Origin of the sequence: Megasphaera indica (assembly GCF_046614755.1) — a bacterium.
Taxonomy (GTDB): domain Bacteria; phylum Bacillota; class Negativicutes; order Veillonellales; family Megasphaeraceae; genus Megasphaera; species Megasphaera intestinihominis.
Genome location: NZ_JBKKJR010000002.1, coordinates 1 through 57,671 on the forward strand (window position 1 = coordinate 1; position 57,671 = coordinate 57,671).

The following is a 57,671-nucleotide window of genomic DNA, read 5'->3' on the forward strand; positions in this document are numbered from 1 at the left end:
GACACTCAGTGTCAAACTGACGAAGCAATGACCATTTACGTAAGGCTTGCCTGTATGGCAGGCGTGGTCATGCAACAGAGAAACAGCATCGAACTTCTTGCCGAATTTCGGCACCGTCGTATCATCGACACTGAGGAAGACTGGCTCATTCTGTAAAGCTGCTGGAATCAAGCTGCAAGCCAATTGTGCCGTTTGCAGGCGGAGAGACCGGCCCGTCACCGTTTCATTCCGAAGCGCCCGGTAATAACTGTTCAAGCAGCGATGCGTTACTTGGGACAAGAAATTCCGGTGAAGAAAGCGAAGGGACGGGAAGGCCTGCAGGGCTAACTGAGCGATAACCAGCCAGGTCAGCAGGAATTGCGTGGGCCGTGTCGCCGCAGAAAAATATGGAGAAAAGAAACGAAACAGACTACCAATAATCGAATTTTCGAGGTATAATGAATTCATCGCGTAACTCCTTTGAGATGATGTGTTTTAGCAGATTCATTATACTTCAAAGGTGTGGTTACGCGATATTTATTTGTTCAAAAAGTTGTAAACTGCTGTAGACTGATTGATAGAGAAAAAAATAGATATCAAGAAGTAATTCGAAATGCTGATGAGAAATTAATCCATAGCTGTATAGAGCCACTTTCGAAGCACATAAATCATGGCAGTGCTAACAAGAAAAAATGATATCTTTGATGACAAAAGATTGCAGTATCTAAGGCTGTATATGGTTTTTCTATGTTTTACTGAAATGAATATATTCGAATACTGACAATAAGAAGGGATTGAATTTTAATGGAGTCACAAATTCCATTGGCTTTGAGACAATATGGATTGGGATGTATATTGATTTTATATAGTTTTTCTTTATTCGGTAATATCTCCACTGCAACCTATAATATTACACTTGGTATTTTAAGTATATTTTTATTTGCAGTCTATTTTAAAAAATATATAATGCATAGAAAATACATATTTAGAAGAGATGGCTTTGTTGCACTTTATTTAATTTTTGTAGTTTCATTAATTTTTGCAGCTATAGGGTTAGGACAGGAAGCCTCTATAAAATATACATTCAATTATATTTTATTTTCTTTGCCTCTTTGGGTTTTATTTTTCCTTTTAACTCTTGATTCGAGGTATGTTACTTTTATTCAAATCGGAATTTTGATAGCTGGATTATATTATTTGATACAAGTCATTTTGCTTGGAAATTTGGTATTTACTGAGCGAGTATCTGTTTCGTTTAGTTCTGCAAATCGATTTGCCATGGCTTTAGAAATAATACTTCCATTCTTTAGTTTATCTCTTTATCATTTTAGTAAATTTAGGAGAAAGCATCCTGCTTATTTTATTACTTTTATGATTTTGCTTATTGCAACGTTGGGGTTATTTGTTGCCTTGTTGGCAACTCAATCCAGAGGTGGAATCGCGGCCTGCGGAGTAGGTTTCTTAGCTGTTTTATTACTATGGATATTCCAAAATAAATATTCTTTTCGGTTGGTAAAGAAGTTATTTCTTTTTTTCACAATATTAATCGTTTTTGCTGCAGGCAGTATATTTATTACATTGCATGTCGCACATCGGTCTTATGATCAGGAAAGACTTTTATTGTTACAATCAACATTCCATATGTGGGAAAATCATAAATTATTTGGTATCGGGATGGGAAATTGGCAAAAGGAATATCAACAACACTATATATTGCCTCAAGCTAAAGAACCAACCTTGCCTTTTCCACATAATAATACAGCATCATTTTTTTCTATGTCTGGAACAGTAGGGGGAATAGGTTACTTAATTTTTAGTTTAGGTAGTATGGTGTTTTTAATAAAGAAGATAGATGAAAGACCAGATAATTATTATGTTTATGCTATGCTATGGGTTTGTGTTGCTATATTTTCTCATGGTATGGTAGATAACACGTTATACAATAAGGACATTACGAGAATGTTTTATGGCATGTGGGGAATTACTATGGCGTCTCTTTATCTTCCACTAGTAAAGAAATGAGGATTTTATGAGTACATTGACAATTGTAATATTAACTAAAAATGAGGAAGCATATATTGAAACTGCGATTAAAAATGCGAAAAAATGCACGGACGATGTGTTGGTTATTGATTCGGGAAGTACAGATTCTACGATAAATTTAGCATTAAAAGAGGGCGCAAGGACTGTTTTTCATGAACTGAATGATGATTTTGCAGCTCAACGAAATTTTGCTCTTACACAAACTGATTCTGAGTGGATTATGTACCTTGATGCCGATGAACGCCTTGATAAAATTTTATGTGAACATATAACAAGCATTGTTCAGAGTAATAATAAAGCACGTCAATATGGCATGGAAAGGTATATGCTTTTTAACGGATATGAATTCCATCATGGAATTTTTTCTCCAGATTGTGTATACAGATTGTTTCCAAGAGATAAGGTACATTGGGTTGGTAAAGTCCATGAGCATCCAGAATGTAATTTACCTAAAGAAATACTGAAAGGTAAAATGCAGCATTATACTTATAAAAGCTGGCATCAGTGGCTAATGAAGGCAGATTATTATACAACAATTTGGGCGGAAGAAAGATATCAGCAAGGAAAAAGAGTATCTTTAGGAACAGCCTTTTTACATGCAAGTTTAGGCGCCTTGAGAGCTTTACTTATCAAAAGAGCTTTTTTAGATGGTTGGATGGGAATTATTTCATGTGGGCAGCATGGCTTTTATACTATGCTTAAATATGTGAAATTGTATGAATTGCAGAAGAAAAATGAAAAGGATTGAAAATGGAAAAAATTACGCTTGTTTTAGCAGCTGATAATAATTATGCGCAACATTTGGCAGTAGCCTGTGCATCAATTTTGAAAAACACCTTGCATCCAGAAAAAATATACTTCTATGTCTTGAATGATGATATTTCATCAGAAAATCAAGACTTAATTATGCAGACTGTACATGATTTAAAAGGGGAAGTTCAGTTTATTTCAGTGGATGATAAAAAGGTTCATGGCTTTACTAGTGGTCATATTAGTAAAGCTGCTTATTTGCGACTTACTATTGATCAAGTGCTTCCGGAAACTGTCACTAAGGTTATCTATTTTGACACCGATTTAGTCGTATTAGATGATGTGGAGAAATTATGGAACTTTTCCCTAGAGGGGAAACCACTAGGTGCAGTCTGTGATTTTGGCATTATGAAATCCAAAAGGATGCGGCGGCAAAAGTTTGAGACGTTAGGATTGCCGGAGGGAGACCCTTATTTTAATTCAGGCGTTCTCATCATGGATTTACAACAGTGGCGACAAAAAAGATATGGAAGCTTAGTTATTGGTACGGTAACTCAACATGCTTTCCGTCATCACGATCAAGATGGCCTGAATAAGGTTTTTATGAACAATTGGAAAAACATCCCGCTTAGATGGAATGTTATTCCGCCTGTATTTACGATGCCCTTAAAAGTATTATGTCATACTTCATTAAGGGTAAAGGCTTTAGAGGCTATGAAAAATCCGGCTGTTTTTCACTGGGCTGGAAGATATAAACCTTGGGAATTCCCTTTGGAGGGGCCTTTCAATCGTTTATATTATAGTTATCTAAAATGGACAACTTTTAGAGACCATCCAATGCCGCAGCCTAGTGCAGATATGAAGGGAAAATCACTTAAAAGGCAAAATTTACGCATGAAGTGGGCAGGCTTTTGGAGAAAAATTTTAGGGTAAGAGAGCGCGAAAGTCAATGGAATTGAATCATTTTATAATCAATGCTATAAGTGCAAAAGAACGGCTACATAATATCTCTTCGGTATTTCATAGACTTGGATTGGAGCCTAGATTTTTTCCAGCAATTATGGGAAATCAATTGACTAAAGATCAAATAGGTCATTATGTAGATGATGGAGGGCTCCTTACTTTAGGTGAAATTGGATGTGCATTATCCCACTTATCTATATACAAGAAATTTTTACAGACAAATGAAAAATATATTTTTGTCTTTGAAGATGATGTTGAAATACGGGATGATTTTCCTCAATTAGCGCCTGCAGTGGCGGATTTTATAGGTAATCAAAAGAAAGGAGCTGTTTTACTTTTATACAAAGCAAAAGCACATACAAGAAAAGTTCAATCTATCGGACAATCTTCCGTTCATATTCTTCGTTCCATGGCTGGTTCAGCAGCCCATGGCTATGTCATTAATCGTGTTGCTGCTGAAAATATTTTGAAAGCACAGACCCCTTTGGCTTTTGAGATTGATGCATGGGCATTATATTATAAGCTATTATATTTGGATATTTTTTGCCTGAATCAGAACGTTGTTTTTTTAAATCAAGAGTTGGCTAATGCCTCTCTTATTGATGCAGTGGATAATCGTCATACACGTTCGTCTAGAGACATTAAAAAAATTAAAGATTATTCTTTTCAACGCTTACTTCGGCGATATTCTTGGGAAAAAAGATTATTTGTTGAATATAAACGACTTGAACGCCATATTGATTCGCTTTTTTATGATGAAGATTATTGAGGAGAGGCTATTATATGTCACATATTAAAATATTTATTGACGGTATTATGCATTTAGGGGACATGATTATGTCTTCCTCGGTTATCCCTGTTTTAAAAAAAGCATATCCCGATTCTGAAATTATATATTTGGCAACCGCGAATTTAGCCTATGTAGCTTCATTTTTTGAAGGTATCGATCAAGTCATTCCCTATACGTATCAAAGTAAAGGTGGATATATGGATGTATATCGTATGGGAAAGATGCTCCGTAAATATAACTTTGATATAGGGATTTCTCTTGATCCTCGCGAACGAGTTACTTTAATGAAATGGTTTGCACATATTCCGATTCGAATTAGTATGGAGCAAGCTCTAGGATGGAAATTAGGTTGGGAAAAATGGTTTTATACCAATGATTTATCGTTTTCAGATGGGTGGAATTATAAAGAGCATAGAATGTCGGAAAGTTTTCAACATTTAATGTGCTTATATACGAATGATTCGGAAATGAAATTTATTCCTCCGAGCTTTCGCCCTTCATCTAATGTTGATATGCAAACTGCAACCCAATTATTAAAACCTGCTGGTAATGATAAAAAGAAAATAGCTTTTTGTGTAGCGACGACAGATGGATTTAAAGATTGGCCGTCAGATAAATTTTCTGTTATTGCAGATTGGCTAATAGAAAAATATAATAGTGTCATTATTATGACAGGTATCCCAAAACATGCTAATAAAGTTTATCAAATTATTGAATATATGAATCACAAAGATTCATGTATTAATGTTGTTGGTAAAACATCTTTTTCAGAATTAATCGCTTTATTCCGTCAAATTGATTTGGTATTGACTTTGGATACCGGAACGTCACATATTGCAGGTGCGGCGGGGTGTCCGGTTATTACTATCTTTACACATAATTCACCAGCTATATACAAACCGGCAGGGGAATATACAGGAGCTGTTAGTGCATATCTGCCTTGTTCGGGAAAACATATTTGCATTGGGCCACGCAAATGTAAGAAAAATGATTGTGTAGAGGCGGTAACTGTATCTATGGTTCAAAAAGAAATATCTCGTATAATGGAGATGATATGAGTGAAATCGTTTAGCGATGACTTTTTTAGCAAAGACAATTTTATTACTACCCAATATGACTATAATTATTTGAAAGAATCTCAGCCAAGTTGCCATATTTGTTATAATGTCAATAATCAATTTATTCACATTATGGGAGTTTCTATTATTTCTGTTTTGGAAAATAATAAAGAAATGAACTTTACATTTTATGTTTTTACGGATAGTTGTGATAGGGAAAACCGAGAAAAAATTAGAACTTTGGCTCAAAAATGGAATTGTAGATGCGTTGTGTATATTTTGAACATGAAGCCATTTGAGGACTTTCATATTAAGGTTTCTCGTTTTTCAAGAATTACATATGCACGATTATATATGCCTAAGGTGTTGAAAGGAAAGGTAAAGAAATATATTTATCTTGATGCCGATACAATGTGTGTCAATTCTATTCAGCCATTATGCCATTTAGATATGAATGGTACACCCATGGGGGCTGTATCGGAACGAGATTCAGCGATTACTTATCGAGCGGACTTTTTAAAATTAAAGAGTGGAAAATACTTTAACGATGGGGTTATGGTTGTTGATGTAAATTCATGGGAAAATACTTCTATTACAGAAAAGGCATTTTCATACCAAAATGAACCGCGTGAACGTTTTTTAGGGCAAAGTCAAGATGTTTTAAATCTTGTTTTTGATGGAGCTAATTATCACTTACCTGCTTGCTACAATGTTTACGATGGCGGTGCATATGACCAAGGTGATAGCATTTTTATTCATTGGACGGGGCGCCGGAAACCTTGGCAAATGGTATTGACGGATTTCGACGCACAGTGGCGGAAATACAATGCACTATCGCCTTGGCCTACTATTACTAATATTTTACCGATAAAGAAGCCTGAAAATTATCATGATTTCCAGCAGTGGGGACGATATCAGAAAGCGCATGGAAATATGGCAGGATATTTTAAAGGTATTTTTTGGTATTCATGGTTACGGATTCGTTATAAATTGCATATTTAAATACTTCGTGCTTATAATATAGCCTCTATAGATTCTTATTACAATCTATAGGGGCTATATTTGTAACAAACTCTTTGTTTCTCCTTGTTTTTCAAAAGCATCATAATGGTCTGAATGGAATTTTATGGTATAATAAATATAATGTGCTAAAAGGAAAGTGGGAATTTATATGAATATAGCGATTGCCGGGACCGGGTATGTCGGTCTTTCAAATAGTATGTTGCTGGCACAGCATAATGATGTCATTGCTTTAGATATTATTCCAGAAAAAATAGCTATGTTGAATGAAGGGAAGTCGCCGATTATAGATAGCGATATCTCGGCTTTTTTGCAGCGTGATGATTTACACTTCAAGGCGACCTTGGACCCCGTAGAGGCTTTTACGGATGCAGATTTCGTCATTATTTCAACGCCGACCAATTATGATCCGCAGAAGAATTTTTTTGATACGTCTTCTGTAGAAGCGGTCATTGAAGAGGTACTGGGTATCAATCCAGACGCGGTTATGGTCATTAAATCGACAGTTCCTGTCGGCTACACCCAGCACATCAAAGAACGCTACCATACCGATAATATTATGTTCTCGCCGGAATTTTTGCGAGAAGGCAAGGCCCTGTATGATAATCTCCATCCGTCGCGTATCGTCGTCGGTGAACGGTCGGAACGGGCCAAAGTCTTTGCCCATCTGCTGGCCGAAGGCGCGGTGAAGAAGGATATCCCCATGTTGTTTACTGGTTCCACGGAAGCTGAAGCCATCAAGCTCTTTGCCAATACATATCTGGCTTTGCGCGTAGCCTATTTCAATGAACTCGATTCGTATGCTGAAATGCGCGGCCTGAGTACGAAGGAAATCATCGAAGGCGTCTGCCTCGATCCCCGTATTGGTGATTTTTATAACAATCCTTCCTTTGGCTACGGCGGATACTGCCTGCCGAAGGATACGAAGCAACTTTTGGCCAATTATCAGGATGTCCCGCAGAACCTCATTTCGGCCATTGTCGCTGCCAACAGGACGCGGAAGGACCACATTGCCGATATGATTATCGCTAAAAATCCCCGCATCGTCGGCGTCTATCGGCTGACGATGAAGAGCCATTCGGATAATTTCCGGGCCTCGGCCATCCAGGGTGTCATGAAGCGCATCAAGGCCAAAGGTATCGAAGTCGTCGTCTATGAGCCGACTTTGAAAGCGGATGACTTTTTCCATTCCCGCGTCATCCGTGACTTGAACGAGTTCAAGAAGATGAGCGATATTATTATTTCCAACCGCTGGGCAGAAGAACTCAGCGATGTTCAGGATAAAGTTTATACGCGGGATATCTTTGACCGCGACTGAGAGGGAGTCGATGATAATGGCAGATTTTAAACCTTTTGATAGTGCAAACAAAGTCTTGATTACCGGTGCCGCCGGTTTCATTGGATTCCATTTGGCCAAGCGCCTGCTGACCATGGGGGCCACCATCCTTGGCCTGGATAACCTTAACGATTATTATGATGTTTCCTTGAAAGAAAGCCGGTTGGCTATCCTACGCCAGTTCCCGGCATTCACTTTCGTCAAAGGGGACTTGGCTGATGAAAAAGTCGTGAATGATGTTTTTACGTCGTTCCAGCCGGATATTGTCGTAAACCTGGCAGCCCAGGCTGGTGTGCGTTACAGCATCGACCATCCCCGTTCCTATATCGATTCCAACATCATCGGTTTCTTTAATATCCTCGAAGCCTGCCGTCATCATAAGGTATCTCATTTGCTCTTTGCTTCCAGTTCTTCGGTCTATGGCAATCAGCAGAAGACGCCTTTTTCGACGACCGATAATGTGGACCATCCCATCAGTCTCTATGCAGCAACCAAGAAGTCGGATGAGCTGATGGCTTATACCTATAGCCATCTTTACGGAATTCCGGCAACGGGTCTGCGTTTCTTTACCGTCTATGGGCCTTTTGGCCGTCCCGACATGGCCTATTTCAAGTTTGCTAATAAGATACGCAAGGGGGAAGCTATCCAGATTTATAACCACGGTAACATGTATCGGGACTTCACCTACGTTGACGATATTGTTACCGGCATTGAACACATGCTGTGCAATCCGCCGAAGAAAAATGAACTAGGTGATCCGTACAAAATCTATAACATTGGCAACCATAAACCGGAACAGCTCATGCATTTCATCGAAGTCCTGGAAAGGGCCCTGGGCAAGACGGCAGAAAAAGAATATCTGCCCATGCAGCCTGGTGATGTATACCAGACCTATGCTGACGTCAGCGAATTACAGCATGACTTCGATTTCAAGCCGGAGACGACGATTGAAGAAGGGCTGGGGAAATTTGCTCAATGGTATAAATCTTATTACAAAGTATAAATCCATTATTTTTATGATGAGGTGTTATCGTGTTTGAACAATTTTTTTTATCGATGCAGCAGGATATAAAACTGTTTCTGATTTTTCCTATTTTATGTGCGATATTTCGCGCTGTATTTATTGAAGTCTATTCACCTTATGAAACGTTGAAAGGACGATGGAATGTCGTATGGCATTGCTTTCGATACGGCTTTTGGTGGGGCATGGATTTTAATGCATATGCATTTTTACTGCCACTTATTTTTGTTTCATTGCCCGGACTATTTTTTACTTCCTATTATGCACTAGGAAATGATGTAAGGCTTTGGGCTGGCATGATATATGCTATGGTGCTTTATATTGCTTTTGTTGGTAAAATGATTTTTTACAATCATTTTCATGACACTTATAATCAGATTTTACGTCTTGGTGGAAAGGCGGAAAAGCATAACTTGCTTGATGTTTTTTTCCATCAGGACCATGGACTCTTATTTATACTTATAGGGATTCCTTATTGGTGGATTGTTAAATTTTCTATTCAAGCCTTCCTTTCTTTGCCAAGTGTTAGTTATCCTCATTTTTCATCTCCTATCCTGGCGTATGGTTTTAATGTTATTGTATGTGTTGCCATTATTTTAGGGTTTTATTGGTTCCGTTATGGAGGAACTTTAAGCCACGACGATAAACCGGAATGGGATACAATTCCCAGCATTGTTAAGAAGGATATTTTTTTTGCTAAAGCTACGGTAGATGATTTAGTCGCCTTGGAACAAGTAAAAAAACACAAATTAAATGATGCGTACAAGCATAGTGATGAAGAAGATTTAACATCTTTAAAGGCTATTTTGCCAGCCAATCGTGACAATATTGAACAGTATCCTAATCCCGTATATGCGTTCCAACACCATGCGAAAGGTCCTAGAATCTCTAAACCATCGCATATTTTCCTTCTTGTTGGTGAAAGTTATTTACAGCAGCTATTTGATCCAGCATATGCATGCTTAAATATTACATCAGGTGGGAAACGGCTAATGAATGATCCACATACGGCAATATTAACCAATTCCCTGTCGGCAGGTATTATTTCGAGGCCCTCTATTGTTAGCTTGATGTCAGGTATTTTTGATGCTGGGTTAGAATTAAATGAAAAAGAAACGTTTTGGCAAGGAACAGTACCGACTGCACTACCTCTTCAGCTGAAAAAGTTAGGCTATACATCGACATACTGGTATGGTGGTAATGTAACTTATGGAAATTTCAATCAGTTTGCTCCTGCTTGCGGCTTTGACCGAGTTATGACGGCTACCGATTTTTGCGGTCCTCATGCTCCTAAGACTTGGGTTGGTGTCTATGATAATGTTTTTTTGGAAAAAGCAGCTGAACTGATTCAGAAAGACAATCCGGACCAGCTATCGTTCCACTTTGTCTACACCACATCTTATCATGGGCCGTTTAAAATTAATTTGAAAAAATACGGCTATGATACAGAAGCTGTTATGCCCGATGCTCCTGAAGATATAAAACAGAGTAAAGAATTGCAAAAAAATCTAGGTACATTTTGGTTATCGGATCAGGCTATTGGGAATTTTATTGACACTATGCGTAAAGTTTACCCAGATAGCTTATTTATTGTTACGGCAGACCATGCTATTACAATGACTCCTTTACAAAAGACGTCCTTAATGAATCGTGACTGCTCTATCCGAGAACGCCATTGTCCGGTATTTATGCTGAATCATCGCGATTTAGATCAAAGCATTTTTGCTGGTAATACTATTGGTAGCCATATGAATATTATGCCGACCATTTTTGAATTAATAGCCCCTAAGGGATTTACGTATTACTCGTTATTTTCTTCTTTAACTGAACCTATTGATCACTTAGTTTCTCCATACCATTGGCTTCGTCCAGATGCTTATGGGACTTTTGAAAATAATTTTTACCAACCATTGGGGGAAAATCACGCCGAAAATGAAATTTGTGAAGGACCTATTCCCTATATCGCAGAGAATGAAGCTTGGAAAAATTTAACTGGCTATATGGTTCGCCATCCTGAATTATTGCAATCTAAAGAGATATTACTTTCAGAAGTAGAGAGAGGGTGAAACAAATGTACTACAAAATGATGTATGAATCGCCGTTGGGTCCGATGATTTTGGCGGCTAGTGATACGGCGCTGGTCGGGGCCTGGTTTGAAGGGCAGAAGTATTGTTATGGTGCCTTGCAGGGGGAAGTCCTACGTGAAGAGGATACGCCTATCCTGCACAAGGCGGCGCACTGGCTGGATGATTATTTTGCCGGACGGATGCCGGCTATCATGACGCTGCCCCTGGCACCGCAGGGCAGTGAGTTCCGCCGCCTCGTCTGGTATCTGCTCTGCCAGATTCCCTATGGCCAGACGACGACCTATGGCGACCTTGCCAACCAGGTTGAAGAGCGGACGGGAAAGAAGATGTCGGCTCAGGCTATCGGCGGTGCCGTAGGGCATAACCCCATTTCCATCATCATTCCCTGTCATCGCGTCTTAGGTGCCAATGGCAGAGCCACAGGCTATGCAGGCGGCATCGATAAAAAAATCGCCCTCCTGCATCTGGAAGGGGTAGCTGTCAAAGCCTAGATTCACGTGGCCTTTTTGGCCCGTCAGGTGCCGACCAGCGGAAGGCGCAAGACGGTTGCCAAAACGGACAGCAGAGGCTGGACGCCTTGTTCAGGACGTCCCCTACGAAGGCCCCACTTGGGGCCTTTTTTTACGAGCCGAGGGTCACTCGAGGCGGCCTGCGAACTGCGGGGCCGTTAGGCCAATTCACAGAATAGTGGACAATGTGGCTATTTCCCTTTATAATATAAATACTTATAGCTATTCTATGAGGTTAGCTGAAAAGGGGGATTTCATCGATGAATTTTAGAAGTACACGATCTGACGAATGTGTTTTGCCGTCTTATGCGCTCCTGCATGGACTGGCTGCGGACGGAGGGCTCTATGTGCCGGAATCATTCCCGGAAAAGGTCCTGTCCTATAAAGAACTGGCTGGCAAGTCTTACCAGGAGATTGCTGAAGCCGTATTGTCCCATTTCTTTACGAATTTTACGGCAGAAGAACGGAAGCAGATGATTGCTTCGGCTTATAATGATACGACTTTCCGCGATGACCGCATCGTACCGCTCCATTCCATCGATACGGATTTGTCCATTGCCGAATTGTTCCACGGCCGGACGTTGGCCTTTAAGGACCTGGCTTTGTCCTTGTTCCCGTATTTACTGACGGCTGCCAAGAAGCAGGAAAAAGAGGACCGGGATATCCTCATCCTGACGGCGACCAGCGGTGATACGGGCAAGGCCGCCCTGGAAGGCTTCAAGGACGTGGCCGGTACGAATATCATGGTCTTTTATCCCAGCGAAGGCGTCAGCCCCATGCAGAAGCAGCAGATGCAGAAGCAGGAAGGGAATAACGTCAAGGTATCGGCCATTTATGGCAATTTCGATGACGCCCAGAGCTTCTTGAAACGCGTCTTTACCAGTGCTGAAGTCAACGCCTATGCCAACGACAAAGGTGTCCTCTTCTCCAGCGCCAATTCCATCAACATCGGCCGCTTGTTCCCGCAGGTCGCCTATTACGTATCGACGTATGTCTCCCTCGTCGATAACGGCGCCATCAGCGAAGGCGAAACGTTCGATGTCATCGTCCCGACGGGGAACTTCGGCAATATCCTGGCTGGCTATTTTGCCAAGAAGATGGGCGTGCCTATCGGCAAATTGATTTGCGCATCCAACCAGAACAAGGTCCTGGCTGACTTCTTTGAAACCGGCGTCTATGACATGAACCGCGACTTCTACACGACGTCGAGCCCGTCCATGGACATCCTCTTGTCGAGCAATTTTGAACGCTTCTTGTTCTACGTCGCCAAAGAAGATGCCGCCAAAGTGGCCCAGTGGGAAAAGGACCTCCTGGAAACGGGGAAGATGAGCGTATCGGCTGACGAATTGAAGACCCTGCGCCAGGAATTTGAAGGCGGCTGGATCGACGACGATGAAACGAAAGCCGTCATCAACCACGTCTACAATGATTTCGGCTATCTCCTCGACCCGCACACGGCCGTCGCTTACGGCGTCGGCATGAACCGCCATCGCCAGGGCCTCGACGAAGGCCGCCATACGGTCATCATGGCGACGGCACATCCCTATAAATTCCCGCCGGTCATCTGCGAAGCCCTGGCCCTGCGCCAGAGCGACGATCCCTTCGACATGCTGGCCGACATCAGCAGTGTCACGGGCATCGCCCTGCCCAAGCCTTTGGCTGACCTCAAGAATAAACCGGTCCGCTTCAGCGACTCCATCGACAAGGAAGATATGAAGAAAGCCGTCTTGTCCTTCGTCGACGCTATTGCGGCCAAGCACTAGGAAAGAGGCTTTGATTTGAGTAGAGGTGTCATTTACGCAATCTTATCGGCTTTGGCCTTCAGTATCCAGAATGTCATCGTAAAAGAATTATCCTATACGACGAGCACTGGGGAAATCGCGTTCTTCCGCGGTTTCCTCAGTGCCCTTCTGATATTAGGGCTCATGCGCATCCAACACGTACATCTGTCGAAGCGGGATATACCGACGCTGACTTTGCGCGGCGTCCTCGGCGGTATCGGCATGATCTGCATTTTCTATGCCCTGCGCGGGATGCCCCTGGCCGATGTATCCATCATTTCCCAGTTGTCGGCGTTCTTCGTCATGCTCTTCGCGGCGATTTTCCTCAAAGAAGTCCTGCCGCCTGGGTCGAAGCTGCCCCTCCTGGTCATCTTCATCGGCGGCTGCCTCGTCGTCCGACCCTGGAACTTTTCGTCATTCAACGTCTATTCCCTGTTCGCCCTGGGGCAGGCCATTTTTGCGGCCGGTGCCTATACGACAGTCAGCAAGCTCACCGGGTCTGGACGCCACCATCCTTATGAAGTGGTCCTGTACTTTTTGGTCTGTGCAGCTCTGTCGGGCATCGTCCTCATGGCCCTGACTGATGGCTTTGTCATGCCGGCTCACGGCGACTGGATTTATTACGGTGGCCTGGCCCTGTTCAGCGTCATCGCCCAAATCTGGATGACCAATGCCTATGCAATGGCCAACCCGGTTGTCGTCAGCTTTGTTTCTTATATCGGCGTCTTCTTCAACGCCCTTTGGGGCTTCGTCATCTTTGGCGAAATCCTCACCGGCTTGACCGTCGCCGGCGGTGTGCTCATTATCGGCAGTTCCATGTACCTGACCAAGCTCAAGCACGATAAGATTGCTGAAATGGCCAGGATGCAGGAACGGAAGCAGAAAGAGGCATAACATGACTACGAAACAGATTCATGAAACACACATTAAAATCGCCTTTTTTGCCATGCTGCTCATCATGCTGGCCGCTATCTATGTGGCCATCCCGGACTTTTACAGCACGGTCTGGCAGCTGTCGACGAGCGGCAATATGCAGGGGACTATCGACTACCTACGCTCTTTCGGCGCCTGGGCCGTCCTGGTCAGCATGATCATCGACATCGTCATCAACATCGTCGGCTTTTTGCCGTCTATCTTCATTTCCACGGCCAATGGCGTCCTTTTTGGCGTTGCCGGTGGGACTGTCGTTTCCTGGGTAGCCGAAACAATCGGCGTCATCATCAGCTTTTTCTTCATGCGGACTTTGTTCCGCAACAAGGCCAAGAAGGTCATCAAAAAGAGCAAGATGCTGAGCAAGCTCGACCATTACAGTACCTGGCAGGCCATGACCCTGGCCCGGGCCGTGCCGTATTCGCCGAACGGCCTGGTCACGGCCCTGGGGGCGCTGAGCCGCATCAGCTACCGCGATTATATCCTGGGCTGCTTCATCGGCAAATTGCCGTCTGTCGCCTGTGAGGTCCTGGTCGGGCACGACCTGGTCATGATGGAAGAACATTCCCTGCGCCTGACCATCGTCCTCATCGTCATTGCCATCGTCTATGGCGGCCTGTGGTACTGGCATCGCCGTCAGCAGGCCAAGAAAGTCCTCCACAAGATTGCCGACGACCTCAAAGACGGCGAAGGCCGCAGTTAATTTCAGAAAGGATAAAGTATCATGGAAAAAGAATATAAATTAGCAGAACAATACCATTTGCAGGGCAATAACTGCATCGAATCGGTCCTCAAGACCTGTAACGACACGATGAACCTCCAGCTGCCGGACGTCGCTATCCGCATGGCTTCCGGCATGGGCGGCGGCATCGGCCGGTCGGGCTGTGTCTGTGGGGCCTTGAGCGGTGCCTGTCTGGTCATCGGCGCCCTCGTCGGCCGGCTCACACCCGATGAAAAGCCCTTGCCCGAAGTCTACAAATACACCAGCGAGTTCCATGACCGCTTCAAAGAACACTTCGGCGCCACCTGCTGCCGGGCCCTCAACACCCTCAGTTTCGGAACGCCGGAATACCGCAAGCACTGCATCAAGATTACGGCCACTGCCGCCGACATGGTCTCCGACTTCGTCGCCGAAAAAGGCTTGTTGAAGTGAGTTTAGTGGCTCGTGGTTCGTATAACAAAAAAGGGGCTGTCGCACGAAGGCTTCTACCATCATGCGCGGCCCCGTTTGCTTTATAGTTTGTAGCACAGAGTTTGTAGTTTGCAGAGAAAACCTTTAAATTTAAACCCATCCGCTAACAACTAACAACTAGCCACTAACAACTTTAAAGGGCTTGTCGTCGTGCGACAAGCCCTTTTTTTGTCTGTAGGGGCTCGCACGTGGCGAGCCCGTTTCATGATATGTTCGATTTTCCCGACATGATAAAGCATTGGAACCATTTTTCAGGAGCGGGCGCCCCACGTGGCGCCTCTACGCATTTTTGGCGAATCACTAGCCACGAGCCACCATCTCTTATAAGAAGATATACTTCATGACAAAGATGACGGCCAGGCAGTACATGAGGAGGGAAATCTTTTCCCGTTTGCCTGTGAGCAGGTTGATGACGACATACGAGATGATGCCGAAGGAGATGCCTTCGGAGATGCTGTAGCAGAAGGGCATAGCGATGATGGTGATGTATGCCGGGATGGATTCGCTGAAGTCCTCGAAGTCGATGCCGGCGACGGACGTCAGCATGAGGAAGCCGACGATGACCAGGGCCGGTGCCGTGGCAAAGGCCGGGATGGCCATGAAGAACGGCGACAGGAAGAGGGACAGGGCGAAGAGGACAGCGACGCAGACTGCCGTCAGGCCCGTGCGGCCGCCTTCGCTGACGCCGGTAGCGCTTTCGACGAAGGTCGTCGTCGTACTGGTGCCGATGACAGCGCCAACTGTCGTGGCGACAGCGTCGGCCAGGAGGGCGCCTTTGATGCGCGGCAGGCGGCCCCGTTCATCGAGCATATTGGCTTTGGACGAGACGCCGATGAGTGTGCCCAGGGTATCGAAGATATCGACGAAGAGGAAAGCGAACATGACGACTAAGAAGTCCAGGCTGAAGACGCGGCTGAAGTCGAGCTGACCCAGGATGGGGCTCAGGCTGGCCGGGGCAAAGGCAGCGGCTCCGCCGGACAGGTCGGGGATGACGCTGAACATCTTCATTTCCGGATTGGGCACGTAGAGGCCGGTCAATTCGCAAAGAATGGCCAGGATCCAGGTAAAGAGGATGCCCCAGAGGATGTTGCCGCGGACTTTCTTGACCATCAGGACGGCTGTGAAGACGATGCCGATCATGGCCAGGAGGACCGTAATGCCGACAGTGTGGAAGGTACCCGTAGCGGCAGACTGTTTGAACGAGAACAGGGCAATCTTGGTTGCCGGGTTGGCGACGATGATCTGGGCGTTCAGCAGGCCGATGAGGGCGATGAACAGGCCGATGCCGGCAGAAACGGCTTTCTTCAAGGTCATGGGGATGGCGTTGAAGATAGCTTCGCGGACATTGGTCAAAGACAGGATGATGAAGATAACGCCTTCAAAGAAGACGGCGGCCAGGGCCATTTCCCAGGTGTAGCCCATCTGCAGGACGACAGTAAAGGCGAAAAAGGCGTTCAGGCCCATGCCCGGTGCCAGGGCGAAGGGATAGTTGGCGAAAAAGGCCATGCACAGCGTCCCGATAAGGGAAGCCAGGGCGGTTGCCGTGAGGACGGCACCTTTGTCCATGCCGGCGGCGCTCATGATGGTCGGGTTGACGGCCAGGATGTAGGCCATGGTCATGAAGGTCGTGATACCAGCCAGGATTTCCGTGCGGACCGTCGTGCCATTTTCGCTCAAGTGGAAGAAACGGTCGAGGAAGGACGGTTGGTTTTCCATAATACATTCACACTCCTTTAGTAATAAAACAAGTTGACATCCATCCGGAAATACATGAAGCCAAATAGCAGACGACGGACATCAACTGATATCATTATTATAGGGTGTTCTGCCTTTTTGGGCAACTATTTTGTCAAAAAAAGGAAATCTATGGTACAATGAGTCCGAAAGATAAAAATCTTACGCCTTTACCGATAGGAAGGAGTACATTATGACTATGACACGGAATCTTTTGAAACGGCGTATTGCCGTAGCCCGGGGCTTGGAACCGGGGGACGTCGTCCTTAAAAACTGCCAGATTGTCGACGTCTATACACAGACCATCCGGCCTGGGGATATCGTCATCGCCGACGGCATCATCGCCGGCGTCGGCGGCCCGTATGAAGGACAGGAAGTCATCGATGCCCATGGGGCCTATGCCGCACCGGGCCTCATTGAAAGCCATATCCATATCGAATCGTCCTATGTCAGCCCGGAAGAGTTCGGCCGCCTGGTCGTCCCCCTGGGAACGACGACGATCGTCGCCGACCCGCATGAAATCGTCAACGTCTGCGGCCTGGCCGGCCTTCGTTACATGATGGAAGCCGCTAACAAGACGGCGTTGGACGTCCGTTTTATGGTGCCGTCGTGTGTCCCGGCGACGCCTTTCGACCACAGCGGGGCCGTGCTGGAAGCCGACGACATGAAAGCGCCCCTGGCCGACGACCGCGTTCTCGGTGTCGGTGAATTCATGAACTGCCCGGGCATCCTGAACGGCGATAATGCCGTCCTGGACAAGCTCGTCGCCGCCTATGAGGCGAAAAAGCCCATCGACGGCCACAGCCCCGGCGTCACTGGCAAGGACCTGCAGGCCTATGCGTCGGCACGGATCCGGACGGACCACGAATGTTTCACCTTGGACGACGTCGAAGCGCGCCTCCAGGCCGGCATGTACGTCATGCTGCGCAACGGTTCGGCCTGCCATGACCTGCCAAATCTGGTCCGGGCCGTGACGCCGGCCAATCTGCGCCGCTTCCTGCTTTGTTCGGATGACCTCCATCCCAAGACGATCTTTGAGAAAGGCCACCTCAACGAACACCTGCGCCTCTGCGTCGCCGCCGGCCTGTCGCTGCAGGCGGCTATCACCATGGCGACCCTCAACGCCGCCGACTGCTATCACTTCGACGACCGCGGCGCCTTGGCACCGGGCAAGCGGGCGGACATCGTCCTCTTTGAAGACCTGAAGGACTTCCACGTCCTGGCGACCTTCATTGGCGGCCAGAAAGCAGCGGAAAAGGGTCAGTATCTCCTGCCCTTTACGCGGGCTGATTACAGCGCCGTCGGCAGCTCCGTCTGCATCGCCGGTTTCTCCGAAGAGAAACTGGTCATGCACTTGACGTCGGACCGGGTTCGTACCATCGACATCGTGCCCGGCGGCGTCGTCACGGAAAAAGGGGAAGCCCTTATCCATCGTGATGGCCGCGGCGATTTCGTCTACGACCCGCAGGCCGATATCGTCAAGGTCGCCGTCGTCGAACGCCATCACGGCACGGGCTGCGTCGGCCTGGGCCTGCTGCGCGGTTATGGACTTAAACGAGGCGCCGTCGCCGTATCCGTGGCTCACGATTCGCACAACATCATCGTCGCCGGCACGAACAATAGGGATATGGCCGCTGCCGTCGAGGCCCTGGAGGGCCAGAAGGGCGGTATGGCCATCGTCTTGGACGGAACGGTCCTGGCATCCATCCCGCTGCCCATTGCCGGCCTCATGAGCGACCAGCCGGCCGCCGCTGTCGATGCAGCGATGGACGAGCTTTACGCCAAGGCCCACCATATCCTGGGTGTCAGCGCTGACGTCGATGTCATCATGACGTTGTGCTTCATGAGCCTGCCCGTCATCCCCAAGCTGAAATTGCTGGACACGGGTCTCTTCGACGTCGAAGCCTTCGATTTCGTTCCCATTGAACTTTAAGGAGGTATGAGTATGGATGCCAAGAAAGTTAAGTTAGTCGTCATCAAGTCTCATTGTGATCTTTATAAAGAAGGCGATGAAATCGTCTTCAACGGGCCTGTCATTGATAAAGCAAAGAGCGGCGCCCTCTGCATGACGGCCCTCCAGGCCCTTTATCCTTATGTCTTCGCCGGCCGCCAGGGTTCGCTCTGGCCGTCGGCTATCCAGTGTCCCGACTGCGACGAAGGCGTCATCTTCCGCGTGGTGGAACAATGATGCATAACCCTAATAGGGCAGAACGAGAAGGTATTGGCAAATGGCTTGACGACCGTGATATAATGAAAGGTAGAATGATAGTCGTGTGAGTGGGGAGGAATGTGAAAGTTGATACTCAGCAAAGCCTGTAAGACAAAGATGGCTGCTCTTTTCATCGGCCTCATGGCCTTGATGCCGGTGCAGGCCATTACGCAGGAAGAAATGGTCTATGACCAGGTCAGCAAATATATCCGCGGCAGCGAGGCGGCGGCCATTGCCAAGGATATCTGTGATGCATCCTATACGTATGACGTCGACCCGATCCTCGTCGCCGCCGTCTTTACGACAGAAAGCCATTTCGATAATTCTGCCGTTTCCGGCGTCGGTGCCGTCGGCATTGCCCAGCTCATGCCGTCTACAGCGGCATCACTCAAGGTCAATCCCTACAACCGCAGGGAGAACATCTTTGGCGGCGTCAAGTACCTCGGCCAGATGGTCGAACGCTACCGCACATGGGACCAGCCCTTCGTATATGCCGAAGCGGCCTATAATGCCGGCCCCGGTGCCGTCGACCGGGCCCGTGGCGTGCCGCATTATACGGAGACCATGAATTATGTCCAGACCGTCGAACAGACGCGGCGGGAAATCTGGCGCCTTGCCGGTCATGAAGCCATGGCCCTGAAGCCGTATAAGCGGTCGGCCATGACCGCGACGGAAAAGGAAGCGCCCATTTTTCCGAGCCTGAAAGAATGGCATGAACAGCATAGCCAGAAAGCGGCCGCTGTCCAGACTAAGACTACGGTCCGGCCCAAGACGGCCCGCGTAGCCAATTCGGTCCGCAGCCCGCAGCCCGTGTCGTATTGGACGACGTCGCGGCCCTGGGACACGCGGAGCAGTAAAAAATAATATCGAGGAAGGGACCTCGCATCAGCGATTATGCGATCTCCCTTTTTTTACGGCCTGGAGCCGTAAGGAATGAAAAAAGGAGTTGTGAAATGGAAAAAGAATTGATTCACCTGGAGCACGTATCCAAGACCTATGATGGGCACAAGGTATTAGACGGCCTGGACTTGGCGATTTCGGAAAATGAATTTGTCACCCTCCTCGGCCCCAGCGGCTGCGGCAAGACGACGACGCTCCGCCTCATTGCCGGTTTTGAAACGCCTGATGAAGGGCGTATCCTCTTCGATGGGGCCGATATCACCCAGCTGCCGCCGAACCGGCGTCAGGTCAATACGGTGTTCCAGAATTATTCTCTTTTTTCCCATATGGACGTGGCCGAAAATATCGCCTTCGGGCCGAAGATTCACGGCAAGTCCCGTGATTATATCCGCGATAAGATCCGCTATGCCCTGAAACTGGTCAACCTCGACGGCTACGAACATGCCAACATTGTCGACTTGTCCGGCGGCCAGCAGCAGCGCGTGGCCATCGCCCGGGCCGTCGTCAATGAGCCGCGGGTCCTGCTCCTGGACGAACCCCTGAGCGCTCTGGACCGGAAATTGCGCCGCAGCATGCAGCTGGAACTCATCAAGATCAAAGAAGAACTGGGCATTACCTTCGTCTTCGTCACTCATGACCAGGAAGAAGCCCTGAGCATGTCCGACACGGTCGTCGTCATGAACCAGGGTTATATCCAGCAGATCGGCACGCCCGAAAGCATTTACAATGAACCGGAAAACGCCTTCGTCGCCGACTTCATCGGTGACAGCAACATCGTCGACGGTCTCATGGTACACGACAAACTCGTGCGCATCGCCGACTACGACTTCGACTGTGTCGACGTCGGCTTCGGGACCAACCGCCCTGTCGACGTCCAGATCCGGCCGGAAGATATGGAACTGCAGCCGCCTCGCGACGGCGGTTTCAACGGCGTCGTCACCAAGACGATTTTTGAAGGCATGACCTATAACCTCACCATCCAGGCGCGGGGCATCGAGTGGCTGGTCAAATCGACGAAGCACTATCAGCCCGGCGACGAAGTCAGCCTCTGGGTGGACCCCTTCAATATCCAGATCATGAATAAACCGGAATCGGAAGACGAAAGGGCGATGGAAAATGATTAATTCAGCAGCGATCCGCAACCTCTTTGCCGCGCCCTTCCTCATCTGGGCGGTCTTATTTATCTTCTGTCCCGTCGTGGCCATCGCCTGGTACGGCCTGACCGATGCCCACGGCGCCTTTACCCTGGCCAATATCAGCCTCATCGCCCACTGGGAGTACCTGAAGGCCCTGGAACTGTCCATCGTCCTGGCCCTCATCAGCACGGTCATCTGCCTGGTCGTGGCTTATCCGCTCTGCCTTATCCTGACGGAAAAGAAGCGGGGGAAGGGCTCGCTCCTGTTCCTGCTCTTCGTCCTGCCCATGTGGATGAACTCCCTGTTGACGACCATGGCCTGGCAGACGATCCTGGAAAAGAACGGTATCCTCAACCAGTTCCTGCGCCTCTTGTCCCTGCCTGACGTGAGCCTCATCAACACGCCGGCGGCCATCGTCATCGGCATGATTTACAACTTCCTGCCCTATATGATCCTGCCCCTCTACGTCGCTCTGAGCAAGATCAACGGCAACGTCATCGCCGCGGCCCGCGACTTAGGGGGCCAATTCCTGGCAGACCTTCACCAAGGTCATCCTGCCCTTGTCCCTGCCCGGCGCCATCAGCGGCATCACCATGGTCTTCATCCCGTCGCTGACGACGTTCTTCATCAGCGGCCTCTTAGGGGGCAATAAGATCCTGCTCATCGGCAACATCGTCGAACAGGAATTCACCATGGCCTATGACTGGCATCTGGGCAGCGGCCTGTCTCTGGTGCTCATGGTCTTCATCATCGTCAACATGGTCGTGACGGCTTATTTCGACCGCAGCGAAGGGCAGGTGAAGAAGTGATGGAAAAAGTGAAGAAACTCTACGTCGCCCTGGTCGTCCTCTTCCTCTACGCGCCCATCGGCGTCCTCGTGGCCCAGTCCTTCAACGCCAGCCGTTACCGAGGCCACTGGACGGGCTTTACCCTGCAATGGTACGGCGAGTTATTCCAGAATGAAGGCATCCTTGACGCCTTGCAAAATACCATTACCATCGGTCTCTCGTCGGCGGCCATCGCCACGGTCCTGGGCCTTCTCACCTGCATGGCCCTGCGCGGCATGGGCCGCAAACAGCGGTCGGTCTATCTCGGCGTGGCTAGTATGCCGCTGCTCAATGCGGACATCGTCACCGGGATTTCCCTGATGCTCCTCTTTTTAGGCATGGGCCTGCGCCTGGGCTACGGGTCGATCCTCATGGCCCACGTCGTCTTCAACCTGCCGTACGTCATCTTGTGCATCATGCCCCAGTTCCTGTCGCTGGACCGCAGCTGTTATGATGCCGCCCGCGACCTGGGCGCGACGCCGTTCGTCGCATTCCGCCGCGTCGTCCTGCCGGAACTGCGGCCCAGTCTCCTGGCAGGCTTCATGCTGGCCTTCACCATGTCGGCCGACGACTTCATCATTACGCACTTCACCAAAGGGGCCGGCATCGATACGCTGCCGACGGAAATTTATGCCGAATTGAAATTGGGCATCCATCCGGAAATGTATGCCCTTTCGACGCTCGTATTCGTCTTCGTCCTGGTCTTCGCCGTCCTGCTCATCGTCAACCGCCGGCGCCTGGCCCTGGGTCGGAACTGGTAGGAAAGGGGAAACGCTATGAAATATATCCGCATGATCCTCCTCGGTCTCTGCTGTATCCTGGCCCTGAGCGGCTGTGGCTTCTTTGACAGCGAAGAAGACGAGGACAACGTCGTCTATGTCTATAACTGGGGCGATTACGTCGACCCGGATACGCTCAAGCAGTTCGAAGAAGAAACGGGCATCCGCGTCGTCATGGACGAATTCGATACCAACGAGAGCATGTATCCCCTGGTTGCGGCCGGGGCCGAACACTATGACGTCATCTGCCCGTCGGACTACATGATCCAGAAGATGATCCACAATGATCTTTTGCAGCCTCTCGATTATTCCCAGCTGCCCAACGCCCGCCAGTACGTAGGCAAACAGTTCTGGACCCAGTCCGAGTCCTTTGACCCGGGCAACCGCTATGCCGTCCCTTATTGCTGGGGCACAGTCGGCATCGTCTACAATCGGACCATGGTCGATGAACCTGTCGACAGCTGGTCCATCCTTTGGAACGAGAAATATAAGAATGAAATCATCATGCAGGACTCGCCGCGCGATTCCTTCATGGTCGCCTTGAAGCGCCTGGGCTATTCCCTGAACACGACGGATCCTCAGCAGATCAAAGAAGCGCGGGATATGCTCATCGCCCAGAAACACCTGGTCCAGGCCTATGGCATCGATGACGTCAAGGACAAGCTCGTCTCCGGCGAAGCGGCCATGGGCGTCGTCTTTTCCGGTGAAGCCCTGCGCATGATCCTGGAAAACCGGGACCTGGAATACGTCATCCCCAAAGAAGGGACCAACCTCTGGATTGACTCGTGGGTCATCCCCAAGAATGCCGAACACGTCGAAAATGCCCATAAATTCATCGACTTCATGAGCCGTCCCGATATCGCCCTGAAGAACTTCGAGTACCTGACCTATTCGACGCCGAATACGGCCGTCCCGGCCATGGAAGAAGACGAAGACTATAAAGATAACCCCGTCGTCTTCCCGCCGGAAGAAGCTTATGCCGGCCAGGAAACGTACAAATACCTGGGCGAAGAAGGGGACAAGCGCTATAACGACGAATGGATCCAGGTCAAGGTCTGGTGATTTTTTAGGATAAATGCTTTTCAAGAATACAAATGTGTAGTATAATGAGTACAAGTTCAGAATGAGACCAAAGAAGGAACCGTTGCACGAAGGCTTTTGCCCTCATGCACGGTTCCTTTTGCTTTATAGTTTGTAGTATGGAGTTTGTAGAAAATGGCTTCAAATTTAAAAACACCCACTAAAAACTACAAACTACAAACTTCGAACTTCTGTTGTATGAGATTGGGAGGCGGGGATATGGCTGAGAAAAGGCCTTTGGTTTTCAATGTGCAGAAATTTTCCGTCCACGACGGGCCGGGGATACGAACGACGATTTTCTTCAAAGGCTGTCCCTTGGCCTGCCCATGGTGCCATAATCCGGAGAGTCAGCACTTCGAGGTTGAGAGAATGGAGCGTAGCGATGGGGGACAGGATGAGGTCGGGACCTATTATTCCGTAGCAGAACTCGTCCGCCAGGCCGTGCAGGACCAGATTTTCTATGAACGTTCTGGCGGCGGCGTCACCTTGTCGGGCGGTGAAGTCCTGGCCCAGCCCATAGGGTATATCGCCGATCTCGTCCGGGCCCTGGCTGAAAAAGGCATTTCCGTCGGCATCGACACCAGCGGCGCTGTTCCCTTTACGGCTTTTGAACCGGTCCTGCCTTATACGGACTTCTTCCTTTACGATATGAAGCTCTTCGGCGCCGAACGCCACCGACAATATATGGGCCAGGGCAATAGGCAGATACTGGAGAACATGAAGCGCCTCAGCGACGCCGGCGCCGGCCTCTATCTGCGGCTCATCATGGTCGACGGCGTCAATACCGACGGGGACCGGGATATCCGGCCCTTCCAGGACTGGCTCCAGGCGCAGCAGATACGCGTGGAAAGAATCCATCTCCTGCCGTACCATGAGCTGGGACGCCATAAATATGAGGCCCTGCATCGGACGTTCCAGCCGTTCCATGCCCCGTTAGGGCAGGACTTGGAAGCTATCCGGCAGTCCTTTGTTGCACTCGGTTATGATACCGTCATCGGCGGTTAGATAGGAGGGGATTCATATGGCAACAGCTTTGAAAGAACAGAAATTCGTGGAAGGTATCCGGGGATGTACGGACCGTATCCGCCGGCTGCGGGAAGAAAGCGTTCACGGCGCCGTCCCGACGATTTCCATGGAACGGGCCGTGCTGCTGACCGAAGCGTACCAGCAGTACGAAGGGACTTGTTCCATTCCCGTCCTGCGGAGCAAAGCCTTTTACTATCTCATGGCCCATCGGACCCTCTATCTAGGACGGGGCTCGCTCATCGTCGGCGAAAAGGGGCCGAAACCCTGGGCGGCACCGACCTTTCCGGAACTGTGCTGCCATACCCTGGAAGACTTCGACACCCTGAACAGCCGCGAACGGGTCTTCTTCAGAGTGACCGACGAAGATAAGCGCATCCAGCGGGACGTCATCACCCCATACTGGAAGGACCGGGCCATGCTGACCAAGATGAACGGCCTGCTGCCCCGGGCATGGCAGAAATTATTTGCTGCCGGTATGTTCACGGAATTCCTGCAGCAGCGCGGTCCGGGCCATACCGTGGCCGATGGCAAGATATACTGGAAGGGCTATGGCGATTTCCTGCGGGACATCCAGGAACGCCTGGCCAGCCTCGATTTCAATAACGATATGGATGCCCTGGAAAAACGGGACGAATGGGAAGGCATGGCCTGGGTCTGCCGGGGCATGATCCTCTTGGGGAAACGCTATGCCGCCCTGGCCCGGGACATGGCGGCGAAAGAAAAAGACCCGGCCTGGCGCCGGGACCTGCTGGATATCGCCGCCGTCTGCGACGTCGTCCCGGAACACCGGCCACAGACGTTCCGCCAGGCCATCCAGATGTACTGGTTCACCCATATCGGCGTGACGACGGAAATGAACAACTGGGATGCCTATTCGCCAGGCAAGTTCGACCAGTATCTGGAACCTTTCTATGACCGGGACCTGGCCGAAGGGCGCCTGACCCGGGACGATGCCAAGGAGCTCCTGGAAGCGCTGTGGATCCAGTTCAATAACCAGCCGGCACCGCCGAAAGTGGGTATTACCCTCAAGGAAAGCGCGACGTATACTGATTTCTGCAACATCAATACCGGCGCCCTGCGGCCCGACGGGACCTGTGGCGTCAGCGATGTAAGCTATCTCATCCTGGAAGTCATGGACGACATGCGCCTCCTCCAGCCGAGCTCGAACGTCCAGATTTCCCAGAAGACGCCGGAACGCTTCCTGCGGAAGGCTCTGGAAATCTCCCGCAAGGGCTGGGGCCAGCCGGCGTTCTATAACAGCGAAGCCATCGTCCAGGAACTGATGTATCTGGGCAAATCCCTCGATGATGCCCGGGCCTGCGGCATTGCCAGCGGCTGCGTCGAAGCCGGGACGGCCGGGAAAGAAGCCTATGTCCTGACGGGCTATCTCAATATCCCCAAGGTCCTGGAACTGGCCCTGCACCGCGGTTACGATGCCTATACGGGACAGGTCGTCGGCATCGACGTCGGCGACCCCTTGCAGTTTGCCTCTTATGACGATTTGTGGCAGGCTTTCCTGAAAGAACTGAAATATGTCGTCGACGTAAAAATCGCCGGCAATAACCTCATCGAACGGCTCTACATGGACTACATGCCCGTGCCGCTGCTGTCGGTCATTACCGATGACTGCATCGCCAAAGGGAAGGACTATAATGCCGGCGGTGCCCGCTACAATACGAGCTATATCCAGTGCGTCGGCATCGCGACGATCACCGATTCCCTGGCCGCATTGAAACAGCAGGTCTTTGAACAGCAGTGGTTCACTATGGAAGACATCATCACCGCCTGCGACCGGGACTTCGACGGCGACGATGCCTTGCTCGACGTGCTCCTCCATCATACGCCGAAGTACGGCAACGATGATGACTACGCCGACGCTATCCTCCACGACGTCGACCGGGCTCTGCAATCAACTATTGCCGGCAGGCCGACGCCGAAAGGCTCGAAGACGGTCGTCGAATTCCTGCCGACGACGTGTCACGTCTACTTCGGCCAGGTCATGGGCGCCAGCCCTAACGGCCGCCGGGCCCATGTGCCCCTGCCCGATGGCATTTCGCCGGAAAAGGGCGCTGATACCCACGGGCCGACGGCGGTCATCAAGTCCTGTGCCAAACTGGAACAGCTCAAGACTGGCGGCGCTCTGCTCAATCAGAAATTCACGCCGTCCGTCGTCGCCGGCCCGAAAGGCCTGGCCTGCCTGGCTGCCCTGGTTCGGTCGTACTTTACCATGGACGGCCATCACATCCAGTTCAACGTCGTCGACAGGGAAACACTCCTCGATGCCCAGCGCCACCCGGAACAATATGAAAACCTCATCGTCCGCGTCGCCGGCTACAGCGATTACTTCAACAACCTGGACAAAGCCCTGCAGGACGAAATAATCAACCGCACTGAACAGAGCTTTGGGGCGTAAAAAAGACCGTGCATAATGGTTTCTGCCATCATGCACGGTTTCTTTTTTTGTTTTAAATTGTTGTAAATTTTTTTCATTGTAGGGGCTCGCACGTGGTGACCCCTACAGTGCCAAAAGCGAGTTCACAAGATTCGCGGCGGGCCTTAGAGCCACGAGCCACGAACTACTTGTCGAAGGCTTTCCCAGTGAGCATTTCGTAGGCTTCTTTGTATTTGGCAATGGTCTTGTCGATGACGTCCTGGGGCAGGAGGTAGTCGCTGTCCGGGTTGGCTTTGAGCCAGTCACGGACGAACTGTTTGTCATACGACGGCTGGCTCTGGCCGGCTTTGTAGCCTTCGAGGGGCCAGAAGCGGGAGCTGTCCGGCGTGAGCATTTCGTCGCCCAAGACGATATTGCCTTTGCCATCGAGGCCGAATTCAAACTTCGTATCGGCAATGATGATGCCTTTGGAGAGGGCGTATTCAGCACATTTTTTATACAGGGCCAAGGTGTAATCGCGGATTTTTTCAGCGTATTCCTTGCCTTTTCCCGGGAAGGTCTTGTCGATGAAAGCAGCGCCTTCTTCGAGAGAGACGTTTTCATCATGGTCGCCGAGTTCGGCTTTCGTGCTCGGTGTGAAGATCGGTTCCGGGAGTTTTTCTGATTCTTTGAGGCCTGCCGGCAGTTTGATGCCGCAAACGGTGCCATTCTTCTGATAGCTTTCCCAGCCGCTGCCAGTGATGTAGCCACGGACGATACATTCCATGGGAATCATAGTCAGTTTCTGGCATTTCATGCTGTTGCCGATGAACTGTTCCTGCTGGAAGAATTCCGGCATGTCAGCGTTGTCGACGGAAATCATGTGGTTCGGGATGATATCCGACGTCATATCGAACCAAAACTTGGACATCTGCGTGAGGATGGCGCCCTTTTTGGTGATTTTGTTCTTGAGGATGTGGTCGAAAGCGGAGATGCGGTCCGTTGCGACCATGATAATGCTGTCACCTGCGTCATAGACTTCGCGTACTTTACCGGATTTAAAAGGGGTGTATTCTTTCATCTTGTCTGGCCTCCATGATTCAGAACTTATTTTATTATGGTAGAACAGTATTATCATAGCATATTTTGGGGAAAGAAAAAAGGTTTTATCATCAAAGGACAAAACCTTTTTTCGTGGCTCGTAGGGGACGCCCAGAAGGCGTCCCGCAAATCATGCGTGATGTGTATATAACTCTTCCGGACGGGCGCCCCACGTGGTCGCCCCTACAATGCGGTTTGTGAGGCCACGTGGTCGTGCTTACGATACGGTCGCGGTCCGGCTTACTGCAGATAATAAGTCAGGCTGACGCTTTGGCTGAGGGTGTTGGTACCGGCTTCGACCGGTGTCGAGTCGGCTTCCATCTTGTTGACGGCCCGCAGGCTCATGGCAGCGCCGTAGACGCGGCTGTACGACGGGCTCGTACCGGAAATGTTGATTTCCTTGACGGCACCGAGCTGGCTGCCGGCGGCTTCAGCTGCGGCCTGGGCAGCGCGCTGACCGTTGTGGACGGCTTCTTTGATCAGGTTTTCCTTGATCTGGTCGGCGTGTTCATTGGTGAAACGGACATTGTTGATCTGGTTGGCACCGAGGCTGCCGGCCTTGTTGATGACCTGCGATACCATAGTTAGGTCGGTCAGTTTGACTTCCAGGCTGTTGGTCACCGTATACGACGTGACTTTCTGGCCCTTCATGTCATAGTTCGGTGACATATAGAAGCCCGTGGTCTTCATGTTTTCCGCTGGGATACCCATGGCCTTCAAGGCATTCGTGACCTGGTTCATGGCCAGATTATTCTTGGTCCGGGCCTGCTGAGCATCGGCGTCGGTACTGGTCGTACCGATAGTGACATAAGCCGTATCCGGAGCGACTTCCTGCTGGGCATAGCCCGTGACGGTAACGACAGACGGTTCCGGACCAGCTGCCATGGCCTGGGGTGCAGCCAGGACCAGGGACGATGCCAGCATAGCGGCGACGACAAGGCATTTCAAGGGTTTATATTTCATAAGTTAAGACCTCCTTTTTAAGATATTCCTATTATACCACGGCAGGGGGATGTACGTCTATGTGGGACAAAATGGCGAAATTGTCTATGATAAATGTTACGAAAGTGTTGCATTTTTTTTCGCGGCGTACTATAATAGCCACAGATACATAGAAAAAGCTAGGGGAGCCTTCGGGCTGAGAAAAGTGACGGATTACACTTGACCCTTTACCTGATGCGGGTAATGCCGCCGTAGGGAAGCTTTACGGGATTATAAAGCTCACCTGCGGAGGACCGCCAGGCGAGCTTTTTTTATTGCATTAAGGATTATTTTTATATAGGAAGGATGTTTGTAATGGATTACACAACACAGATGGACGCTGCCCGCAAAGGCATCGTCACGCCGCAGATGAAGATTGTCGCTGAAAAGGAACACATGCCCGTTGAAAAACTCATGGCCCTCGTCGCCAGCGGGAAAGTCGCCATTCCGGCCAACAAAGTCCATACCAGCCTGTCGCCGGAAGCTGTCGGCCAGGACTGCCGCACGAAAATCAATGTCAACCTCGGCGTTTCTCCGGAACACAACAACCACGAAGAAGAACTGCAGAAAGTCCAGAATGCCATCGACATGAAAGCAGAAGCTATCATGGACTTGTCCAATTTCGGCAAGACCCGTGACTTCCGCCGCAAACTGGTCAAGATGTCTACGGCCATGATCGGCACGGTCCCCATGTACGATGCGGTCGGCATGCTGGAAAAAGACCTGAAAGACATTACCGTCGATGAATTCTTCTCCGTCGTCGAACAGCACGCAGAAGATGGCGTCGACTTCATGACCATCCACTGCGGCATGAACCGCAAGACGGCACAGCGCATCAAAGACAACCCGCGCCTGACTAACGTCGTTTCCCGTGGCGGCTCGCTGCTCTTCGCCTGGATGGAAATGAACAACCAGGAAAATCCGTTCTACGAATATTATGACCGTCTCCTCGACATCTGTGAAAAATACGACGTCACCCTCAGCCTCGGCGATGCCTGCCGTCCGGGCTGTACCCATGACGCTACCGACGCCGCTCAGATCGAAGAACTCATCACCTTGGGCGAATTGACCAAACGCGCCTGGGCCCACAACGTCCAGGTCATGATCGAAGGCCCGGGCCACATGGTCCTCAACGAAATCGCAGCCAACATGAAGATTGAAAAACGCCTGTGCCACGGAGCTCCGTTCTACGTCCTCGGACCCTTGGTCACGGACATCGCACCAGGCTATGACCACATCACCAGCGCCATCGGTGGTGCCATCGCCGCTTCCTGCGGTGCCGACTTCCTCTGCTATGTCACACCGGCTGAACACCTGCGCCTGCCGACCGTCGACGACGTCAAGGAAGGCATCATCGCTGCCCGCATCGCAGCCCACGCTGCCGACTTGGTCAAGGGCATCCCGGGCGCTCAGGAATGGGATGACGCCATGAGCAAAGCCCGCGTCGACGTCGACTTCGACAAGATGATTTCCCTGTCCATCGACCCGGAAAAGGCCCGCAGCTATTACGAATCGAGTAAACCGGAATGTGAAGGCACCTGCACCATGTGTGGCAAGATGTGCCCGGCCCGTACGATGAAACGCATCCTCGCCGGCGAAGACGTCTCCATCCGCTAGGCTCCAACCTAAATTTACCTCATAGATACTGAAAAAGGCCCGTCGCCAGATGACGGGCCTTTTTCAGGTGCAGACCGCCGTTCGCAGGCGGCAGGTTGCAAAAAATACACGGCCAGCGGCCGACCAGTAGGGGCCGGCCTTTAACCTCTCAGACCGCCTTTGGCGGCCAGCTCCCCTATAAAGGGACCCTTGTGCGGCCAGCTGCGAGATTTGACTACAACCCATTCATGTATGATGGCAGGTTTTTACGAGCCACGAGCATTTGTCATGGTACCGGCTATTCACAGAAGTCACGGCTGCCAAAACGGACAGCAGTGGCTGGGCAGCCCGCTGTGAGGGTTAACCACAACCCATTCGAGTATAATGTCGATTTTTACGAACCACGAACCACGAGCCACGAACCACGGCCTTTTCCACGAGCCGAGGGTCACTCGAGGCGATGTTGTTACGCTGAATCTGTTGCCGCGCAGCGGCATCTGAGCCCGAGGCGGCCTGCGAACGGCGGCCTGCGGGGCCGTCAGGCCCCACGATGAACGACGAACGACCTACGATGAACGACGAACAACCTACGATGAACGGTTTTATGCCCCGTCGTCAGGCCTCAGGATTTGTCAAAGCATCTATGAACTGGCGGGCTATGCTGGACAGGTAGCGGTGTTTGGGTGTGATGACGGCCAGTTGGGTGCGCAGGCGCGGTTCGTCGATGGCTTTGGTCTGGAGCTGGGGCAGGCGGGCCGGTGAGATGGCCGATGCCGGGACGACGGCGTAGCCCAGGCCGGTTTCGGCCCAGAGCAGGGTCGTCCGGGCGTCGTCATTGCGGCAGAGGAGGTTCGGCGTGAGGTTGTGGGCTTCGCAGACGTCGTGGAAGAGCTGGTCGAAGCGGCGGTAGAGGATGAGTGGCAGGCCTTGCAGTTGTTCTATGGTCAGGGAAGTTTGGCCCGGGCTGGGGTCGGCCAGGGTATCGGCATAGGCCAGGACCATCGGTTCTTCAGGCAGCAAGGTGCAGTCGAAGGCATCCTGCTTGAAGGGCGTGCGGACGATGCCGATTTCGATGAGACCTTTGCCCAGCATGTCCAGGACGCGGAAGGTGTTGCCGTCATAGATTTCAAAGCGGATGCCCCGATGACTGTCGTGGAATTGGCGGAGCGCCGGCCGGAGGATGACGCTGCCCGACGAGGACACGGTCCCGATGGACAGGGTGCCGCGCAGGCCGTTCTTGAAGTCGGCGATTTCCCGGCGCGTCGAGTCGGTGAGAGTGATGATCTGGCGGGCCCGGCGGTAGAGGATTTCGCCGGCATCGGTCAAGGTCACGCTGCGCGGTTCCCGCTGCAGGAGCTGTACGCCCAGTTCTTCTTCCAGGGCTTTCATCTGCTGGCTCAACGGCGGCTGGGCCATGTGCAGGCGACGGGCAGCCGCCGTGATCTGGCCTTCCTCGGCGATGACCATGAAGTACGTGAGTTGACGGATATCCATATCGATGCCTCCTTGACATATGATTTACGTATATTATATCAATTATACAAATATTTTCAATATAGTAAAAGCCGTGTTATACTAAGACCATAGAAATGATGAATCGTCAAGAAAGGATGATAGATGATGAACGATATTGTGACCCCGAAACGGGATGCCCATTTCTTTTGGACCCTGTTCAAATCGACTTTTTTAATCAGCGCCTTCACTGTCGGCGGCGGCTTCGTCATTATTCCCCTGTTGAAAGGGAAATATGTCGATGAATACCACTGGATCAGCGATAAGGATACCCTCGACATGGTGGCCATCGCCCAGTCCATGCCCGGCGTCATCGCCGTCAACAGTGCCGTCATCCTGGGCTACCGCATGGCCGGGGTCCTGGGGACGCTGGTCGCCCTGGTGGCGACGGTGCTGCCCTGCCTGATTACGCTGTCGATTATTTCTTACTGCTATGATTTCTTCATCCAGAATCTCTATATCAAGATGATCCTCCGCGGTATGCAGTGCGGGGCGACGGCCCTCATCGTCAATGTCGGCATCGACCTTCTCATCAAGCAGGGAAAGAAGAAGCTCCTCCTGCCGATTGCCATCATCGTGGCGACATTCATTGCCAACTTATGCTTTGATGTCAATATCATGGCACTCATCGTCATCGACGGCATCATCGGCTTCGCTTTCATGCGCGACAAGAAGTACGACTAAGGGGAGGGACTTATCATGATATATCTGTTACTTTTTTGGGAATTCTGTAAAGTCGGGGCTTTCTGTGTCGGCGGCGGCTATGCGTCCATGCCGCTGATCCAGGCCAGTGTCGTCGATACCTTTCATTGGCTCTCGATGAGCGAATTTGTCGATATCTTCACCATTTCTCAGATGACTCCGGGGCCGATCGGCATCAATGCCGCGACCTTCGTCGGCACCAAAATCGCCGGATTAGGCGGAGCTGTGGCTGCCACCCTGGGCTTCGTCACGCCGTCGTTTTTCTTGGGGATTATTTTAGCACGCATCTTCCTCAAGTACGGTGACATCGGTCCTATCCGGGGCATCCTCAACGGCCTGCGCCCGGCTGTCGTCGCCCTCATCTGCGTCGCCAGTCTGAGCTTCATCCTCCTGGCTTTGTGGAATACGGAAACTCTGCCCGATGACTGGTCGGCTTTCAGTCTCGGCGGCCTGGCTATCCTCATCCTGGCCATTGCAGCGACGCGGCGCAAAATCGGCGTCATCAAGGTCCTCATCGGCTCCGGTGTCTTGGGCCTGGCCTTAGGCATAGCCGGCCTCATCTAACTTCGATATATTGGGAGTCCAGGCTCTGGAGGAAGCGGCTCGGCGCATAGCGCTGATTGCCGATTCCCTGGTGCCAGCTCAGATACAGCCTCTTTTTGGCCCGCGTAATGGCGACATAAAAGAGGCGTTTTTCTTCTTCGATATTGCCTTTCTTTACGGACCAGAAGGTCGGGAAGACCCGGTCTTCCAGGCTGGCCAGGAAGACGTAGTCGAATTCCAGTCCCTTGGCCTGATGGATGGTGATGATCGGGATTTTCGGGTCCCTGGCCAGCATGCTGTCCAGTTCGCTGTTGGACAGGGCTGTCAGCTTGAGGAATTCCGCCAGGGCGTCGCGGGGGTCCTGGGCCGGGTCGTCCGTTTCCTTGGCGATGCGGTAGAGTTTGCGGACGTTTTCCAGGCGGTCGATGTGATGGGCCGCATCGCTGGCATCACGATGGCTCTCGTACCAGGCCTTGACACCGCCTTCGTTCATGACGGCGGCGATGATGGCTATGGGCCGGTCCTGGTAAGATTGGCGGCGGAAACGGGCCATGTCGCGGCTGAAGGGAGCGAAGAGGGGCAGGTACATAGACAGGGAAGCGCGGCGGGCTGCCGTGGCCGGTGCTATCTTTTCTTTTACGGCGTAGCACAGGAGACCGGCCGTGGCCAGGATGTCATCGAAGGCGTCGTGCGACGGCTGATGGTCGATGGGGAAGGTTTCGCTCAGCGTAGCCAGTTTATGGTTGATAAGATTGGGATAGAAGCGGCGGTATATGTCCAGCGTGTCGTAATAGGGGAAGTCACCGCTTTCGGCCATGCCCAGGCGCTGGAGCTCGCTGTGCAAGATGGACAGGTCATACGTGACGTTGTGGCCGACGATGACGGCATCTCTGGCAAAGTCCAGAAAGGCAGACAGGGCTTCTTTCGGATCCCGGCCTTCGGCGGCTAACTGGTCGTCGCTGATGTGATGGACGTAGAATGATGTCCCGACAGAACGGCTGGCGCGGACGTAGGTGTTGAACGTGTCCGTGACCTGTCCCTGGGCATCAAGGCGGACGGCGGCAATCTGGATGATTTCATCTGTCGTCGTATCAGTTCCCGTGCTTTCGACGTCGAAAACGACGATGCGTCCATCTGCCAGGGCCGTCAGCAAGAGGCCGTAAGGGTCGCCCGTTTCCTGGGAAATGGGATCGATGAAGTCGCAGAGCCGGAGGCCCAGGCGGCGGTAGGACTCGCTTTCGATGGTTTCGATGGTCCGCCGGCCGATGCGGGGGACGAAGCGCAGGAGGATGCGTTTCAGGCTGAGGTTGTCGTGCTTGTTGAGGAGCAGCCGCAGGTAGGCCAGGAGGTCTTTACATTCCTGGCGCTTGAACAGGTGGAACTGGTCGATGCAGGTGACGGGCAGACGGGATGCTGGCGGATAGTGGAGATTATGGGCCGTAATACCTGTCCATAACTGCTGGGCCTGGCGGTTGCCGCGGACGAGGATGCAGGCCTTGAGGCGCTCTTCAGGCGGCAGCTGGCTCAGTTCCTGGAAAATCCAGCGGCTTTCGTTGAGAAAGGTATCGGCCTGGTGGACGACGATGGGTTCGCCTGGGACGGCGGCTGCGGCCTGGCCCGGCTGGGGGTAGATGTGGTGGACCGTCACCTGGCCGAAGAGGTGATTCAGGCAGCTTTCGGCAGCCTTCAGGAGGAGCTGCGTAGCCCGGTAGTTGGTCGTAAAGGTGATTTCCCGGGGATGGTAGGTCTTGCGGAATTGTTCCAGAATATATTCCGGATAAGAACCGCGCCATTCGTAAATGGTCTGGAAGTAATCGCCGCAGAGGAGAATGTTGCGGCCCGGGAAGAGGCGGCTGATGACGGCGTATTCGACTTCGCTCGTGTCCTGCATTTCGTCGACGGCGATGAAGCGGAAGCGGTCCCGCCAGCGCTGGCAGCAGGCGTCGTCGCTGAGGAAATCGTAGGCGCCGGTGATGAGGTCCGTGAAGTCGACGGCGTGGTTGTCGGCCAGGACGGCATCGTATTGCTGGACCAGGGCGTCGCCGTGGTCGCTGAGCCAGGCCTGGAGGGCTTCTTTGGGTGCCGTGAAATCGTGGAGGTCCGGGATGACGCGCTGTTTCTTCCTGAATTCGATGAAGTTCTGCAGGGCCTGGGTATCGTTGCCCGGGGCTGACGCCGCCGCAGTCAGGCTGTCGATGATTTGCCGGCAGTCTTCGTCGTCGTAGAGCAGAAAGTCGTTGTAACGGTCGCTCTGGCGCTTCGTTTCTTCTTTGATGAGGCTGTAACAGAAACTGTGGATCGTCTTGACGACGACAGCCAGGCCCTTTTCGCGGGCCGTGGCGATGATGCGGTTCTTCAGTTCTTTGCAGGCCCGGTTGGTGAAGGTCAGGCAAAGTATCTGCGAGCCTTCGGCGGCGCCTGTTTCCAGGATGTGGGCGACCCGGCAGGCCAGGACGCGGGTCTTGCCCGTGCCGGCTGGCGCGTTGAGCAGGATCGGCTGCGACAGGTCGCTGACGACTTGCTGCTGCTGGTCATTTAATTCCATAATCTATCCCTCCGTGTCGGTCATTTTCCTCCATTGTAACATAGTCGGCGCTATCCGTGTATAAACTGCGATAGAACGGGCGATTTTCATTGACAGTCCCGGAGGTTTTTGATAGAATCAAAGTGTATTTGATAATCTTTCAATCAATAAGGAGATGCACTATGACAAGACGTTTATGGACAGGTTCTTTGCCGTTTGTAAACAGTCTCCGTGTGTCTAACTGAAAAAAGCCCAAAGGTGACGTGTGTCACTTTTGGGTTTTGTTTTTCCTAAGGAGGGGTCTCTGTTGAAGGTCGGTTTGATCATGGGAAGCGATTCTGATTTTCCCGTTATGAAAAAAGCGATTGCTATTTTTAAAGAATTTGGTGTTGAATATGAAGTCTTGTTAGCGTCGGCCCACCGCACGCCGGCTGCTGTCCGGGAATTCGTTTCGACAGCCGAAGAACGGGGCATCAGTGCCTTTGTCGTCGGTGCCGGTATGGCTGCTCATCTGCCCGGTGTCGTTGCCAGTTATACGACGCTGCCTGTCATCGGCGTCCCCTTGGAAAGCGGCAGCCTCCAGGGCATGGATGCGCTGCTGGCCATCGTACAGATGCCGTCGGGCATCCCCGTTGCGACCGTCGCCATCAACGGTGCCAAGAACGGAGCGCTCCTGGCCGTACAGATCGGCGCTGCCAGCGATGCGGCCTTAGCCAAGAAATACAAGGCCTATCGCGAAAACATGGCTAACGAAGTCATGGAAAAGAACCAGAAGTTGCAAGAAACCATAAAGTCCCTCTAAGGGCAATACAGACTATTTTTCGTTATAACAGGAGGTTTAATTCATGTTTTACGATCCGATTTGGGATAAGCAGCATGAAGAATGTGGTGTCTTAGGTATTTACGATAAACACCTCGATATTCCCCGCTATATTTACTGGGGGTTGTTCGCATTACAGCATCGTGGCCAGGAAAGCGGCGGCATCGCCCTGACTGACGGCCAGGATATCCATACGTTCCGCGGCATGGGCCTCATCAGCACGGTCTTCGCCAACGGCGTACCTGAAGAAGAAGGCGGCCCCGTCGGCATCGGCCACGTCCGCTATTCGACGACAGGTTCCAATAATCCCCGCAATATCCAGCCCCTGGCCGTATACACGCCTATGGGACAGCTGGCACTGGCTCATAACGGCAACCTGACCAACACTCGGACCCTGCGGGAAGAACTGGACCGCGGCGGCGCGACCTTCCAGACGACCATGGACAGTGAAATCATCGTCAACCTCATCAGCCGCAGCCAGAAAGACACCATCGAAGAACGCATCATGGAAAGCATGAACCGCATCCAGGGGGCGTACTCACTGGTACTCATGACGAAAGATACGCTCTATGGCGTCCGCGACCCCTATGGCTTCCGCCCGCTGTGCATCGGCCGTACCGATGAAGGCGGCTGGGTCCTGGCTTCGGAAACGTGTGCCCTCGACGCCATCGGTGCCAAGTTCGTCCGCGACGTACAGCCCGGCGAATTCGTCCAGATCAATGAAAAGGGCGTCAAATCGACGATCTTTGCCAAGGCACCGCGCAAGCAGGTCTGTTCCTTTGAATACATTTATTTCGCCCGTCCGGACAGCGTCATCGACGGTCAGGATGTCTACCAGGCCCGCCTGAACATGGGCCGGGAAATGTGGAACGAAACGCAGTATGATGCGGACATCGTCATTTCCGTCCCGGACAGCGGCAACACGGCAGCTATCGGCTACGCCCAGGCTTCGGGCATCCCCTTCAAGCACGGCCTCATCAAGAACCGTTACATGGGCCGTACCTTCATCAAGCCGAACCAGAAACAGCGCGAACTGGCTGTCCGCATGAAGCTGAATGTCGTCAAGTCCGTCGTCAAGGGCAAGCGCATCGTCATGGTCGACGATTCCATCGTCCGCGGCACGACGAGCGGCATCATCTGCAAGCTCCTGCGCGAAGCCGGCGCCAAGGAAGTCTACATGTGCGTATCGGCACCGCCTATCAAGTATCCCTGCTTCTACGGCATCGACACGTCGGTCCGCAAGGAACTCATCGCTTCGACGTTCAGTGTCGAACAGATCCAGAAATACATCGGCGTGGACAAACTCCATTTCATTTCCATCGACGGTCTCAACCGGGCTGTCGAACATATCCCCAAGGAAGATATGTGCTTAGCTTGCTTCAATAACGACTATCCTACGGACACTCCGCAGGCCAATGAGGAAGGAGAAAAATATGCTCTCGAACACAAATAAAGGATTGACTTATGCTGATGCCGGCGTCGACATCGATGCTGGCAACAAAGCCGTAGAATTGATGAAAGATTCGGTCAAAGCCACGTACCGTCCGGAAGTCCTTGGCGACCTCGGCGGTTTTGGCGGCCTCTTTTCCCTGATGAACAGCGACATCAAGAAACCGATCCTGGTCAGCGGTACCGACGGCGTCGGCACGAAGCTGCGCCTGGCCATCATGATGGGCAAACACGATACAGTCGGTCAGGACTGTGTCGCCATGTCCATCAATGACGTCCTCGTCCAGGGTGCTGAACCGCTCTTCTTCCTGGACTACATCGCTGTTGGCAAGCTCGACCCGGTCCAGGTTGCGACCATCGTCAAAGGCGTTGCCCATGCCTGCCAGGAATCGGGCTGCGCTCTCCTCGGCGGCGAAACGGCTGAAATGGCCGGCTTTTATGCCAAAGACGACTATGACCTGGCTGGCTTCGGCGTCGGCATCGTCGACCGCGACAAGGTCATTACCGGCGAAAACATCAAGGCCGGCGACGTCCTCATCGGCCTGCCTTCGACAGGGGTCCACTCCAACGGCTTCTCCCTGGTCCGCAAGATCGTCCTGGAACGGCAGAACATGAAGCTCGACCAGTACGTCGATGAACTGGGCATGACCATCGGTGAATGCCTGCTCACGCCGACCCGCCTCTATCCGCGTCCGTGCCTGCCGATCATCAAGAACTTCACCGTCAAGGGCATGGTCCACATCACTGGCGGCGGTTTCTATGAAAACATCCCCCGCGTCCTGCCGAAAGGCGTCGGCGTCGATATCGACGTCACGGCGTGGCCGCAGCTGCCGATTTTCGGACTCCTCCAGAAATGGGGCAACGTCGATGCCAAGGAAATGTACCGTACCTTCAACATGGGCATCGGCATGATCATGATTGTCGATGAAAAAGACGCTGATGCCGTCCTCAAGAACCTGGCCGACCGCGATGAAAAGGCCTATGTCATCGGCAAAGTCGTCGATTCCGACGTACCCGTAACCTTGCGGGGAGGCGTATTCCATGACTAAAAAGAAGATGGTCATTTTCGCATCGGGCCGTGGCTCCAATGCCATCGCCCTCCACGATGCCGTCGAAGCCGGCACAATCAATGCGGAAATCAAGGCCCTGGTCTGCGATATCCCGGGCGCACCGGTCATGGACCGCGCTAAGGAATGGGGCGTACCGGTCATTCTGGCCGACCGCAAATCCTTCGACTCGAAAGCGGCCTTTGAAAAATATATCCTCGACGCCATTGAACCGTATCAGGCCGACATCATCTGCCTGGCCGGCTTCATGCGCCTCTTGAGCGGTGACTTCATTTCCCATTATGAACACAAGATGCTCAATATCCATCCGGCCCTGCTGCCGTCGTTCCGCGGCCTCCACGCCCAGCGCCAGGCCGTCGAAGCCGGTGTCAAGATCGCTGGCTGCACGGTCCATTTCGTCGTTCCCGACATGGATGCCGGCCCGATCATCTTGCAGTCAGCCGTACCGGTCTACGAAGACGATACGGAAGACACGCTGGCAGCCCGGATCCTCACCAAGGAACATCCGACTTATGTCAGAGCGGCAGCGCTCTTTTGCGATGATAAATTGACTATCGACGGCAATGTCGTCAAAGGGACTCAGGAATAGGAGGAATTTTTCATGAAAGTAAAACGCGCACTCATTAGTGTATCTGATAAAACGGGCGTCGTCGAACTGGGCAAAGCCCTGGCTGACCTCGGCATTGAAATCATCTCCACGGGCGGCACCATGCGGACTCTGAAAGAAGCGGGCGTACCGGTCATCGCCGTTCAGGACGTCACGGGCTTCCCGGAAATGATGGACGGCCGCGTCAAGACGCTGAATCCGAAAATCCACGGGGCTATCCTGGCTGTCCGCGACAATCCGGAACACGTTAAAGCCATGAAAGAACACGGCATCAAACCGATCGACCTGGTCGTCGTCAACCTCTATCCGTTCCAGCAGACCATTGCCAAACCGGATGTCACCTTGGCTGAAGCCATTGAAAACATCGACATCGGCGGTCCCTGCATGGTCCGCGCTTCGGCAAAGAATAACAAATACGTCGCCATCGTCACCAACCCGTCCAAATACGGCGAAATCATTTCCATCCTCCAGAAGGACGGCGAATTCTCCGACCAGTACCGCCTGGAACTGGCTCAGGAAGCCTTCCATCACACGGCTGTCTATGATACGGCCATTGCCGCATACCTGGCAGAACAGGTTCAGAAGGGGGCCGCAAAATAATGAAAGTAGCAGTCATCGGCGGCGGCGGCCGCGAACATACTTTGGCTTGGAAATTGGCTCAGAGCCCGAGCGTCGATAAGCTCTATGCCATTCCCGGCAGCGCCGCTATGAGTGAAGTCGCCCAGTGCGTCGACATCGCCCTGTCCGATTTAGACGCCATTACGGACTATGCCAAAAACGAAGGCATCGACATGCTCGTCGTCGGTCCGGAAGTCCCCTTGACCGAAGGCATTGCCGACCTGGCCCAGTCCAAGGGCCTGGCTGTCTTTGGCCCGAACAAGGCCGCAGCCCAGATGGAAGGGTCCAAAGTCTTCGCCAAGAACCTCATGAAGAAATACCACGTCCCGACGGCAGCTTACGCCTCCTTTACCGATGGCGATGCCGCCAAGGCCTATATTAAGGAACAGGGCGCACCGATTGTCGTCAAGGCCGATGGCCTGGCTGCCGGCAAGGGCGTCGTCGTCGCCCAGACGGAAGCAGAAGCCATCGAAGCCGTCAACGCCATGATGGAAGACCACATCTTCGGTGCTTCCGGCGGCCGCATCGTCATTGAAGAATGTATGGTCGGCGAAGAAGCGAGCCTCCTGGCTTTCGTCGATGGCAAGACCATCGTACCCATGATTTCGGCTCAGGACCACAAGCGTATCTTCGATAACGACGAAGGCCCCAATACGGGCGGCATGGGGGCTTATGCGCCGGCACCGGTTGTCACGCCGGAAATCCGCAAGGAAGTCGAAGAAAAGATTTTGAAACCCGTCGTCGATGGCCTCAAACAGGAAGGCATCACCTACCAGGGCTGTCTCTATGCCGGCCTGATGATTACGGCAGACGGCCCGAAAGTCGTCGAATTCAACTGCCGCTTCGGCGATCCCGAAACACAGGCTGTCTTGCCGCTCCTCGACGGCGACCTGGCTCAGATCATGTATGCCTGCGCCAAGGGCACGCTGACGGCTGACATGGTCCACTGGAAAGACGCCGCTGCCTGCTGCGTCATCATGGCCTCTGCCGGCTATCCCGCTTCGTCCCATAAGGGCGATGTCATCAGCGGTCTCGATGCTGTCGATAAAGAAGACGTCATGGTCTTTCATTCCGGCACGGCCAAGAAAGACGGCCAGTACGTCACCAACGGCGGCCGCGTCCTCGGCGTCACGGCCGTAGCACCGGACCTCCAAAGTGCTATCGAAAAGGCCTATGCCAACGTCAAACGCATCCACTTCGACGGCCAGCAAGTCCGCAGCGACATCGGCGCCAAAGGATTGAAACACTTGAAATAACGTTCATCGTTCATTGTTCGTCGAAGTCTTTTTCGACCTGCGATGAACGACCGACGACGGTTGTAGTTTGCAGAGAAACCTTTAAATTGAAAGCCATCCGCTAACCACTAACCACTAACTGCTAACCACTTAAAAGGACTTGTCGTCGTACGACAGGTCCTTTTTTCATTACCACACGAAAGGAAGGTCGTTATGACACAGTTTATTACGCCTGCCGAAGCGGCGCGTCTCGTCGGCGATGATATGACCCTGGCTGTCAGCGGTCATGCCGGCTTCGGTACGCCTGATGGTTTATTCAAGGCTCTCCACGACCGCTATGCCGACGAAGGACATCCCCGCAACCTGACGCTGGTCAAGATTGCCGGTACCGGCGACGGCGGCCAGCGCGGCGGTGACCGACTGGCTGCAGACGGCCTCATCGGGACTATCATTACCAGTCATTTCGGCATGGAAAAGAAATTATCCGACAAGGTCGCAGCTGACCAGTGCTTGGCTTATACGGTCCCGGCTGGGACGCTCCTGGAGCTGTACCGGGCTATCGCCGCCGGCCGTAAGGGCGTCTGGACCGATATTGGTCTGCATACCTTGGCTGATCCGCGTCTGGACGGCAGCAAGGCCAATGAAAAGACCGTCCGCGAAGGGAAAGACATCGTCCGCCTGATGGAAATCGATGGCAGCGAATACCTGTATTATCCGGCCTTTCCCATACAGGTCTGCTTTATCCGCGGTTCTCTGGCTGACGAAGACGGCAACATTTCCCTCCAGCGCGAAGCCATGATTGGTGAACAGCTGGAAGTGGCCGAAGCGACGCATAATTCCGGCGGTATCGTCGTCATCCAGGTCGAAGACGTCGTGCCTCGCGGCAGCCTCGATTCGCGCCTCGTGAAGATCCACCATTTCCTCGTCGATTACGTCGTCGTGCCGCGGCCGAAGTACCACGTCCAGAGCTTTTCGACCCACGGCTACCGGCCGGAACTGAGCGGCGAAGGGCGCAAGTCCATCCAGTCCCTGCCGCCGCATCCTCTGGACAATCGCAAAATCTGTGCCCGCCGGGCGGCGATGGAACTGAAAAAAGGCGATGTCATGAACCTGGGCATCGGCATCCCGGAAATCATCGGCTCTGTCGCCGCTGAAGAGGGCTTCGGACCGAGCCTGACCCTGGCGGCCGATTCGGGCATCATCGGCGGCATTCCCTTGTCGGGCCTCGATATGGGGGCCGCTGTTAATGCCGAAGCGGAACTGAAGATGGCCGACATGTTCGATATCTGCCACGGCGGCGGCCTCGACCTCTGCGCCCTGGGCCTGGCGGAAATCGACGCCATGGGCAATGTCAATGTTTCGAAATTCCACGGTCGCGTCACCGGGCCCGGGGGCTTCATCGACTTGGCCCAGCACACGAAGAAACTCATCCTCATGGGGACTTTTACAGCCGGCGGCCTGCGGGAACACTGCGAAGACGGGCGCCTGGTCATCGACCATGAAGGGAAATACCAGAAGTTCAAGACGGACATCGAACAGGTCACTTTTTCCGGCTCTTATGCGGCCAGTCATGACCAGCACGTCCTGGTCGTCACTGAACGGGCCGTCTTCCGCCTGACACAGCAGGGCCTGATGCTGACGGAAATCGCACCGGGCATGGACCTGGAACGGGACATCCTGGGCCAGATGGAATTCCGCCCGCTCATCGCCGATGACCTGCAACTCATGGACGGCCGCATCTTCCAGCCCAATCCCATGGGCTTGTCGTAGGTCGTTCATCGTTCCTCGAATGGTCCCCTGCGGGGACCCAACGTAGGGGCGACCCAAAGGGCGTCCGCCGAGTCCGCCATGTTTTATATAATATGGAGTATACGGCCGCAAATGTGGGGAAACCGTTCCTCGTTCCTCATACGGTCCCCCTTGGGGACCCAACGTAGGGGCGACCCAAAGGGCGCCCGCCTGAGTCCGCTATGTTTTATATAATCTGATTGGAGGTTCGTCATGGAATACCGTATAGAAAGAGATTCGATGGGGGAAATCAAAGTCCCGGCTGATAAACTCTGGGGTGCCCAGACACAGCGCAGCTTCGAGAATTTTAAGATCGGCACGGAAAAGATTCCTGCCGAAATGGTCACGGTTTTTGCTTATTTGAAAAAGGCGGCAGCTCTGACCAACAAGGAATTGGGCGTCGTCGACGGCGACCGGGCCGACGCTATCCTCCAGGCCTGCGATGACATCCTGGCCGGCAAACTCGATGGCAATTTCCCCCTGGCCGTATGGATGACCGGCAGCGGGACGCAGTTCAACATGAACGTCAACGAAGTCGTCGCCAACCGGGCTAAACAAATCTTAAAAGCCCAGGGCAAGGACTTGAATGTCCATCCCAATGACCACGTCAATCATTCCCAGAGCTCGAACGATACCTTCCCGACAGGCCTGCATATGGTCGGCGTCATGCTCATCGAACAGAAACTGTTCCCTGCCATGGAAGCCCTTTATCAGGCACTCCGGGTCAAACAGGAAGCCTTCAAGGACATCGTCAAGATCGGCCGGACCCACTTGCAGGATGCGACGCCCTTGACGCTGGGCCAGGAATTTAGCGGCTGGGCCCGCATGATCCAGCGTGACCGGGATATGCTGGTCCAGGGCGTCGATTTCCTCCGCGACCTGGCCATGGGCGGCACGGCCGTCGGCACGGGCATCAACTGCCCGAAAGGCTACGATGTGCGCTTTGCCGAAATCGTCAGCCAGCTGACGGGCACGACCTTCCATACGGCGCCGAACAAGTTCCAGTCCCTGACCAGTAAGGATGAACTCGTCGTCGTCCACGGCATGCTCAAGGCCCTGGCCTGCGACCTCATGAAGATCGCCAATGACGTCCGTTGGCTGTCGTCGGGACCGCGCTGCGGCATCGGCGAAATCCGTATCCCCGAAAATGAACCGGGCAGCTCCATCATGCCCAGCAAAGTCAACCCGACGCAGTGCGAAGCCGTCACGATGGTCGCCGTCCAGGTCATGGGCAACGACGCGACTTTGGGCATCGCCGCCAGCCAGGGGAACTTCGAGCTCAATGTTTTCATGCCTGTCATCGCCTACAACCTGATCCAGTCTATCCGCCTGCTCACGGACTGCATGGATTCCTTCCGCAAGCACTGCGTCGTCGGCATCGAACCGAACCGCGAACGGATCACGACCAACCTCTACAACTCGCTCATCCTGGTCACGGGCCTGGTGCCCCTCGTCGGCTATGACAAGGCCTGCACCATTGCCAAACAGGCAGCCAAAGAAGGGCTGACCTTGAAAGAGTCAGCCCTGAAGACGGGATGGGTCACGGCAGAGCAGTTCGATAAAGCCATGGACCCGGCCAAATTGGCAGGTTTGAAATAAGACTTATTTATCCTTTTCGATGTTATCTTTCCAGGAGTCGTCGTCTTGCTGCTGGACGGCACTGCGCGTATAAGCGGCAATGGCGGCGAAGTTCTTCTGGACGCCTGTCGAGGTATTGCGGTACTTGACGGCATGGTCGGCATCGATACCCAGGTTCTGGGCTTCCGAAGCGGCGTCGATATTGGCGCCGAGGAAAATGAAGTCCCAGCCCTGGGCTTTTTTATCGGAAATCATTTTCTGGATCGTCGCCTTGGAATATTCCGTGCTGGCATTTTCCTGTCCGTCCGTAATGATGACGAAGATGACCTTATGATCTTTGTCAGAAATACCCGGCGTGTCGGAAATCTTGGCAATCGTGTTGCCTACAGCATCGAGGAGGGCCGTCGAGCCGCCGACGCGGTAATCCTTGGTCGTCATGTCCGACAGGCTGTTGATGTTGCTGCGGTCCGTCAGGATGTCGACTTTATTGTTGAACAGGACCGTCGTGACCTTGGTGTCGACGTCGAGGTCTTTTTCCTTGGCAATCATGGCGTTGTAGCCGCCGATAGTATCGCTTTCCAGGCCATACATGGAGCCGCTCTTATCGAGGACCAGGACCAGGTCGAGATGTTTGATCGTCGACGGCAGGGACTGTGTTTCAGCCTGGCGGGCTTTGTCGGTCATGGACGTCGTGTCAGCCGCCATAGCTGCACCGCAGCAGAGCAGGGCGCTGAGGGTGAGTATGAGTAATTTTTTGAACATGGCAGATGCCTCCTTAAAAATGGACGAATGACGTTTCTTTTATTGTAACATAAAAGTTGTTACAAAGAATACGCAGTCTGTTCACAAATCTTTATGATTCCTTTAAATTTTGCCTAATTTTTCGTTAGAAATGACCGTTATACTGGCCTTATCAATTAGGACAAGAGGAGGAGTCACCATGTATTTCCTGGACCATTACCGCACCCGTATTTCCCAAGTCATTGGGCTTCTGTTTTTATTTTTATTCATGTTCTCGCAAAAGGAATTGGATGTCACGGCCCTGTATGTCTCGGGCATCTTATTCCTCGTGGGCTGCCTCTGCGTCGGCGCCGCCATGGCAGGCCGCATGTGGTGCGCTCAGTACATTGCCGGCTATAAGAATGACGTCCTGGTCCGCGAAGGACCGTATTCGGTCTGCCGGAATCCGCTGTATTTCTTCAGCTTCCTCGGCGGCATCGGCGTCGGTCTGTGCATGGAATCGCTGACCCTGACGGCGCTGCTGGTCCTCCTCTTTGCCGTCATGTACATCCCGGTCATCTATACGGAAGAAGTCCGGCTGCATCGCATCTTCGGGGAACCGTATACTGCCTACATCCGGGAAGTACCCCGTTTCTTCCCGAAATGGTCGCTCTACCATGAACCGCAGGAATATACAGTTAAACCGAAAGTCTTCCGCCATGCTGCCGGCGACGTCCTCTGGTTCGTCCTGGCCGTCGGCATCCTGGAATGTATCGAAGCCATACAGGAATCGGGCTTTTTGCCGCAGCTCCTGTCGCTTTATTAAATAAATATAACAAAAATAAAAAATCATTGTCAGCTTGCCCTTTTTCCGCTATGATGAATAGGGACTCGCACGACAGTTTCTGCCATCATGCGAGTCCCTATTTTTTTATAATTTATTTTTTACACCACAGATAGGAGTGGAAAACATGGGCATCATCAAGGAATTCAAAGAATTTGCCATGCGGGGGAACGTGCTGGACATGGCAGTCGGTGTCGTCGTCGGCGGAGCTTTTGGGAAAATCGTCACGTCACTGGTCAACAACATTATTATGCCCCCATTTGGGGTTCTCCTCGGCGGGATTGATTTTTCGGACTTCTTCATCCCTTTGAGCACAGAACACGTCGAGTCCCTGGCCGAAGCGAAAGCAGCCGGGATCCCTGTCATTGCTTACGGTTCCTTTCTTAACACGGTCATTGAGTTCCTGATCATCGCCTTTGCCATTTTCATGGTCCTCAAACAGCTGAACCGCTTCCTGCCCAAACCGGAACCGGCTCCGGAACCGCGGCTCTGCCCGTTCTGCCGCCAGCCCATCGCGGACGATGCAACCCGCTGCCCGCACTGCACCAGCGAATTGCCTGCTGCCGAAACGGCTCATTGATTGCAGACCGATGTTAGTTTGCAGTTTGTAGGGGCTCGCACGTGGCGAGCCCGTCTCAGAATATGGAGGATTTTTCTAGAAAAGTGGTTGGTAAATCGTACATATCCTGGAGTGGGCGCCCCTTGTAAGGGGCGCCCTGTTGACTTTTCTCCTTCTTGCGATATAATAAGGAATGTAGTTGGAATTAAAACTAATTAAAAGGGGAATCGCCATGGACGAAGAAGCGTTGCATATTTTACTGTTGTTAGGGTTCCACCGGTCGAACCGGGAAATCGGCCGCCGCATCAAGCGGGAAGGGCTCATGCCCGGTCAGCCTAAGATACTGGAATATCTGTGGTTCCATGACGGCGCCAGTCAGAAGGATATCAGCCGCGAGTGCATCATCGACAAGTCGACGGTGACCAGCCTGCTGAAGCGCATGGAAAAGCTGGACCTCATCCGAAAGGAAACGCGGCCCGAAGATCAGCGGGGCGTGGCCATCTTCCTGACGGAAAAGGGCTGGGAAAAGGCCAAGCGGATCCGCCAGGTCATTTATGGCATCGACGATGAAATGTGGCAGGGTATCGAGCCGGAAGCACGCCAGCAGTTCATGGCGACGTTTCATCGCATTATGGAGAATGAAAAGAAGTGGGGCGATTGAGTATGCGGCGTATGCATCATTTGAAAATACGGGTCAGTGTCTTTCTTTGCAGTATCTTGATGACAGCCTTCGGCATCGACTTGATTACTGTCGCCAGCCTGGGGACGTCGCCCATTTCCAGCGTGCCCCTCGTCGTCAGCCTCTATACGCCGTGGACCTTCGGCCAGCTGACCTTTGTCCTCAACATGGCCTTCATCGTCTTGCAGATTGCCCTGCTGCGCCGCCAGTTCCGGCCCGTAGAGCTGCTGCAGATTGCCATTAACTTCGTCTTCAGCGCAGCCATCGACTTTTTCATGCACGCCATGGCAGGATTACAGGGACTGAACTGGCCTTTTGCCGCAGCTCTCTTAGTGGCCGGCTGTGCGATCCTGGCCTTCGGCATCTGCATCGAAGTGGCGTCGCAGGTCCTGATGGTGCCTGGCGACGGGGCCGTCAAGGCCATTGCCCAGACGGGGAAATGGCGGATGGGCTCGACGAAAGTCGCCTTCGATTCGACCATGGTCACCATTGCCGTCATCTTGTCAACCCTTTACGGCGGCCTGGGGACCCTGACTGGCCTTGGCGTCGGCACGCTGGTGTCGGCCATGCTCGTCGGGCGCTTCGTCAATTTCTTCAATCGCCGCGTCTTTTTCATCGAACGCCTGGCCCGGCTGTCCTTGGATGATGAAACCAAGGCGGCCGGAGCTTTGTCCAAAGAAGTCCAGTCCTGATTCAGGGACTGGACTTTATTCTTTTTCGGGTATATAATTATAATTAACAAGCTAATCAATGTGTTCGGATACGGTTACGCTATAATAGAACGTAACCTCTTGATTCACCTATATAGTTAGTTAGCTAATTATAATAGAGAGAAAGGAATGATTACCATGAAGGGACAAACAGTGCATCTGCCAAAGCGGGCATGGCGCCTGGGCCTATTTTTCATCGGCATCTTCCTGGCAGGCGGTGTCCTGCTTATGTATATTCCGGCATGGGCATGCCCTATGAAAAGGTCGCTATGCTGGTCGCTGTCGTCTGCGCCGTCCTGTTCACGGTCCTGCTTGGGAATAACTTCATCGAAGAAGCGCCGGTGGCCGTCCGTCCTGTCCCGTCTCGTCCCATACTGCGCCTGCCTGATGATGGCCCTGACCGTCGGCATGGTCATCCTCCACTATCTGAACGATATGGCCTTTGCCGGCAGTGTCTGGCTCTTTTTCCTGACCCAGTGTTTCTATATCCCGGCCGTCGGCGTCATGAGCCTGCTCTTTGGCTGGAACGCGGCCAATCCCGGCGTCGCCGCCAGCCGCATGATCTTATTCATCCCTATGGGCTTCATCCTCGGCGGGGCGACGAGCCCGCTCATGGAACAGAGCCTGTGGGTCCGCTATTTCGCTCATTTTTTCCCGCTGACCTGGGAATATGAATTTACCCGCGACATTACCCTGCGCGGCGCCGGTTTCTGGGATATCGCTCCGGAATTCGGCGGCTTTCTCATTTATTTCGCCTGCCTCATCATCGTCTTCTGCCTCGTCTTCTATGGGACCCGGCAGAAAGAACTGGCACGGCAGAAGGAGGAACATGCATGATGGAAGAATTTCAGCACATCCTGGTCCCTGTCGACGGTTCGGAACCGTCTGTCAGAGCCTTAGAAAAGGCCGTATACCTGGCCGAAAAATGCGGCAGTCAGGTGACACTGCTGACCGTCGTCGATATGAATAAGGAAATCAACTCTTTTGAACAAGTCAGTACCGGCGGCTACGTCCCGGGAGAATTGAAGGAAAAAGGCTATCAGATCCTGCTCAAGCTGATGCCCCGCATCCCCAAAGAAATCCACATCCAGGCCGTCGTCCAAATCGGCGACCCGGCCAAGAACATCGTCCAGTACAGCGAAGACTACCCGACGGACCTGATCATCATCGGCAACCGCGGTTTGTCGGGATTAAAGAAAATCCTCCTGGGCAGCGTCAGCAACTATGTCCTCCTGCGCAGTCAGGTTCCGATTTTGATTATGAAGTAATAACTACAAACTTAAAACGCAAAAAGCGGAGCTGTCACATAAAGCAACATTTGCTTGGTGTAATGGCTCCGCTATGTTTGTCTGCTGATTGAATTTATCCTTAGTGGATTGTTAATTGATAGCTAGTGTTGATGAAATCCATGATGCTTTCATCCGATAAGGTATCATCCAGCACTACCGAAATCCATGTCTTGTGGTTCATGTGATAAGCTGGATAGATGCCGGGGATTTGTCGGAGCTCGTCGCCCTTGGCCGGCGGGATTTTTACATTTATAATATCGGTCAGGGCCGTATTCCCATCCTTGTCTAATACATCTCTTTTTACATTCATGATGAGAGCAAACCATTTTCGATTGGAAGCATGGCGGAAGGTTCCGTAAGACTGATAATGAGCAGAACCTTCCCATGGGAAATCCGGCTTGACTTGAAAGTTGTCTAAAATGGCTTGGGTCAGCCGATTGGCTTGTTGTGAGGCGAACAGGATATCTCTGCAACAGGAAGCGGCAATGTCCTTGAGCAGGGACATGTAAGCAGCCCGGACCGTATGGATATAGGCGCCGGCAGCTTGTTCCTGGCGAAGCTGGTAGTATTCATCCTGGGTCATCGAGTCAATGACGTTACCCGTAACCGCTCCTTTTGAGGTAACGGAGATAGTCGTTTTGAAATCTCCGTCAAGCAATGGTTTTTCAAGAATATAGGTGTTCCTGATTTTCTGGAATCCATAGGCGAGCATCTGGCTTTCTATCCATCGTTTACGGGCAAAGACAAGTTCTTCCATCTCCTTGATGTCAAAGCCTGAGTTTTCACTGATGGCCTTTACATGATTCTTATAGTCTTCCCAAGTTTTCATTGATTTCCCTCCTCATATTCCTGGTTAAACGCTAACATAAATGCTGTCAAATGACAAGAGGGGTAAAAAATTATAAACAGCAAACTTAATACTCAGAAGCGGCTTTGCCGCAATAGATTCTGGGAATCAGGCGCAGGAGCGCCCATGTGAAGGGGAGTTTTTTACGTTTAGCTAGAAAAGGAAAATAGAAAAATGAAATAGAACAAAAAAAGAAAACTGCCGCCGAAGCTAAAATGGCTTAAGGAGACAGCCCTCTTTTATTTACATTTAACTATGCATGCTGTTCTTTTGATAAATCAATCGGTCGAATCCGTAAATTTCTAAGGTTGTTTTCCCTGCATACAGTTCTTGAAGGATTTGTTGTTCCCGGTTATATGTCCGTTGTTTCAGATGCCATTCGTAATAATTCGGATCTCGTCTTCTACACGCTGAAAACGCCACCACCGCCACGAATCTGTTATGAAATCACGAATCGATTTGCCAGTGAACCTCGTCGTAAGGGAATCCGCATTATCGATGAGGAGCTCAATGATTTCATCAATCAAAATCCGAGTATTTGCCGGTTTGAAACGTGGATGCTTAATAATGGCTCCTTATAGAAGCTCAAACTTCTGAGTACCTCGTTAACGGCCGCCTGCCGGATAAGACCTGGTACCTCATGAAGAATGAAATCCGGATGCTCGAAAATCTTTAGTAAGTGGGAGAGGTTCAATGAATTTGTAGGATGAATGGAGGAGTAGCATGCACAAGCACATCATTTTGAATAATGGTCTGACTATGCCGGCTGTTGGTTTTGGTACGTGGATGCTGAAAGGAGAAGCAGGGAAGCAGGCTATCCGGGAGGCCTTATCCGTCGGCTACCGTCTCATCGATACGGCCCACATGTACGATAACGAAGCCATCGTCGGCCAGGCCGTGGCCGAAAGCGGCCTTCGCCGGGAGGATGTCTTCATTACGACGAAACTGTGCCAGACCCGGGCCGGTTATGAGCTGGCCTGGCAGGGCATCGAAGAATCGCTGGACCGATTGCAGACCGACTATATCGACTTGCTGCTCATCCATGAGCCTTACAACGAGGCATTGGATATGTATCGGGCCTTGACTGAAGCTTACCGCCAGGGCGTGGTCCGGGCCATTGGCATTTCTAATTTCAATGTCCGGGAATATCTTGATTTTATCGGAAGCTGTTATATTATCCCCATGGTCAACCAAGTCGAGTGCCACGTCTATTACAGACGAAAAGAGCTCCAGCAGGCACTTGTAACACAGGGGACACAAATGCAGGCATGGAGCCCTTTTACAGAAGGGAAAAAGCCCATATTCCAGGAGCCCATTTTACAGGCTGTCGGCGAGAAATACGGCAAGACGGCCGCACAGATTGCCTTGCAGTACCTGGTTCAGCAGGGCATCGGCGTCATCCCGAAATCGTCCCATCGGGAGCGGATGGTGGAGAATCTCGATATTTTCGACGTCACCCTGACGCCGGACGACATGGCTCGGATTCAGCAGTTAGAGACGGGGCAAACCCTGTTTGGCTGGTATGAGGACTGACCAGGATCAGATATCAGATATCGAGGGCAGCCCAGTAACCCCAATAGACGGCGTTGGTGATGGTAGATACTTTGGCCGCATCGCCGATGACGCGGACGAAAGGCGCACTGTCCCGCAGGGCTTCTACGACGTCGGTACGGGACCGCTGGCCTAAGGCACAGATGACCGTATCGCCAGGGACGAGGACGCGCTGGCCCTGCGGGTCCTGGCAGAGGACGCCTTCTGGCGTGACTTCGAGGCCCTTATACTGCGTATGGACGTGGACGTACTTTTCGATTTGAGCCAGGAGCAGGGGGCGGTGGCGGACATTGGCATCCGGTGCCAGGGCCGGGCGCATTTCGATGAGTTCCACTTCTTTGCCTTCCTGGCCGAGGTGGATGGCACATTCGCAGCCTGCCAGGCCGCCGCCGAAGACGATGACGTGATTCCCGACTTTGGCTTTTTCTTTATAGTATTGGTTCACGATGATGACGTTGTCGCCGTCCAAGCCTTTGATCGGCGGGACGAGGGGACGTGACCCTGCGGCGATGATCAGGGCCTGCGGCTTTTCTTTGGCAGCGTATGCCGGCGTTACTTCCGTATTCAGGCGGATTTCGACACCGGCCTGGCGGGCCAGGCGTTCATAAGTTTTTCCCAATTCATACATTTCCCGTTTGAAAGGGATGGCCTGTTCGCTTTTCAGGATGCCGCCGACTTCGCTTTCTTTTTCACAGAGGATGACGTGATGACCGCGGCGGGCTGCCGTATAGGCTGCATACAATCCACCAGGGCCGGCGCCGGCGACGAGGACTTTCTTTTTGACCGGTGCCGGCTGGATTTCCGTCCCGTCCAGTTCCCGGCCGATGAGGGGATTGACGGTGCAGCGGCGCGTGGCAGTCGCCGCCCGTTCAGCCATACAGGTGAAACAGCGCAGGCAGTGGACGATGTCGGCATCCCGGCCTTCCATAATTTTCTGCGGCGTTTCAGGATCGGCCAGCAGCTGCCGGGCCATGTAGACGATGTCGGCTTTCCCCGAAGCGATGATGTCTTCCATCATGGCCGGGTCGGTCAGGCCGCCGATAGTCGCTACGGGCTTGCTGACGTGCTTCTTGATTTCCGCAGCTAAATAGACGTTGCGCCCGTGGGCTTCAAACATCGAAGGGTGAGTGATGCCAAAGGTTTTCTGATACGTACCGGCCGATACATGGATGATATCGGCGTAGGCTTCGATGGCCTGGGCAATCTGGATGCCTTCTTCCAGGTCGTAGCCGCCTTCAGTGAATTCGGCGCCGCTCATGCGGAATTCGATGGGGAAAAAGGGGCCGACAGCGGCGCGGATCGATTGCAGGACTTCGATGGCGAAACGGACGCGGTTTTCCAGGGAGCCGCCGTATCGGTCGCTGCGGTGGTTGAACAAGGGCGAGAGGAACTGGTTGATGAGCCAGCCGTGGCCGCCGTGGATCATGACCATTCCAAAACCGGCACGTTTGGCCAGGCCCGCAGCGTGACCATAGGCTTTCACGATATCGTCGATCAGTTCCTGGGTCAGGGCTTTGACCGGGACGCCATCAGGGCGCATCCCTTCACTGGGACCCCACTGGCAGAGCCCGTGCTGACGGCTTTTGTCGGTCATATAGGTCCCGGCGAATTGGCCCGAATGGGATAATTCCAGCGAGGGGATGGCGCCGTGGCGGCGGATGGCATCGGCCGTGTACGTCGCTGCGGCCAGGGAATTGAGAATCGATTCGTCCAGATGGTAAGCGTGAGAGCCGTCGGTCTGGGGATGGACCATCAATTCGGAAACCGTGACGGCAGCGGCACCGCCTTTGGCGCGCAATTCGTAAAAGGCCGTCGATTTCGGACCGATACAGCCGTCATTGGTAATGTCCGTACCACACATGGGAGCCGAAAAGATACGGTTGCGGAAGGTCGTGCGGCCAATGGTGATGGGACTGGATACGTGCGGGAATTTTCGAGTCATGAGGAACCTCCTGTAATCAGCATGATAGTGTCTCTGCATTTCTCCTCTACAGTATCATAAAAAAAGAGCTGTCGTCCATCAAAGGAACGGCAGCAGGTGTCAACGATTTGTTGCTATGGTTGCAGATGCGAGGTCAGGGCCGCGATGATTTCCTGGAATAAGGAATCATCGCGCTTTTCTTTTTTACAGACAAAGAAGATGCGCCACGGCGTCCCTTCCGTGATGGGGACGTAACGAAGCGGCGACGGGGCGGCATGGATGTTCACGTTGATACCGATGCCGACGCGTTCCTGACAGAAGTGATAGATGAGGCGGCTCTCCATGGTCTTGACGACGAACTGCGGCGTAAAGCCGAAATCGGCACAGCGCCTGACGATGCTATGGAATAAGGAGAAATGCTCGTTCAGGCCGATGAGGGGCTGCCCTTTCAGGTCTTCAATAGTGATGGACAGCCGGTCATAAAAAGGATGGCCCTCATAGACGACGGCTTCGATGCCAGTGCGATAGATTTCCTGCTGGAAAAAGGCATCTGACCGGATCGGGCCGATACAGAAGCCGCAGGACAAGCTGTCTTCGGCAATGAGCTGGACAATCTTTTCATTGAAATCCTCGACCCATTCCAGGGACTTGTCCGGATGGCGGGCCATGACGCCTTTCAAGACATGGATGGAGAGGATATTCAGGACGCCGCAGGAGAAGCCGATATGCAGGCCTGCTTTTTTCCGCTTCAACGCCTGCATCCCCAGCTGCAGGTCCAGGAGCTGGCGGGTCAGTTCCTGCGTGTGCTCGTAAAAATACCGGCCTTCCGGCGTCGCTTCCATGCCCTTGCGGCTGCGGATAAAAAGGGCCGTCTGCATTTCTCCTTCTAAAGCACTGATGACCCGGCTCACGCCCTGCGGCGTCATGCACAGGTCCTTGGCCGCCTGGTGTATGCTCTCTTTTTCAAAGACCCGCTGAAAGCAGCGGATGGCATGACTGTCCATGGGGCAGCTCCTTATTGGTGGTCATACCACTGGAACAAGGCCTGGGTCCCGCAGTTTTCCATGCCTTGGTCGGCCAGCTGGTCGTAGAGTTTTTTGGCTAAGCGCAGTCCTGGCAGGTCCAGTCCCATTTCTTCTGCCGATTCGATGGCGATGTGCATGTCTTTGAGGAAGTGCTTGATGTAAAAACCTGGTTTCGTATCGCCTTGCAGCATGCGCGGTGCCAGATTTGCCAGGGACCAGGAGCCGGCGGCTCCGGCGGAAAGGGTGGCGATGACTTTTTCCGGGTCGAGGCCGCTTTTTTTCGCGTAGGCCATGGCTTCGCAGACACCCATCATGTTCGAGGCGATGGCGATTTGGTTGCTCATCTTGGCATACTGGCCGCTGCCGGCCGGTTGGCATACTGGCCGCTGCCGGCCGGGCCGAAATAGGTCAGGGTCTGGCCCATAGCCGAGAAAATAGGCTTCATGGCTTCAAAGGCCGCTTCTTCGCCGCCGGCCATGATGGCCAGTGTCCCTTGACGAGCACCGATGTCGCCACCGGAAACGGGCGCATCCAAGGCTTCGATGCCCTGTTTTTTGGCCTGGGCGTAGATGCGCTTGGCCAGGGAGGGACTGGACGTGGTCATGTCGATGACGAAACCGCCCTGTTTGCCGTGAAATATGCCTTGGTCACCGAAATAGACGGCTTCCACGTCTTGGGGATAACCGACCATGGTAATGACGATGTCCGATTGGGCGGCTAATTCTGCCTGCGAATCGAACCAGCGGCCGCCTTCCTGGATGAGCTTTTCGGCCTTGGCCTTCGTTCGCGTGTTGATGTTGACGGGATAGCCGGCTTTCTGTAAATTCCGGATCATGCCGCTGCCCATGACACCGGTCCCGATGAATCCGATACGTTGTATATTCATGATGATGCCTCCTCTTTGTTTTCTTCCATTATATCATGGTATAATGGAGAAAACGACTTTTTAATCCGACGTCCATGGGCCTGCCAGGTCAATTTACGCATCCCGATTTCCTGGCGGCGAAAGCGCGTATCCTCCAGGCCTGCCAGCAGGTGAAGAAGCCTTGCTATATCTTTACGACGAAGGCGGAAGAAGCGGCAGCCTGCCTGGACGACGGCTATGCCGGTGTCGCTCATGAACTTGATTTCGACATCCTCATCGAGGCCTATCGCCATGTCGTAACCGATATTCGTTCTTTTCAAGGAAAAAGATATTGACAAAGAACGAATTGCCTGTTATACTTAGCCTACAATCGAATCGCGAAGGGGAGTAACCTCTCGTCAGTTGTCATCAACATCGTGCCGGCATTGACCGGCTGGTGGCAGCGTTGCTATCGCAATGGGTGAGACTTTCGCATGATACCAGTTTTGCTGATACCATGCGGAAGTCTCTTTTGTTTTTCAGAGAAAGAGGTATATTATGGAAATCTTATCGATGCAATTTTTCATGGCTTTAGGCTCTATCATTTTACTGGATATCCTCCTCGGCGGCGATAATGCCGTCGTCATCGCCATGGCGGCCAATAAGCTGCCGGCCAATCTGCGCCGCAAAGCCATCCTCATCGGGACCGGCGGTGCTGTCGTCATCCGTCTGGTCATGACTCTCATCGCCGTCTGGCTGTTGACGATTCCCTTTTTACAGGCCTTAGGCGGCCTCATCCTGCTGCCCATTGCTGTGAAATTGCTCATTCCGGAAGAACACGATGAGAACGTGACGGCTTCAGACAGCCTCATGGGAGCCATCAAGACCATCATTATTGCCGACGCAGCCATGGGCGTCGACAACGTCCTGGCCATCGCCGGGGCTTCGCACGGCAGCTTTCTCCTCGTCGCCTGCGGCTTCCTCATCAGCATCCCCATCATCGTCGGCGGCAGTACGGTTATCGGCAAGCTCATGGACCG

Annotated in this window: 55 protein-coding genes, 1 pseudogene and 1 riboswitch (1 of these 57 running past the window's edge); of the genes and pseudogenes, 44 read left to right on the forward strand and 12 right to left on the reverse strand. The window is 52.3% G+C overall.

Annotated features, from left to right (window positions below; genetic code table 11):
- Window positions 1–447, reverse strand: a pseudogene (locus tag ACFCTO_RS01490) (IS701 family transposase); the annotation flags it as partial.
- A 336-nt stretch (window positions 448–783) separates the two neighbouring features.
- On the opposite strand from ACFCTO_RS01490, the gene ACFCTO_RS01495 reads away from it, so the two are divergent.
- The 14 genes from ACFCTO_RS01495 (at window position 784) to ACFCTO_RS01560 (ending at window position 15,420) form a co-directional block, all read left to right on the forward strand.
- Window positions 784–2,001, forward strand: a complete 1,218-nt coding sequence (locus ACFCTO_RS01495; protein WP_499876245.1) for an O-antigen ligase family protein — start codon at window positions 784–786, stop codon at window positions 1,999–2,001.
- Window positions 2,002–2,008: 7 nt separating this feature from the next.
- Window positions 2,009–2,770: a glycosyltransferase family 2 protein gene (locus ACFCTO_RS01500; protein ID WP_440339676.1), complete on the forward strand. Its 762-nt coding sequence runs from the start codon at window positions 2,009–2,011 to the stop codon at window positions 2,768–2,770.
- 2 nt (window positions 2,771–2,772) lie between these two features.
- Window positions 2,773–3,705, forward strand: coding sequence for a glycosyltransferase family 8 protein (locus ACFCTO_RS01505; protein WP_499876246.1), 933 nt, complete (start codon window positions 2,773–2,775; stop codon window positions 3,703–3,705).
- A 16-nt stretch (window positions 3,706–3,721) separates the two neighbouring features.
- Entirely contained in the window at window positions 3,722–4,504 is a 783-nt protein-coding gene (locus ACFCTO_RS01510; protein ID WP_499876247.1) for a glycosyltransferase family 25 protein, read from the forward strand.
- Between the two features lie 14 nt (window positions 4,505–4,518).
- A complete protein-coding gene (locus tag ACFCTO_RS01515; protein ID WP_444320474.1) occupies window positions 4,519–5,583 on the forward strand; it encodes a glycosyltransferase family 9 protein in 1,065 nt (354 codons plus the stop codon).
- On the forward strand, window positions 5,584–6,585 hold the full coding sequence (locus ACFCTO_RS01520) for a glycosyltransferase family 8 protein (protein ID WP_499876248.1): 1,002 nt from the start codon (window positions 5,584–5,586) through the stop codon (window positions 6,583–6,585).
- A 169-nt stretch (window positions 6,586–6,754) separates the two neighbouring features.
- A complete protein-coding gene (locus tag ACFCTO_RS01525; protein WP_499876249.1) occupies window positions 6,755–7,921 on the forward strand; it encodes a nucleotide sugar dehydrogenase in 1,167 nt (388 codons plus the stop codon).
- Window positions 7,922–7,937: 16 nt separating this feature from the next.
- Entirely contained in the window at window positions 7,938–8,942 is a 1,005-nt protein-coding gene (locus ACFCTO_RS01530; protein ID WP_499876250.1) for an NAD-dependent epimerase, read from the forward strand.
- Between the two features lie 29 nt (window positions 8,943–8,971).
- Entirely contained in the window at window positions 8,972–11,026 is a 2,055-nt protein-coding gene (locus ACFCTO_RS01535) for an LTA synthase family protein (protein ID WP_499876251.1), read from the forward strand.
- Window positions 11,027–11,031: 5 nt separating this feature from the next.
- Complete coding sequence (locus tag ACFCTO_RS01540) at window positions 11,032–11,538, forward strand: methylated-DNA--[protein]-cysteine S-methyltransferase (protein WP_499876252.1); 507 nt, start codon at window positions 11,032–11,034, stop codon at window positions 11,536–11,538.
- A 278-nt stretch (window positions 11,539–11,816) separates the two neighbouring features.
- On the forward strand, window positions 11,817–13,319 hold the full coding sequence (thrC, locus tag ACFCTO_RS01545) for a threonine synthase (RefSeq protein ID WP_499876253.1): 1,503 nt from the start codon (window positions 11,817–11,819) through the stop codon (window positions 13,317–13,319).
- A 15-nt stretch (window positions 13,320–13,334) separates the two neighbouring features.
- Window positions 13,335–14,231: a DMT family transporter gene (locus ACFCTO_RS01550; RefSeq protein ID WP_499876254.1), complete on the forward strand. Its 897-nt coding sequence runs from the start codon at window positions 13,335–13,337 to the stop codon at window positions 14,229–14,231.
- 1 nt (window position 14,232) lies between these two features.
- Window positions 14,233–14,970: a TVP38/TMEM64 family protein gene (locus ACFCTO_RS01555; protein WP_294024088.1), complete on the forward strand. Its 738-nt coding sequence runs from the start codon at window positions 14,233–14,235 to the stop codon at window positions 14,968–14,970.
- A 21-nt stretch (window positions 14,971–14,991) separates the two neighbouring features.
- Window positions 14,992–15,420, forward strand: a complete 429-nt coding sequence (locus ACFCTO_RS01560; protein WP_292261397.1) for a C-GCAxxG-C-C family protein — start codon at window positions 14,992–14,994, stop codon at window positions 15,418–15,420.
- 360 nt (window positions 15,421–15,780) lie between these two features.
- On the opposite strand, the gene ACFCTO_RS01565 is transcribed toward ACFCTO_RS01560, so the two are convergent.
- Window positions 15,781–17,175, reverse strand: coding sequence for an NCS2 family permease (locus ACFCTO_RS01565; protein ID WP_370854395.1), 1,395 nt, complete (start codon window positions 17,173–17,175; stop codon window positions 15,781–15,783).
- Between the two features lie 217 nt (window positions 17,176–17,392).
- Here ACFCTO_RS01565 and ade point away from each other — a divergent pair, with 217 nt between their 5' ends.
- The 10 genes from ade to hypD all read left to right on the forward strand — a co-directional run bounded on the left by ade (window position 17,393) and on the right by hypD (window position 27,563).
- Window positions 17,393–19,126, forward strand: coding sequence for an adenine deaminase (gene ade / locus ACFCTO_RS01570; RefSeq protein WP_499876255.1), 1,734 nt, complete (start codon window positions 17,393–17,395; stop codon window positions 19,124–19,126).
- A 12-nt stretch (window positions 19,127–19,138) separates the two neighbouring features.
- Window positions 19,139–19,381, forward strand: a complete 243-nt coding sequence (locus tag ACFCTO_RS01575; RefSeq protein WP_303148651.1) for a TIGR04076 family protein — start codon at window positions 19,139–19,141, stop codon at window positions 19,379–19,381.
- A gap of 108 nt (window positions 19,382–19,489) precedes the next feature.
- Window positions 19,490–20,266, forward strand: coding sequence for a lytic transglycosylase domain-containing protein (locus ACFCTO_RS01580; protein ID WP_292261391.1), 777 nt, complete (start codon window positions 19,490–19,492; stop codon window positions 20,264–20,266).
- An 89-nt stretch (window positions 20,267–20,355) separates the two neighbouring features.
- Window positions 20,356–21,426 (forward strand): ABC transporter ATP-binding protein, encoded by a 1,071-nt coding sequence (locus ACFCTO_RS01585; RefSeq protein WP_303148656.1) that lies wholly within the window; start codon window positions 20,356–20,358, stop codon window positions 21,424–21,426.
- Complete coding sequence (locus tag ACFCTO_RS01590) at window positions 21,419–22,090, forward strand: ABC transporter permease (RefSeq protein ID WP_499876256.1); 672 nt, start codon at window positions 21,419–21,421, stop codon at window positions 22,088–22,090. Before ACFCTO_RS01585 ends, ACFCTO_RS01590 begins: the two co-directional genes overlap by 8 nt.
- Entirely contained in the window at window positions 21,999–22,247 is a 249-nt protein-coding gene (locus ACFCTO_RS01595; RefSeq protein ID WP_499876257.1) for a hypothetical protein, read from the forward strand. The genes ACFCTO_RS01590 and ACFCTO_RS01595 overlap by 92 nt, the downstream gene beginning before the upstream one ends.
- Window positions 22,247–23,026 carry an ABC transporter permease gene (locus ACFCTO_RS01600; RefSeq protein ID WP_226884519.1) on the forward strand — a complete coding sequence of 260 codons (780 nt, stop codon included), beginning with the start codon at window positions 22,247–22,249 and terminating at the stop codon, window positions 23,024–23,026. The genes ACFCTO_RS01595 and ACFCTO_RS01600 overlap by 1 nt, the downstream gene beginning before the upstream one ends.
- A 15-nt stretch (window positions 23,027–23,041) precedes the next feature.
- Complete coding sequence (locus tag ACFCTO_RS01605; protein ID WP_499876258.1) at window positions 23,042–24,106, forward strand: ABC transporter substrate-binding protein; 1,065 nt, start codon at window positions 23,042–23,044, stop codon at window positions 24,104–24,106.
- Window positions 24,107–24,343: 237 nt separating this feature from the next.
- A complete protein-coding gene (locus tag ACFCTO_RS01610; RefSeq protein WP_499876259.1) occupies window positions 24,344–25,129 on the forward strand; it encodes a radical SAM protein in 786 nt (261 codons plus the stop codon).
- Window positions 25,130–25,145: 16 nt separating this feature from the next.
- The gene (gene hypD, locus ACFCTO_RS01615) at window positions 25,146–27,563 is read left to right on the forward strand and encodes a trans-4-hydroxy-L-proline dehydratase (RefSeq protein WP_499876260.1); all 2,418 of its coding nucleotides are present in this window, start codon (window positions 25,146–25,148) and stop codon (window positions 27,561–27,563) included.
- Between the two features lie 163 nt (window positions 27,564–27,726).
- Here hypD and ACFCTO_RS01620 read toward each other — a convergent pair whose 3' ends face one another.
- Complete coding sequence (locus tag ACFCTO_RS01620) at window positions 27,727–28,602, reverse strand: phosphoribosylaminoimidazolesuccinocarboxamide synthase (RefSeq protein WP_499876261.1); 876 nt, start codon at window positions 28,600–28,602, stop codon at window positions 27,727–27,729.
- Window positions 28,603–28,862: 260 nt separating this feature from the next.
- A complete protein-coding gene (locus ACFCTO_RS01625; protein WP_499876262.1) occupies window positions 28,863–29,585 on the reverse strand; it encodes an SIMPL domain-containing protein in 723 nt (240 codons plus the stop codon).
- A gap of 150 nt (window positions 29,586–29,735) precedes the next feature.
- A riboswitch (TPP riboswitch) is annotated at window positions 29,736–29,839 on the forward strand.
- 79 nt (window positions 29,840–29,918) lie between these two features.
- Between ACFCTO_RS01625 and thiC the strand changes: the two genes are divergently transcribed.
- The gene (thiC, locus tag ACFCTO_RS01630) at window positions 29,919–31,220 is read left to right on the forward strand and encodes a phosphomethylpyrimidine synthase ThiC (protein WP_020311363.1); all 1,302 of its coding nucleotides are present in this window, start codon (window positions 29,919–29,921) and stop codon (window positions 31,218–31,220) included.
- A gap of 594 nt (window positions 31,221–31,814) precedes the next feature.
- Here thiC and ACFCTO_RS01635 read toward each other — a convergent pair.
- Window positions 31,815–32,693 carry a LysR family transcriptional regulator gene (locus ACFCTO_RS01635; RefSeq protein ID WP_299722666.1) on the reverse strand — a complete coding sequence of 293 codons (879 nt, stop codon included), beginning with the start codon at window positions 32,691–32,693 and terminating at the stop codon, window positions 31,815–31,817.
- A gap of 126 nt (window positions 32,694–32,819) precedes the next feature.
- On the opposite strand from ACFCTO_RS01635, the gene ACFCTO_RS01640 reads away from it, so the two are divergent.
- Both ACFCTO_RS01640 and ACFCTO_RS01645 read left to right on the forward strand, forming a co-directional pair.
- Window positions 32,820–33,395: a chromate transporter gene (locus tag ACFCTO_RS01640; protein WP_292301776.1), complete on the forward strand. Its 576-nt coding sequence runs from the start codon at window positions 32,820–32,822 to the stop codon at window positions 33,393–33,395.
- Window positions 33,396–33,410: 15 nt separating this feature from the next.
- The gene (locus ACFCTO_RS01645; RefSeq protein ID WP_292260932.1) at window positions 33,411–33,977 is read left to right on the forward strand and encodes a chromate transporter; all 567 of its coding nucleotides are present in this window, start codon (window positions 33,411–33,413) and stop codon (window positions 33,975–33,977) included.
- Here ACFCTO_RS01645 and ACFCTO_RS01650 read toward each other — a convergent pair.
- Entirely contained in the window at window positions 33,970–36,501 is a 2,532-nt protein-coding gene (locus ACFCTO_RS01650) for a 3'-5' exonuclease (protein WP_302484895.1), read from the reverse strand. The two genes, ACFCTO_RS01645 and ACFCTO_RS01650, sit on opposite strands and share 8 nt — an antisense overlap.
- Before the next feature lie 286 nt (window positions 36,502–36,787).
- Here ACFCTO_RS01650 and purE point away from each other — a divergent pair, with 286 nt between their 5' ends.
- The 8 genes from purE to fumC all read left to right on the forward strand — a co-directional run bounded on the left by purE (window position 36,788) and on the right by fumC (window position 45,663).
- A complete protein-coding gene (purE, locus tag ACFCTO_RS01655) occupies window positions 36,788–37,282 on the forward strand; it encodes a 5-(carboxyamino)imidazole ribonucleotide mutase (protein WP_292108269.1) in 495 nt (164 codons plus the stop codon).
- 43 nt (window positions 37,283–37,325) lie between these two features.
- Window positions 37,326–38,753 carry an amidophosphoribosyltransferase gene (gene purF / locus ACFCTO_RS01660; RefSeq protein WP_292260939.1) on the forward strand — a complete coding sequence of 476 codons (1,428 nt, stop codon included), beginning with the start codon at window positions 37,326–37,328 and terminating at the stop codon, window positions 38,751–38,753.
- A complete protein-coding gene (purM, locus tag ACFCTO_RS01665; protein ID WP_020311356.1) occupies window positions 38,734–39,798 on the forward strand; it encodes a phosphoribosylformylglycinamidine cyclo-ligase in 1,065 nt (354 codons plus the stop codon). Before purF ends, purM begins: the two co-directional genes overlap by 20 nt.
- Entirely contained in the window at window positions 39,791–40,405 is a 615-nt protein-coding gene (purN, locus tag ACFCTO_RS01670; protein ID WP_020311355.1) for a phosphoribosylglycinamide formyltransferase, read from the forward strand. Before purM ends, purN begins: the two co-directional genes overlap by 8 nt.
- Window positions 40,406–40,417: 12 nt before the next feature.
- Complete coding sequence (locus tag ACFCTO_RS01675; protein WP_020311354.1) at window positions 40,418–41,023, forward strand: bifunctional phosphoribosylaminoimidazolecarboxamide formyltransferase/IMP cyclohydrolase; 606 nt, start codon at window positions 40,418–40,420, stop codon at window positions 41,021–41,023.
- Complete coding sequence (gene purD, locus ACFCTO_RS01680) at window positions 41,023–42,297, forward strand: phosphoribosylamine--glycine ligase (protein ID WP_499876263.1); 1,275 nt, start codon at window positions 41,023–41,025, stop codon at window positions 42,295–42,297. Before ACFCTO_RS01675 ends, purD begins: the two co-directional genes overlap by 1 nt.
- Window positions 42,298–42,489: 192 nt before the next feature.
- Complete coding sequence (locus ACFCTO_RS01685) at window positions 42,490–44,046, forward strand: acyl CoA:acetate/3-ketoacid CoA transferase (protein WP_370841731.1); 1,557 nt, start codon at window positions 42,490–42,492, stop codon at window positions 44,044–44,046.
- A 231-nt stretch (window positions 44,047–44,277) separates the two neighbouring features.
- Window positions 44,278–45,663, forward strand: a complete 1,386-nt coding sequence (gene fumC, locus ACFCTO_RS01690) for a class II fumarate hydratase (protein WP_499876264.1) — start codon at window positions 44,278–44,280, stop codon at window positions 45,661–45,663.
- Window positions 45,664–45,666: 3 nt separating this feature from the next.
- Here the strand turns inward: fumC and ACFCTO_RS01695 are convergent, their stop codons facing one another.
- Window positions 45,667–46,404 carry a vWA domain-containing protein gene (locus ACFCTO_RS01695; RefSeq protein WP_292260949.1) on the reverse strand — a complete coding sequence of 246 codons (738 nt, stop codon included), beginning with the start codon at window positions 46,402–46,404 and terminating at the stop codon, window positions 45,667–45,669.
- Between the two features lie 178 nt (window positions 46,405–46,582).
- Here ACFCTO_RS01695 and ACFCTO_RS01700 point away from each other — a divergent pair, with 178 nt between their 5' ends.
- From ACFCTO_RS01700 to ACFCTO_RS01725, 6 genes are all read left to right on the forward strand, one after another.
- A complete protein-coding gene (locus ACFCTO_RS01700; RefSeq protein ID WP_499876265.1) occupies window positions 46,583–47,188 on the forward strand; it encodes a methyltransferase family protein in 606 nt (201 codons plus the stop codon).
- Between the two features lie 145 nt (window positions 47,189–47,333).
- Window positions 47,334–47,786, forward strand: a complete 453-nt coding sequence (gene mscL / locus ACFCTO_RS01705; protein WP_294024074.1) for a large conductance mechanosensitive channel protein MscL — start codon at window positions 47,334–47,336, stop codon at window positions 47,784–47,786.
- Window positions 47,787–47,997: 211 nt separating this feature from the next.
- Window positions 47,998–48,426, forward strand: coding sequence for a MarR family winged helix-turn-helix transcriptional regulator (locus ACFCTO_RS01710; RefSeq protein WP_499876266.1), 429 nt, complete (start codon window positions 47,998–48,000; stop codon window positions 48,424–48,426).
- A gap of 2 nt (window positions 48,427–48,428) precedes the next feature.
- The gene (locus tag ACFCTO_RS01715; RefSeq protein ID WP_499876345.1) at window positions 48,429–49,136 is read left to right on the forward strand and encodes a YczE/YyaS/YitT family protein; all 708 of its coding nucleotides are present in this window, start codon (window positions 48,429–48,431) and stop codon (window positions 49,134–49,136) included.
- Between the two features lie 156 nt (window positions 49,137–49,292).
- A complete protein-coding gene (locus ACFCTO_RS01720) occupies window positions 49,293–49,991 on the forward strand; it encodes a hypothetical protein (protein WP_499876267.1) in 699 nt (232 codons plus the stop codon).
- Window positions 49,988–50,422 carry a universal stress protein gene (locus ACFCTO_RS01725; protein WP_499876268.1) on the forward strand — a complete coding sequence of 145 codons (435 nt, stop codon included), beginning with the start codon at window positions 49,988–49,990 and terminating at the stop codon, window positions 50,420–50,422. The genes ACFCTO_RS01720 and ACFCTO_RS01725 overlap by 4 nt, the downstream gene beginning before the upstream one ends.
- Window positions 50,423–50,522: 100 nt before the next feature.
- On the opposite strand, the gene ACFCTO_RS01730 is transcribed toward ACFCTO_RS01725, so the two are convergent.
- Entirely contained in the window at window positions 50,523–51,272 is a 750-nt protein-coding gene (locus tag ACFCTO_RS01730) for an MmcQ/YjbR family DNA-binding protein (protein WP_499876269.1), read from the reverse strand.
- A 741-nt stretch (window positions 51,273–52,013) separates the two neighbouring features.
- Here ACFCTO_RS01730 and ACFCTO_RS01735 point away from each other — a divergent pair.
- Window positions 52,014–52,823 carry an aldo/keto reductase gene (locus ACFCTO_RS01735; RefSeq protein WP_499876270.1) on the forward strand — a complete coding sequence of 270 codons (810 nt, stop codon included), beginning with the start codon at window positions 52,014–52,016 and terminating at the stop codon, window positions 52,821–52,823.
- A gap of 13 nt (window positions 52,824–52,836) precedes the next feature.
- Here ACFCTO_RS01735 and ACFCTO_RS01740 read toward each other — a convergent pair whose 3' ends face one another.
- From ACFCTO_RS01740 to ACFCTO_RS01755, 4 genes are all read right to left on the reverse strand, one after another.
- A complete protein-coding gene (locus ACFCTO_RS01740) occupies window positions 52,837–54,783 on the reverse strand; it encodes an oxidoreductase (RefSeq protein ID WP_499876271.1) in 1,947 nt (648 codons plus the stop codon).
- Between the two features lie 113 nt (window positions 54,784–54,896).
- Window positions 54,897–55,766 (reverse strand): LysR family transcriptional regulator, encoded by an 870-nt coding sequence (locus ACFCTO_RS01745; protein WP_499876272.1) that lies wholly within the window; start codon window positions 55,764–55,766, stop codon window positions 54,897–54,899.
- Between the two features lie 11 nt (window positions 55,767–55,777).
- A complete protein-coding gene (locus ACFCTO_RS01750; RefSeq protein WP_499876273.1) occupies window positions 55,778–56,131 on the reverse strand; it encodes an NAD(P)-dependent oxidoreductase in 354 nt (117 codons plus the stop codon).
- Complete coding sequence (locus ACFCTO_RS01755) at window positions 56,128–56,673, reverse strand: NAD(P)-dependent oxidoreductase (protein WP_499876274.1); 546 nt, start codon at window positions 56,671–56,673, stop codon at window positions 56,128–56,130. Before ACFCTO_RS01755 ends, ACFCTO_RS01750 begins: the two co-directional genes overlap by 4 nt.
- 74 nt (window positions 56,674–56,747) lie before the next feature.
- On the opposite strand from ACFCTO_RS01755, the gene ACFCTO_RS01760 reads away from it, so the two are divergent.
- Both ACFCTO_RS01760 and ACFCTO_RS01765 read left to right on the forward strand, forming a co-directional pair.
- A complete protein-coding gene (locus ACFCTO_RS01760) occupies window positions 56,748–56,987 on the forward strand; it encodes a hypothetical protein (protein ID WP_499876275.1) in 240 nt (79 codons plus the stop codon).
- A 202-nt stretch (window positions 56,988–57,189) separates the two neighbouring features.
- Window positions 57,190–57,671, forward strand: partial view of a TerC family protein gene (locus ACFCTO_RS01765; protein WP_294024056.1) — the 5' portion only. Its footprint extends 199 nt past the window's final position; only the first 482 of its 681 coding nucleotides appear in the window; it begins with the start codon at window positions 57,190–57,192; its stop codon lies off the right edge, out of view.

Coding starts and splice junctions, on each gene's coding strand:
- ACFCTO_RS01495 (WP_499876245.1), top strand. CDS start 784: ATGGAGTCACAAATTCCATTGGCTTTGAGACAATATGGATTGGGATGT.
- ACFCTO_RS01500 (WP_440339676.1), top strand. CDS start 2,009: ATGAGTACATTGACAATTGTAATATTAACTAAAAATGAGGAAGCATAT.
- ACFCTO_RS01505 (WP_499876246.1), top strand. CDS start 2,773: ATGGAAAAAATTACGCTTGTTTTAGCAGCTGATAATAATTATGCGCAA.
- ACFCTO_RS01510 (WP_499876247.1), top strand. CDS start 3,722: ATGGAATTGAATCATTTTATAATCAATGCTATAAGTGCAAAAGAACGG.
- ACFCTO_RS01515 (WP_444320474.1), top strand. CDS start 4,519: ATGTCACATATTAAAATATTTATTGACGGTATTATGCATTTAGGGGAC.
- ACFCTO_RS01525 (WP_499876249.1), top strand. CDS start 6,755: ATGAATATAGCGATTGCCGGGACCGGGTATGTCGGTCTTTCAAATAGT.
- ACFCTO_RS01530 (WP_499876250.1), top strand. CDS start 7,938: ATGGCAGATTTTAAACCTTTTGATAGTGCAAACAAAGTCTTGATTACC.
- ACFCTO_RS01540 (WP_499876252.1), top strand. CDS start 11,032: ATGTACTACAAAATGATGTATGAATCGCCGTTGGGTCCGATGATTTTG.
- thrC (WP_499876253.1), top strand. CDS start 11,817: ATGAATTTTAGAAGTACACGATCTGACGAATGTGTTTTGCCGTCTTAT.
- ACFCTO_RS01555 (WP_294024088.1), top strand. CDS start 14,233: ATGACTACGAAACAGATTCATGAAACACACATTAAAATCGCCTTTTTT.
- ACFCTO_RS01560 (WP_292261397.1), top strand. CDS start 14,992: ATGGAAAAAGAATATAAATTAGCAGAACAATACCATTTGCAGGGCAAT.
- ACFCTO_RS01565 (WP_370854395.1), bottom strand. CDS start 17,175: ATGGAAAACCAACCGTCCTTCCTCGACCGTTTCTTCCACTTGAGCGAA.
- ade (WP_499876255.1), top strand. CDS start 17,393: ATGACACGGAATCTTTTGAAACGGCGTATTGCCGTAGCCCGGGGCTTG.
- ACFCTO_RS01575 (WP_303148651.1), top strand. CDS start 19,139: ATGGATGCCAAGAAAGTTAAGTTAGTCGTCATCAAGTCTCATTGTGAT.
- ACFCTO_RS01585 (WP_303148656.1), top strand. CDS start 20,356: ATGGAAAAAGAATTGATTCACCTGGAGCACGTATCCAAGACCTATGAT.
- ACFCTO_RS01590 (WP_499876256.1), top strand. CDS start 21,419: ATGATTAATTCAGCAGCGATCCGCAACCTCTTTGCCGCGCCCTTCCTC.
- ACFCTO_RS01600 (WP_226884519.1), top strand. CDS start 22,247: ATGGAAAAAGTGAAGAAACTCTACGTCGCCCTGGTCGTCCTCTTCCTC.
- ACFCTO_RS01605 (WP_499876258.1), top strand. CDS start 23,042: ATGAAATATATCCGCATGATCCTCCTCGGTCTCTGCTGTATCCTGGCC.
- ACFCTO_RS01610 (WP_499876259.1), top strand. CDS start 24,344: ATGGCTGAGAAAAGGCCTTTGGTTTTCAATGTGCAGAAATTTTCCGTC.
- hypD (WP_499876260.1), top strand. CDS start 25,146: ATGGCAACAGCTTTGAAAGAACAGAAATTCGTGGAAGGTATCCGGGGA.
- ACFCTO_RS01620 (WP_499876261.1), bottom strand. CDS start 28,602: ATGAAAGAATACACCCCTTTTAAATCCGGTAAAGTACGCGAAGTCTAT.
- ACFCTO_RS01625 (WP_499876262.1), bottom strand. CDS start 29,585: ATGAAATATAAACCCTTGAAATGCCTTGTCGTCGCCGCTATGCTGGCA.
- thiC (WP_020311363.1), top strand. CDS start 29,919: ATGGATTACACAACACAGATGGACGCTGCCCGCAAAGGCATCGTCACG.
- ACFCTO_RS01635 (WP_299722666.1), bottom strand. CDS start 32,693: ATGGATATCCGTCAACTCACGTACTTCATGGTCATCGCCGAGGAAGGC.
- ACFCTO_RS01640 (WP_292301776.1), top strand. CDS start 32,820: ATGAACGATATTGTGACCCCGAAACGGGATGCCCATTTCTTTTGGACC.
- ACFCTO_RS01645 (WP_292260932.1), top strand. CDS start 33,411: ATGATATATCTGTTACTTTTTTGGGAATTCTGTAAAGTCGGGGCTTTC.
- ACFCTO_RS01650 (WP_302484895.1), bottom strand. CDS start 36,501: ATGGAATTAAATGACCAGCAGCAGCAAGTCGTCAGCGACCTGTCGCAG.
- purF (WP_292260939.1), top strand. CDS start 37,326: ATGTTTTACGATCCGATTTGGGATAAGCAGCATGAAGAATGTGGTGTC.
- purM (WP_020311356.1), top strand. CDS start 38,734: ATGCTCTCGAACACAAATAAAGGATTGACTTATGCTGATGCCGGCGTC.
- purN (WP_020311355.1), top strand. CDS start 39,791: ATGACTAAAAAGAAGATGGTCATTTTCGCATCGGGCCGTGGCTCCAAT.
- ACFCTO_RS01675 (WP_020311354.1), top strand. CDS start 40,418: ATGAAAGTAAAACGCGCACTCATTAGTGTATCTGATAAAACGGGCGTC.
- purD (WP_499876263.1), top strand. CDS start 41,023: ATGAAAGTAGCAGTCATCGGCGGCGGCGGCCGCGAACATACTTTGGCT.
- ACFCTO_RS01685 (WP_370841731.1), top strand. CDS start 42,490: ATGACACAGTTTATTACGCCTGCCGAAGCGGCGCGTCTCGTCGGCGAT.
- fumC (WP_499876264.1), top strand. CDS start 44,278: ATGGAATACCGTATAGAAAGAGATTCGATGGGGGAAATCAAAGTCCCG.
- ACFCTO_RS01695 (WP_292260949.1), bottom strand. CDS start 46,404: ATGTTCAAAAAATTACTCATACTCACCCTCAGCGCCCTGCTCTGCTGC.
- ACFCTO_RS01700 (WP_499876265.1), top strand. CDS start 46,583: ATGTATTTCCTGGACCATTACCGCACCCGTATTTCCCAAGTCATTGGG.
- mscL (WP_294024074.1), top strand. CDS start 47,334: ATGGGCATCATCAAGGAATTCAAAGAATTTGCCATGCGGGGGAACGTG.
- ACFCTO_RS01710 (WP_499876266.1), top strand. CDS start 47,998: ATGGACGAAGAAGCGTTGCATATTTTACTGTTGTTAGGGTTCCACCGG.
- ACFCTO_RS01715 (WP_499876345.1), top strand. CDS start 48,429: ATGCGGCGTATGCATCATTTGAAAATACGGGTCAGTGTCTTTCTTTGC.
- ACFCTO_RS01720 (WP_499876267.1), top strand. CDS start 49,293: ATGAAGGGACAAACAGTGCATCTGCCAAAGCGGGCATGGCGCCTGGGC.
- ACFCTO_RS01725 (WP_499876268.1), top strand. CDS start 49,988: ATGATGGAAGAATTTCAGCACATCCTGGTCCCTGTCGACGGTTCGGAA.
- ACFCTO_RS01730 (WP_499876269.1), bottom strand. CDS start 51,272: ATGAAAACTTGGGAAGACTATAAGAATCATGTAAAGGCCATCAGTGAA.
- ACFCTO_RS01735 (WP_499876270.1), top strand. CDS start 52,014: ATGCACAAGCACATCATTTTGAATAATGGTCTGACTATGCCGGCTGTT.
- ACFCTO_RS01740 (WP_499876271.1), bottom strand. CDS start 54,783: ATGACTCGAAAATTCCCGCACGTATCCAGTCCCATCACCATTGGCCGC.
- ACFCTO_RS01745 (WP_499876272.1), bottom strand. CDS start 55,766: ATGGACAGTCATGCCATCCGCTGCTTTCAGCGGGTCTTTGAAAAAGAG.
- ACFCTO_RS01750 (WP_499876273.1), bottom strand. CDS start 56,131: ATGAGCAACCAAATCGCCATCGCCTCGAACATGATGGGTGTCTGCGAA.
- ACFCTO_RS01755 (WP_499876274.1), bottom strand. CDS start 56,673: ATGAATATACAACGTATCGGATTCATCGGGACCGGTGTCATGGGCAGC.
- ACFCTO_RS01760 (WP_499876275.1), top strand. CDS start 56,748: ATGGGCCTGCCAGGTCAATTTACGCATCCCGATTTCCTGGCGGCGAAA.